This is a genomic window from Martinezella tropici, from assembly GCF_003287875.1.
GTDB classification, from domain to species: domain Bacteria; phylum Pseudomonadota; class Alphaproteobacteria; order Rhizobiales; family Rhizobiaceae; genus Rhizobium; species Rhizobium tropici_C.
The window spans coordinates 335446-377639 of sequence record NZ_QMKK01000022.1 but is presented as its reverse complement, the minus strand read 5'-3'; the positions used below and the strand labels follow the sequence as shown (position 1 = coordinate 377639).

Below are 42194 nucleotides of genomic sequence, written 5' to 3'. Positions count from 1 at the left end.
AAATGGCAAAGAGTAAGTTTGAGCGCAATAAGCCGCACGTTAACATCGGGACGATCGGTCACGTCGACCACGGCAAGACGTCCTTGACGGCAGCGATCACGAAGTACTTCGGCGAGTTCAAGGCGTATGACCAAATCGACGCTGCTCCGGAAGAGAAGGCTCGTGGCATCACGATCTCGACGGCTCACGTTGAATACGAGACGCCGAACCGCCACTATGCGCACGTCGACTGCCCCGGCCACGCCGACTACGTCAAGAACATGATCACGGGTGCTGCACAGATGGACGGCGCGATCCTGGTTTGCTCGGCCGCCGACGGCCCGATGCCGCAGACGCGCGAGCACATCCTGCTCGCCCGCCAGGTTGGCGTTCCGGCAATCGTCGTGTTCCTGAACAAGGTCGACCAGGTTGACGACGCCGAGCTTCTCGAGCTCGTCGAGCTCGAAGTTCGCGAACTTCTGTCGTCCTACGACTTCCCGGGCGACGACATTCCGGTTGTCAAGGGTTCGGCGCTTGCTGCTCTTGAAGATTCGGACAAGAAGATCGGCGAAGACGCGATCCGCGAGCTGATGGCTCAGGTTGACGCCTACATCCCGACGCCTGAGCGTCCGATCGACCAGCCGTTCCTGATGCCGATCGAAGACGTGTTCTCGATCTCCGGCCGTGGTACGGTTGTGACGGGCCGCGTCGAGCGTGGTATCGTCAAGGTTGGTGAAGAAGTCGAAATCGTCGGCATCCGTCCGACGTCGAAGACGACGGTTACCGGCGTTGAAATGTTCCGCAAGCTGCTCGACCAGGGCCAGGCCGGCGACAACATCGGCGCGCTGATCCGCGGTGTGAACCGTGACGGCGTCGAGCGTGGCCAGATCCTGTGCAAGCCGGGTTCCGTCAAGCCGCACAAGAAGTTCATGGCAGAAGCCTACATCCTGACGAAGGAAGAAGGCGGCCGTCATACGCCGTTCTTCACGAACTACCGTCCGCAGTTCTACTTCCGTACGACTGACGTGACGGGCATCGTGACGCTTCCGGAAGGCACGGAAATGGTTATGCCTGGCGACAACGTAACGGTTGCCGTCGAGCTGATCGTTCCGATCGCGATGGAAGAAAAGCTCCGCTTCGCTATCCGCGAAGGCGGCCGTACCGTCGGAGCAGGCATCGTTGCATCCATCGTCGAGTAATTCGAAGACGGCCGCTCCCTCCGAGCGGCCGATTCGATGACAATATTATGATGCAAGCGGCAGTAGCCGCTTGCTTATGACATAGAAATGTTGCAAATGGCGCGCGAGCGCGATTTGCGCGCTGCTTCGGATGACGAAGCGGCCAATGAAATTAACAATAAGGTGGGCCGAAAGGCCTAAAGAGTGGATGGGGATGCCGCAGCCGGCGTCCCTCTCGATCTTTGAAACCGGTGGTCCGCCTTAGGAAACAGAACAAACCGTGCCTTTTCGAAAGGCGCGCGAGATAACAAACACAAGGATAACGTCGAATGAACGGCCAAAATATCCGCATTCGCCTGAAGGCGTTCGATCACCGGATTCTCGATGCTTCCACGCGCGAGATCGTGTCGACGGCGAAGCGCACCGGTGCTAGCGTCCGGGGCCCCGTTCCGCTTCCGACCCGCATCGAGAAGTTTACGGTTAACCGGTCCCCGCACATCGACAAGAAGAGCCGCGAGCAGTTCGAGATGCGCACGCATAAGCGCCTCCTCGACATCGTTGACCCGACCCCGCAGACGGTAGACGCGCTGATGAAGCTCGATCTCGCCGCCGGTGTCGATGTTGAGATCAAGCTCTGAGACCTACGGTCCTCGAGCTGAGTGAGAAGGATTGAACCGATGCGTTCAGGTGTGATTGCACAGAAGGTGGGAATGACCCGCGTCTATAACGACGCCGGCGAGCATGTCCCGGTTACCGTATTGCGTATGGAAGGCTGCCAGGTCGTAGCCCAGCGCACAGTTGAAAAGAATGGCTACACCGCAGTTCAGCTGGGTGCCGGCCAGGCTAAAGTTAAGAACACGACGAAGGCTCTTCGCGGCCACTTCGCCGTTGCAAGCGTAGAGCCGAAGGCCAAGCTCGCAGAATTCCGTGTCACGGAAGACAATCTGCTCGCAGTCGGCACCGAGCTCAACGCAGGTCACTTCACGGCGGGTCAGCTCGTCGACGTGACCGGCACGACGATCGGTAAGGGCTTTGCCGGCGCCATCAAGCGCCACGGCTTCGGCGGTCTGCGCGCCACGCACGGTGTGTCGGTTTCGCACCGCTCGCACGGTTCGACCGGCTCGCGCCAGGATCCGGGCAAGGTGTTCAAGAACAAGAAGATGGCTGGTCACATGGGCCAGACCCGCGTTACGACGCAGAACCTCGAAGTTGTATCGACCGATGAAGATCGCGGTCTGATCCTCGTCAAGGGTGCGGTTCCTGGCTCCAAGGGCGCCTGGATCATCGTGCGCGACGCCGTCAAGTCGGCAGCGAAGTAAGGGAGCCAAACCAATGGAATTCAACGTCAAGACCCTTGAGGGCAAAGACGCCGGGAAGGTTTCCCTTTCTGATGCGATTTTCGGCCTTGAGCCGCGTGAAGACATTCTTGCTCGCGTCATTCGCTGGCAGCTTGCCAAGAAGCAGCAGGGCACGCATCAGGCGAAGGGCCGCGCGGACGTCGCGCGCACCGGTGCCAAGATGTACAAGCAGAAGGGTACGGGCCGCGCTCGTCACCATTCGGCTCGCGCTCCGCAGTTCCGCGGCGGTGGTAAGGCTCACGGCCCGGTCGCCCGCAGCCACGAGCACGATCTGCCGAAGAAGGTTCGCGCCCTCGGCCTGCGTCACGCTCTTTCGGCCAAGTTCAAGGCTGAGGACGTGATCGTCATCGACAATCTCGTCGCAACCGAAGCCAAGACCAAGGCACTCGCTGGCGCTTTCGAGACGCTCGGCCTGACGAACGCTCTGTTCATCGGCGGCGCTGAGCTCGACAGCAACTTCAAGCTCGCAGCCAAGAACATCCCGAACATCGATGTTCTGCCGGTTCAGGGCATCAACGTTTACGACATCCTGCGCCGCGGCAAGCTCGTGCTGTCCAAGGCTGCAGTTGAAGCGCTAGAGGAGCGATTCAAGTGACGGATCTTCGCCATTACGATGTGATCGTTTCTCCTGCGATCACCGAAAAGTCCACGCTGGTTTCGGATAATAACCAGGTTGTTTTCAACGTTGCCAAGACCGCGACGAAGCCTGAGATCAAGGCTGCCGTCGAGGCGCTGTTCGGCGTCAAGGTCACGGCCGTCAACACTCTGCTGCGCAAGGGCAAGACCAAGCGGTTCAAAGGTCTCGTCGGCAAGCAGAAGGACGTGAAGAAGGCTGTTGTGACGCTCGCCGAAGGCCAGTCGATCGACGTCTCCACCGGTCTCTGAGGAATAAGAAAATGGCATTGAAAACATTCAATCCGACGACCCCGAGCCAGCGTCAGCTGGTCATCGTTGACCGCTCCTCGCTCTACAAGGGCAAGCCGGTCAAGGCGCTGACGGAAGGCCTGACCTCCAAGGGCGGCCGCAACAACACCGGCCGCATCACCGTTCGTTTCCAGGGTGGCGGTCACAAGCGTACCTATCGCCTGGTCGACTTCAAGCGTCGCAAGTTCGATGTTGAAGGAACCGTCGAGCGCATCGAATACGATCCGAACCGTACCGCTTACATCGCTCTGGTGAAGTACACGGACGGCGAACTGGCCTATGTTCTCGCTCCGCAGCGCCTGGCTGCCGGCGACAAGGTCATCGCTTCGGAAAAGGCCGTTGACGTGAAGCCTGGCAACGCCATGCCGCTTCAGTTCATCCCGGTCGGCTCCATCATCCACAATGTGGAAATGAAGCCGGGCAAGGGTGGTCAGATCGCTCGTTCCGCCGGTTCCTACGCGCAGCTCGTCGGCCGCGACCAGGGTATGGCAATCCTTCGCCTGAACTCCGGCGAACAGCGCCTCGTGCACGGCACCTGCCTTGCTTCGATCGGTGCGGTTTCGAACCCTGATCACGGCAACATCAACGACGGTAAGGCCGGTCGTTCGCGTTGGCGTGGCAAGAAGCCGCATAACCGCGGCGTTGTCATGAACCCGGTCGACCATCCGCACGGCGGTGGTGAAGGCCGCACCTCCGGTGGTCGCCATCCGGTGACTCCGTGGGGCAAGCCGACCAAGGGTAAGCGTACGCGGTCGAACAAGTCGACCGACAAGATGATCATGCGCTCGCGCCATCAGCGCAAGAAGTAAGAGAGGAAGTCTCAAGTGGCTCGTTCAGTATGGAAAGGTCCGTTTGTTGACGGCTATCTTCTCAAGAAGGCTGAGAAGGTGCGCGAAGGCGGACGTAACGAAGTAATCAAGATGTGGAGCCGTCGCTCCACGATCATGCCGCAGTTCGTTGGTCTCACCTTCGGCGTCTACAACGGCAGCAAGCACATTCCGGTCAGCGTCAATGAAGACATGGTCGGACACAAGTTCGGCGAGTTCGCCCCGACCCGTACCTATTATGGTCACGGTGCGGACAAGAAGGCGAAGAGGAAGTAACAATGGGCAAGGCAAAAACCGAACGCCGGCTGAAGGACAATGAGGCGCAGGCAGTTGCGCGCACGCTCCGTGTCAGCCCGCAGAAGCTCAACCTGGTCGCGGCTTCGATCCGCGGCAAGAAGGTTGACCGCGCGCTCGCAGAGCTGGAATTCTCGCGCAAGCGTATTGCTGGCGCCGTAAAGAAGACGCTCGAATCTGCGATCGCCAATGCAGAAAACAACCACGACCTCGACGTTGACTCGCTGGTCGTAGCGGAAGCTTACGTCGGCAAGTCGATCGTCATGAAGCGCTTCCACGCCCGTGGCCGTGGCCGCGCGTCTCGTATCGAGCGCCCGTTCGCGCACCTGACGATCGTCGTCCGTGAAGTTGAAGCTCAAGGGGAGGCCGCATAATGGGTCAGAAAATCAATCCGATCGGTTTTCGTCTCGGCATCAACCGTACCTGGGATAGCCGCTGGTTCGCGGACAATGCCGAGTATGGCCAGCTCCTCCACGAAGACCTGAAGATGCGCAAGTTCGTCATGAACGAACTGAAGCAGGCCGGTATCTCCAAGGTGGTCATCGAGCGTCCGCACAAGAAGTGCCGCGTCACGATCCACTCGGCTCGTCCGGGCCTGATCATCGGCAAGAAGGGCGCTGACATCGACAAGCTCCGCAAGAAGCTGTCGGACATGACGAATTCCGAAACGCACCTCAACATCGTTGAAGTACGCAAGCCGGAAATCGACGCGACGCTGGTTGCCCAGTCGATCGCGCAGCAGCTTGAGCGCCGTGTTGCTTTCCGTCGCGCCATGAAGCGCGCCGTTCAGTCCGCGATGCGTCTTGGCGCCGAAGGCATCAAGATCACCTGCGCCGGCCGTCTCGGCGGTGCTGAAATCGCTCGCACGGAATGGTACCGCGAAGGTCGCGTGCCGCTGCATACGCTGCGCGCCGACATCGACTACGGTACGGCTGAAGCAGAAACCGCTTTCGGTATCTGCGGCATCAAGGTCTGGATCTTCAAGGGCGAAATCCTTGAGCACGATCCGATGGCCTCCGAACGCCGCGCGCTCGAAGGCGACGCCCAGGGTCCGGCTAGCCGCGATCGCGATAGAGACCGTCGCCGCGACAACGCTTGATAGCGTACGTGGCAGATAAGTTCGGAGAATAAGAAAATGTTGCAGCCAAAGCGTACGAAGTACCGCAAGCAATTCAAGGGCCGCATCAAGGGCGTTGCCAAGGGTGGTTCTGATCTGGCTTTCGGTGAATTCGGCCTGAAGTCGCAGGAACCCAACCGCGTCAACGCTCGCGAGATCGAAGCGGCCCGCCGCGCGATCACCCGCTACATGAAGCGTGCCGGCCGTGTATGGATCCGCGTGTTCCCGGATGTTCCGGTAACCGCAAAGCCGACCGAAGTCCGTATGGGTAAGGGTAAGGGCTCTGTCGAATACTGGGCATGCAAGGTCAAGCCCGGCCGCATGATGTTCGAGATCGATGGTGTGAGCGAAGAAATCGCTCGTGAGGCTCTGCGCCTCGGCGCCGCCAAGCTCTCGGTCAAGACGCGCTTCGTTCAGCGCATTGCAGAGTAAGGAAGAAGCTCATGAAAGCCGCAGATGTTCGCGCCCTGAGCGCCGACCAACTCAAGGACGAGCTTGCCAAGCTGAAGAAGGAGCAGTTTAACCTGCGCTTTCAGAAGGCGACCGGCCAGCTCGAGAAGTCCTCGCGCATCAACGAAGTCCGCAAGGACATCGCTCGCATAAAAACCATTGCCCGCCAGAAGGCGGCAGAAGCAAAGGCCTAAAGGAAGAATAACATGCCGAAGCGCATTCTGCAGGGCGTCGTGGTCAGCGACAAGAACGAGAAGACGGTGGTTGTCCGTGTAGAGCGTCGTTTCGCTCACCCGCTGCTCCAGAAGACCGTTCGTCGTTCCAAGAAGTACAAGGCTCACGACGAGAACAATCAGTACAAAATCGGCGACGTCGTTTCCATCGAGGAATGCGCGCCGATCTCCAAGGACAAGACCTGGACGGTCGTTTCCGCCCAGACCAAGTAACAGAATTTCGCTCAGGCCCTTGCGCTTGGGCGAAATATCTGTATGAAGCACGAGCTTGGAAGCAGGACGCTCGAGAACGGGCGTTCTTTTGCTTTATTGATGGCCGGCAGAGGCGACCTAAATGGTCCCGAAGCCAGGCATAATCAGACAAGACACTAGTCCATAAGCCGGGGTAGGGGGTTGATTGGCCCAACCATTCCGGTAACAACAAGAAGGCGACCTGACATGATTCAGATGCAAACAAACCTCGACGTGGCGGATAATTCCGGCGCACGTCGTGTCATGTGCATCAAGGTGCTGGGCGGCTCGAAGCGCAAGTATGCCTCGATCGGCGACGTGATCGTCGTTTCGATCAAGGAAGCTATTCCGCGCGGCCGTGTGAAGAAGGGTGACGTGATGAAGGCGGTTGTCGTTCGTACCGCCAAGGACATCCGTCGTCCGGATGGCAGCGTCATCCGCTTCGATACCAACGCAGCAGTCCTCATCGACAACAAGAAAGAGCCGATCGGCACCCGTATCTTCGGACCGGTTCCGCGCGAACTTCGCGCCAAGAACCACATGAAGATCATCTCGCTGGCTCCAGAAGTACTGTAAGGAGCGGAGCGATGCAGAAGATCCGTAAAGGCGACAAGGTCGTCGTATTGACCGGTAAGGACAAGGGCCGTACCGGCGAAGTCGTTCAAGTGCTGCCGAAGGAAGACCGTGCGGTCGTTCGTGGCGTCAACGTCATCAAGCGCCATCAGCGCCAGACGCAGAACCAGGAAGCCGGCATCATCAGCAAGGAAGCCCCGCTTCACCTGTCCAACATTGCGATCGTCGACAAGGACGGCAAGCCGACCCGCGTCGGTTTCAAGGTTGTGGATGGCAAGAAGGTCCGTGTGGCCAAGACCTCGGGAGAAGTGATCGATGGCTGAGGCAAAGTACGAGCCGCGGCTCAAGAAGGAATACGTTGCTCGCATCCGCGCAGCTATGCAGGAGAAGTTCTCCTACGCTAACGAGATGCAGATCCCGAAGCTGGACAAGATCGTGATCAACATGGGCGTTGGCGAAGCGACGGCTGATTCGAAGAAGCCGACCGTTGCTGCTGCCGACCTGGCGGCCATCGCTGGCCAGAAGCCGGTCATCACCCGTGCACGCAACTCCATCGCTGGCTTCAAGGTCCGCGAAAATATGCCGATCGGCGCCAAGGTTACCCTGCGCGGCGCCCGCATGTATGAGTTCCTGGATCGTCTGGTCAACATCGCGCTTCCGCGCGTTCGCGACTTCCGCGGCCTGAACCCGAAGAGCTTTGACGGTCGTGGCAATTTTGCCATGGGCATCAAGGAGCACATTGTGTTCCCTGAGATCAACTACGACAAGGTTGATCAGATGTGGGGCATGGACATCATCGTTTGCACGACGGCGACGACCGACGACGAAGCGCGAGCTCTCCTGACAGAGTTCAACTTCCCGTTCCGTCAATAACCGTAACGACGAGCGTAGAAAAGGAACCCTGATATGGCGAAGACAAGCGCAGTTGAAAAGAACAAGCGCCGCCGCAATACGGTTGCCAACCAGGCCGCAAAGCGGGCTGCTCTGAAGGCAATCATCATGAACCAGTCTCTCTCGATCGAAGACCGGTTCAAGGCCACCCTGAAGTTGGCATCGCTCCCGCGCGATGGATCGAAGACCCGTATTCGCAATCGTTGCGAAGTGTCTGGCCGTCCGCGCGCCTATTACCGCAAACTGCGCATGTCGCGTATCGCGCTGCGTGAACTCGGCAATCTCGGCAAGGTGCCGGGCATCGTCAAGTCCAGCTGGTAAGGAGCAGATTAGATGACCATGACTGATCCTTTGGGCGATATGCTCACCCGCATCCGCAATGGTGCTTCGCGCCGCAAGTCGTCGGTTTCGACGCCTGCTTCCAAGCTCCGTGCACGCGTTCTCGATGTTCTGCAGGCTGAAGGCTACATCCGTGGCTACTCCGTCGTCGATTTCGGCAACGGCAAGTCTGAGCTCAACATCGAGTTGAAGTACTACGAGGGCTCGTCGGTGATCCGTGAGATCGGCCGCGTGTCCAAGCCGGGCCGCCGAGTTTATGTCTCGGTCAAGTCCATTCCGCAGGTCGCGAACGGTCTCGGCATCACCATCCTTTCGACTCCGAAGGGTGTGATGGCCGATCACCAGGCTCGCGAACAGAATGTTGGTGGTGAGGTTCTCTGCTCGGTCTTCTAAGATCGGACAGAGATATCTCCTTCGAAACAGACAGGTTTGAAAAATGTCTCGTATCGGTAAGAAGCCCGTTCAGGTACCTGCAGGGATCACGGCCACGGTTGATGGCCAGAAAGTGACTGCCAAGGGCCCCAAGGGCGAGCTGTTTTTCGTCGCTAACGACGAAATCGGTCTCAAGCTGGAAAACAATGCAATCGTCGTGACGCCGCTCAACGACTCCAAGGATGCTCGCGCAAAGTGGGGCATGTCCCGCACGATGATCGAGAACATCTTCAAGGGCGTTAAGGACGGCTACGAGCGCAAGCTCGAAATCAACGGCGTCGGCTACCGTGCCTCCATGCAGGGCAAGAACCTGCAGCTTGCGCTCGGCTTCAGCCACGACGTGGTTTATGAGCCGCCGCAGGGTATCTCGATCGCTGTGCCGAAGCCGACGGAAATCGTCGTCACCGGCATCAACAAGCAGCAGGTCGGCCAGGTTGCCGCTGAAATCCGCGAATACCGCGGTCCCGAGCCCTACAAGGGCAAGGGTGTTAAGTATGCCGAAGAGCGGATCGTCCGCAAAGAAGGCAAGAAGAAGTAAGGATCACGCGAAATGGCTAGCAGGAAAGAAGCACTTGCGCGTCGCGCCAACCGCGTGCGCCGCCAAATCAAGTCGGTGGCCAATGGCCGTCCGCGCCTGTCGGTTCATCGCTCGTCGAAGAACATCTACGCCCAGGTCATCGATGACGTGGCTGGCAAGACCCTCGCGGCTGCCTCCACCCTCGACAAGGATCTGCGCGGTTCTCTGAAGACCGGTGCCGATACCGCAGCCGCAGCCCTCGTTGGCAAGCTCGTTGCAGAGCGCGCCTCCAAGGCCGGCGTGAAGGAAGTCGTGTTCGATCGCGGCGCTTTCATCTACCACGGTCGCATCAAGGCCCTGGCTGAAGCAGCCCGCGAAGGCGGCCTGACCTTCTGATCAAGTTTCCGGCCGGTAGCTTACAAGCGCCGGCCGGATTTCACCGGACCGCAAATCTCCACCTGGAGGTTGATGCGGTCTTCGTTTTGTTTGCCGATTGCACCCGGAAAAGAAAAAGGAAGAGGACAATGGCACAGGAAAAGAGGGCTCCGCGGGAAGACCGTCAGAGCCGTGAAGAGCGCGATAGCGAATTCGTCGACAAGCTGGTCGCGATCAACCGCGTCGCCAAGGTTGTCAAGGGTGGCCGTCGCTTCGGCTTCGCCGCTCTCGTCGTCGTCGGTGACCAGAAGGGCCGCGTAGGCTTCGGCCATGGCAAGGCACGCGAAGTGCCGGAAGCCATCCGCAAGGCAACCGAAAGCGCCAAGCGCGACATGATCTTCGTACCGCTGCGCGACGGCCGTACGCTGCATCACGACGTCCATGGCCGTCATGGCGCAGGCAAGGTTCTGCTGCGTTCGGCCAAGGTCGGTACCGGTATCATCGCCGGCGGCCCGATGCGCGCCGTTTTCGAAACGCTCGGCGTTCATGACGTCGTTGCCAAGTCGACCGGTTCGTCGAACCCGTACAACATGGTTCGCGCCACGTTCGACGCCCTGAAGCACCAGGTTCACCCGAAGGACATCGCAGCTCAGCGCGGCATCAAGTATGCCACTCTGCAGGCTCGCCGCGCCGCTTCGGGCAATGCCTCCGAAGAATAAGGGAGTTTGACCTATGGCCAAGACGACCACCAAGAAGGCTGAAGCCAAGAAGACCGTTACGGTCGAGCAGATTGGCAGCCCGATCCGCCGTCCGGATGTTCAGCAGAAGACGCTGATCGGTCTTGGACTGAACAAGATGCACCGTCGCCGCACGCTGGAAGATACTCCGGCTGTTCGTGGCATGATCCGTGCTGTCCAGCATCTCGTTCGCGTTGTCGACGAGAAGTGAGCCGGAGGTAATTCGCTATGAAACTGAATGAAATCAAGGATAACGAAGGCTCGACCCACAGCCGCAAGCGCGTAGGCCGCGGTATCGGCTCCGGCTCCGGCAAGACCGGTGGTCGTGGTGTGAAGGGTCAGAAGTCCCGTTCGGGCGTTGCGATCAACGGCTTCGAAGGCGGTCAGATGCCCATCTACCGTCGTCTGCCGAAGCGCGGCTTCAACAACATCTTCGCATCCGATTATGTTGTCGTATCGCTGGCTCGTATCCAGGCTGCCGTCGATGCCGGCAAGCTCGATGCCAAGCAGACCGTTGATGCGGCAGCCCTCAAGGCTGCAGGCGTGATTCGCCGCGTCAAGGACGGCGTTCGCGTTCTCTCGGATGGCGAACTGAAGGCGAAGCTTGCCCTTGAAGTTGCAGGCGCTTCCAAGTCTGCAGTTGAAAAGATCGAGAAGGCTGGCGGTTCCGTCAAGCTGCTCGCTTCCGCTGCAGAATAATATTATCAATAATCGCCCGGGGTGCTTCACTTCGGGCGATTTTGCTCCCATATGTGAGCCTCACGAACCTGATCGATGCGCCAGTGTCTTTCCGGTCAATAACGGGAACCGAGGGTGAGGCGCCCGATTGCTGCGCAATCCGTCCGAAGCCCGGCTTTTGAACAATTTACATACTGATTCCGGGCTCGGCCGATTATGCCGGAATTGGTGATGCGGAGATTTGCATGGCTTCTGCAGCGGAACAATTGGCGTCCAATCTCAATTTTTCGACCTTTGCCAAAGCCGAGGATCTCAAGAAGCGCTTGTGGTTTACGCTTGGCGCTCTCCTCGTTTACCGGCTCGGCACTCACATTCCGCTTCCTGGCCTCAATCCTGCCGCTTATGCCCAGGCTTTCCAGAATCAGTCGGGCGGCATTCTTGGCCTCTTCAATATGTTCTCGGGCGGCGCCGTGCAGCGCATGGCGATCTTCGCGCTCGGCATCATGCCCTATATTTCGGCCTCGATCATCGTTCAGCTAATGACCTCGGTCGTTCCCTCGCTCGAAAACCTGAAGAAGGAAGGCGAGCAGGGCCGCAAGATCATCAACCAGTACACCCGTTACGGCACGGTGCTGCTCGGCGCGTTGCAGGCCTATGGTATCGCGATCGGCCTGGAGCATGGCAACGGCGTCGTGGTGGATCCGGGCTGGTTCTTCCGCATCTCCACCGTCATTACGCTGCTCGGCGGCACGATGTTCCTGATGTGGCTTGGCGAGCAGGTGACGTCGCGTGGTATCGGCAACGGTATCTCGCTGATCATCTTTGCCGGTATCGCGGCGGGTCTTCCGACCGCGCTTGCCGGCACTCTTGAACTTGGCCGCACCGGCGCGCTTTCCACGCCGCTAATTCTCGCAGTGCTGGTCGTTGCTGTTCTGGTCATCGCGCTCATCGTTTTCGTCGAGCGCGCGCAGCGTCGCCTTTTGATCCAGTATCCGAAGCGCCAGGTCGGAACGCGCATGTTCCAGGGTGATACGTCGCACCTGCCGCTGAAGCTCAACACTTCAGGCGTCATTCCAGCGATCTTTGCGTCGTCGCTGCTCCTGCTGCCGGCAACTATCGCCGGTCTCGGCAACAACACGGCGCTTCCGACATGGGTGACGTCGATTGTCGCCGCGCTTGGCCACGGTCAGCCGGTCTACATGGTGTTCTACGGCGCCCTGATTGCCTTCTTCGCCTTCTTCTACACCGCGCTCGTCTTCAATCCGAAGGACACGGCCGACAATCTGAAGAAGCATGGCGGCTTCATTCCAGGCATCCGCCCGGGTGAGCGCACCGCCGAATATATCGATTACGTGCTGACCCGTATCACGGTCATCGGCGCGATCTATCTTGTCTTCGTCTGCATCCTGCCCGAAATTCTCGTATCCCAGACAGGTATTCCCTTGTCTCTGGGTGGCACTTCGCTTCTGATCGTGGTTAGCGTAACGCTGGATACGGTGGCGCAGATTCAGGGTCACCTGATCGCACAGCAATATGAAGGCCTGATCAAGAAATCGAAGTTGCGTGGAGGAAAGAGGGGGCGATGAGACTCATACTTTTAGGGCCGCCGGGAGCAGGTAAGGGGACCCAGGCCCAGCGCATCGTGGAAAAGCATGGCATACCGCAGCTTTCCACAGGTGATATGCTGCGCGCGGCCGTTCAGGCCGGCACGGAAGTTGGCAAGCGCGCCAAGGCTGTCATGGACGCCGGCAAGCTTGTGTCCGATGAGATCGTCAACGCCATCGTTTCCGAACGCATCGACCAGCCGGATTGCGCCAGGGGGTTCATCCTCGATGGTTTCCCGCGCACGCTCGTACAGGCCGATGCCACCGAAAAGATGCTTGATGCGAAAGGCCTCGAGCTTTCCGTGGTGATCGAGCTCAGGGTTGACGACGCAGAACTGATTCGCCGCGTCTCCGGCCGTTATTCGTGCTCGAACTGTGGCAGCGTCTATCACGACACGGACAAGCTTCCGGCAACGGCTGGCGTCTGTGACAAATGCGGCTCCACCCATTTCAAGCGCCGCCCTGACGACAATGCCGAAACCATGGCGACTCGCCTGCAGGTCTACTACAAGGAGACGTCGCCGCTGATCGGTTACTACTATGCCAAGGGCAAGTTGCAGAGCATCGACGGCATGGCCGATATTGAGCATGTGACCGAGAGCATAGAGGCTATCCTAGCTAAGCTTTAGATAGCTTAAAATAAACTTGCCGGAGCGGTTGCTTTTTTGCGCTGATTCCGCTAAACACCGCGCCAACTCGCGACATGCTATGCGATCGGCGCGGATTTCCAACGGGAAGTCCGAGCACGGTCGTTTTGACATGTGGCGGACACACATTGAACAAGCAGCTCCCGGGCTGCATAACAAGACCCTTTGCCAAGGCAAAAGGAATGCAAGGAGAACAGGCGTGGCTCGTATCGCTGGCGTCAACATCCCGACTGCAAAGCGCGTAGTTATTGCGCTTCGTTACATTCACGGGATCGGACCGAAGTTTGCACAGGAAATCTGCGAGAAGGTTGGTATTCCGGCCGAGCGTCGCGTCAACCAGTTGACGGATGCTGAAGTTCTGCAGATCCGCGAAACCATCGACCGTGACTATCAGGTCGAAGGTGATCTGCGTCGCGAAACCGCGATGAACATCAAGCGTCTTATGGACCTGGGTTCCTACCGTGGTCTGCGTCATCGTCGCGGCCTGCCGGTTCGTGGCCAGCGCACGCACACCAATGCCCGTACCCGCAAGGGTCCGGCAAAGGCGATCGCCGGTAAGAAGAAGTAATTTCCGGGCAACCGGATTTGGGAGGCTGGCGGTCCGCCGGCCTCTTTTGAGTTTGAAGCGGTGCTCCATAGGTGTCGCTTCGGTGTAGCCGCTGGCATTACGGCGGTGCAGAGATCCAAGAAAGGACTAACATGGCCAAGGAAGCCGTACGCGTTCGTCGTCGCGAGCGCAAGAATATCACGTCGGGCGTCGCACACGTCAACTCGACCTTCAACAACACGATGATCACCATCACCGACGCGCAGGGCAATGCGATTGCCTGGTCGTCCGCTGGTGCCAAGGGTTTCAAGGGCTCGCGCAAGTCAACCCCGTTCGCCGCTCAGATTGCTGCCGAAGACTGCGCCAAGAAGGCTCAGGAACACGGCATGAAGTCGCTCGAAGTTGAAGTTTGCGGTCCGGGCTCCGGTCGTGAATCCGCTCTGCGCGCGCTCCAGGCTGCTGGTTTCATGATCACGTCCATCCGCGACGTGACCCCGATCCCGCACAATGGTTGCCGCCCGCGCAAGAAGCGCCGCGTCTGATCATCGCCACTCACGACGCCGGCCGGGGTAGATGCGCCCGGCTTGGTGTTACTCAAGCTCGGTTGCCACGATTGGATGGTGGCAACGAACGGAAGGCAAAAACATGATTCAGAAAAACTGGCAGGAACTGATCAAGCCGAACAAGGTCGAGTTCACCTCGAGCGGTCGCACGAAGGCTACGCTTGTAGCCGAGCCGCTGGAGCGTGGCTTCGGTCTTACCCTCGGCAACGCGCTGCGTCGCGTTCTGTTGTCCTCTCTGCGCGGCGCCGCTGTAACGGCCGTGCAGATCGACGGCGTGCTGCATGAGTTCTCCTCTATCCCGGGTGTCCGGGAAGACGTGACGGACATCGTGCTGAACATCAAGGAAATCGCCATCAAGATGGACGGCGATGACAGCAAGCGCATGGTCGTCCGCAAGCAGGGCCCAGGCGTCGTAACGGCTGGCGACATCCAGACGGTCGGCGATATCGAAATCCTCAATCCCGAGCATGTCATCTGCACGCTCGACGAGGGCGCCGAAATCCGCATGGAATTCACCGTCAACAACGGCAAGGGCTATGTGCCCGCCGAGCGCAATCGTGCGGAAGATGCTCCGATCGGTCTCATCCCGGTCGACAGCCTTTATTCGCCGGTCAAGAAGGTGTCCTACAAGGTTGAAAATACCCGCGAAGGACAGGTTCTCGACTACGACAAGCTGAGCATGTCGATCGAAACCGACGGTTCGATCAGCGGTGAAGATGCCGTCGCTTTCGCGGCTCGCATCCTTCAGGATCAGCTTGGCGTGTTCGTCAACTTCGACGAGCCGCAGAAGGAAACCGAAGAGGAAGCAGTTACCGAACTCGCTTTCAACCCGGCGCTCCTCAAGAAGGTGGACGAACTCGAACTGTCCGTTCGCTCGGCAAATTGCCTGAAGAACGACAACATCGTCTACATCGGCGACCTCATTCAGAAGACCGAAGCAGAAATGCTCCGCACGCCGAATTTTGGTCGCAAGTCGCTGAACGAAATCAAGGAAGTTCTCGCTTCCATGGGCCTGCACCTCGGCATGGAAGTGCCGGCATGGCCGCCCGAGAACATCGAAGATCTCGCCAAGCGTTACGAAGACCAATACTAACCAACAAACTGCAGGCGAACGATGCCTGCAAGTGAAGGAGAATAGCCATGCGCCACGGTAAAGCCGGCCGCAAGCTGAATAGAACTGCTAGCCACCGTAAGGCGATGTTCGCCAACATGGCGGCTTCGCTCATCACCCATGAGCAGATCGTCACCACGCTCCCGAAGGCGAAGGAAATTCGTCCGATCGTCGAGAAGCTGGTAACCCTCGGCAAGCGCGGCGACCTGCACGCTCGTCGTCAGGCCATCTCGCAGATCCGCGACGCTGCTGTCGTTTCGAAGCTGTTCAACGCGATCGCAACTCGTTACGCCACCCGCAACGGCGGTTACCTGCGTATCATGAAGGCCGGCTTCCGCCAGGGCGACAATGCCGCTCTCGCCGTTGTCGAATTCGTCGATCGCGACGTCAATGCCAAGGGCGCAGCCGATAAGGCTCGCGTTGCCGCTGAAGAAGAAGCCGCAGCCGCTTAAGGCTAGCTTCGGACCAAAGATAGAAGGCCGGATGAGCGATCATCCGGCCTTTTGTCGTTTTGGGATTGGATTCGATAGTTGGAGTCCACACGGTCACTCGGGAATATGAACGTGCTTTTTGATGTGCTTCAGATTGGCAACGATAGTGAAGATCATGATCACCAGCAGGCACCAGGAACTCCACTTGCCGACGTGAACCATCGACCACGCTCCGAGTTGGTTGGGATACTTCCAGACACCGAGAAATGTGCTGATATTCTCGGCCAGCCAGATGAAAAATCCGATCAGTACGAAGGAGAGCAGCAAGGGCATTCGACGATCGCGATCATAGGGGCGAAAGATCACCGTCGAGCGTGCATAGAGTCCGAGAAGGCAGGCGGCGATATACCAGCGATAGTCGCCGATAAAATGATGCGCAAAGAAATTCGCGTAGATCACGAATGCAAGCACTCCCGCCATCCAGTAGGGCGGGTGATGCTTGATGCGGAGATCGAAAAGTCGCCAAGCCTGAATGATGTAACTGCCGACTGCGGCGTACATGAAGCCGGAGAACAGGGGGACGCCGAACAACTTCGTGTATGCCGGGTCAGGATAGGCCCATGACTGAATGCTGCCAGAAGTCTTGAAAACTTCGAGCGCAAAGCCGACGAGGTGAAACAGGCACACCGCTTTCAACTCGTCGAGTGTCTCCAGCTTTGCCCATATCATCCAAAGCTGGATGGCCAGAGCGATAATCAGCAGGAGGTCGTAGCGCGGGATATGGAACCAGCCGGCTCGCGGCACGGCAAAGACCGCCAGAAAGAAAAATCCGGCGAAAAGGCAGGCGCGAGCCTCTTTAAGGCCGAAGAGTAAAAATTCGATTGCGAAGCGGGCGAGGCCGGTGAGGTTGGAATGACGCGGATCGGGATGGAGATAGTGATCGAGGAAAGATAGCTGTCCGTCCAAGGAAACAACTTTGGCCATGTGAAACGCTTCCCCACGCAGCGGCATTCTCCGTCTCACGAAGATACGAGGAGCATGGCAAAATTTCAGCTTGGCCTTGCAATATCCCAAGACATTTTCGATTGATCGGAGCGAATGAAGGTGCTGCCTTCGCTATAAACGGAAAATCTATCAGGCGATGATCCAAAGGAAGGTCGAGTGGGCATATCGACACGATACCGCAACCGAAGAGGCTTGCTGGTCCTGGCTTTCGCACTGACGATCGTCTGTGGCCTTGGACTGCGACGCTTTGGATATGCGGCCGGCTTTTCTTTCGCGGTCGTCAAATATGGTGGCTCGATCCTATGGGGAGCGATGGTCTATTGGCTCCTGGCGACAATCTTCGTGTCTTCGGGACGTTTCAGGATTGCCGTGGCGGCGCTGTTTGTCTCCGTCGCAGTAGAACTTTTCAGGTTTTGGCACACGCCTGATCTTGACGCCTTTCGATTGACTGCCGCCGGAGCCCTATTGCTGGGCAGGGTATTCTCGCTCTGGAATATCGTCGCTTATGCCGCCGGCATCGCGCCGGCGCTGGCGCTCGATTGCGCGCTGTCGAAGCCCAAACCGTTGTGAAGAGGCAATGTGAAGAGCCAAAACGCCAGAGCGGGGCTTATTCAGCCGCCACGGCCAGCCTGCGCGCGGGTTCGCTACGATGAAGATGAACGGCAAGCGTGTCCCAGGGCGGGGTGATGGAAAGCTGCGCCAGAAGCCGACCGATCTCGCCCCTGTGGTAGCCTCCATGCGTGACGACATGGAGAAGCATCTCCCGGCGCGTCATGCAGCCTTTGTCGCCATCCGTGAAGAGGAGCGGTATCGGATCTGACAGAAGCTCCGGGTTGATGGTTTCGAGATAGGTCAGATACCATTGATCCGAAGCCGTCATCGCCGCGTGAAGATCGGGCAGGGATGGCGTCTCCGGCGTATTATCGTCCGCGTAGCCGTGCTGCCTTCCGGTGAGATGCGCCGCGAATATGCGGCCGACGACCAGCGAGTGGTTCATCAAGCGTATGGAGAAATGACGTTCCTTGCCGTGGCGGGCGGGATCGAGGCGACCCATAGCGTCGAGCAATTCCTCGTTCGCCCAGGCTTGATAGCGGAACAGAGTTCGCAGCAATGATATTTCGCTCATGATGAAACACCTTTCGTCATTCGATGAAATGCGAGTAATCTGTTCACATTTTCATGGAATGGGTGCCGCATGTCTACTCGCATTAAGAAACCGCGCTCGCCGATGCGAAAAGAGCCGAGCCAGGCGCGTTCGCGGGCAACGGTCGATGCGATTGTCGAATCGGGTGCTCGCGTTTTAGGGGAGCGCGGATGGGCCGGCTTCACGACCAATACTGTCGCGGCCGTTGCCGGTATCAGCATCGGCTCGCTTTATCAGTATTTCCCTGACAAGCTTTCCTTGGTCGAAGCCGTCAGGCGTCGTCATTTCGATGAGGTTCTTACGGTCATGCGCAAGGCGATGGCCGGCGCACTGCCGTTGCCGCAGCGCGTGGAGGAGCTCGTGCAAGGCATGATCGACGCTCACAATGTGAACCCGGAGCTTCACAGGGTGCTGCTGGATGAGGCGCCGGGCCACGATGGTTCGAGGGTGGCGCACGATGCCTTCCTGGCCGAATATCACGCTCACTACAAAGCTTTCGTTGCCACGCATCGCAGTGACCGCGACGGCCCCTCCGACGATGTTCTTGCGCAGCTGCTATCCGGTGCGGTGGAGGGAGTGATCCACAGTGCAACTCGAAAGCATGTGCTGGGCTCGCCGGAACTGAAGCGGGAGCTCGTCAGGATGATATGTTCCTATCTGAGCAACGCCGATCGATGAAAGACGGGTCGAGTGGCTGGCCGATCTGCACGCCTGCAATCTCGACCTCTTTACCGTCTTGGTTATGGTTTAGCGCATAGCTGCATTTCCAATTTGGGATGGCGCTTTTAATGATAATAATTTGAATCCTAATTAGTTTAGTGCTAATAGGTTCTTATGAACTCGTCAAACGCTCTACAACGCCTCTTCACCGCCAATCTGCTGACCACCGGCCGCCAGTGGCGCCGGGTTGTCGATCTCGCACTGAGCTCCCATGGTATATCCGAGGCGGTGGCCGCGCCGCTGCTTTGGATCAGCCGCCTGGGGGGAGGTGTGCGGCAGGTGGTGCTCGCCACCTATGTCGGCATCGAGGGCCCGTCTCTGGTTCGGCTGATCGATCAGCTCGAAAGCATGGATCTTGTCATGCGCAAGGATGATCCCACGGATCGTCGCGCGAAAGGCCTGTGGCTGACGCCGGAAGGCGAAAAGCTGGCCTCCCGCATGGAAGACGTACTTGATGAGCTGCGTGGCAGGATCCTTGCCAATGTCGACCCTGCGGATATCGAAGCTGCGGTGCGCGTCCTGAAGGCTTTCGAGGAGTTTGAGGCATCCAAGGCCGTCGAACCGGAGCCGGAGAAGGTCTCATGAGCATTCCATCCTGGCGCGAGTGGTTATTTTCCGTCAAAGCCTTCATGGCTGCGATCATGGCGCTGTTCATCGCCTTGTCGCTCGATCTGCCGCGTCCCTATTGGGCGATGGCCGCTGTTTATGTGGTCGCCAATCCTCTAGCCGGCGCGACCAGCTCCAAGGGGCTTTATCGCGCACTCGGCACGCTTATCGGTGCCACCGCATCGGTGATCCTCATCCCGCTCTTCGTCAACGCGCCGGAACTGCTTTCGATCGTTGTCGCGCTGTGGACCGGCACCTTGCTGTTCATCTCGATGCTCGACCGCAGCGCGCGCAGCTACGTCTTCATGCTGGCCGGCTATACATTGCCGCTGATCGCGCTGCCGACCGTCGGCTCGCCCGAAACCATTTTCGATGTCGCACTTGCTCGCTCCGAGGAAATTCTCATTGGCATCGTCTGTGCGAGCGTGGTTAGCGCCGTCGTCTTTCCGAGCAGCGTCGGCACCGTCCTCGGCCAGCGCATAGGTTCCTGGCTGGACGACGCCGGCACCTGGGCCGACGAGATCCTGCGCGGCGAGGGCGCTTCGCCGGCAACGCCCTTGAAGCGGCAGAAGCTTGCTGCTGACGTTTCCGGCCTGGATCTCGTCATCAGCCAGTTGCGCTATGATGCCGGCAGCCGTGACATCGTCAGACATTCGCGCGAGCTGCGTGGCCGCCTGCTGATGCTCCTGCCGCTCTTCTCCTCCCTGGCCGATCGCCTGCACGCCTTGAAGGCCGGGGGCAAACCGCTACCGCAGGAATTGGTCGTTGTTTTGAACGAGGTCGCGGATTGGCTGGGGCAGGGTGGTCGCGGCAAGGCCGATGAGACCGCTGAGACCTTGTCGAGGAAGATCGAGGAGTTGCAGGAGAACGACCTCCATATCGGTTGGGACGACCTCGTCCGGTCGAGCGCCCTCGCTCGCCTTAAGGAAATCGTCGACTTGTGGCAGGATTGCCTGACGCTGCGTGCCCAGATCGTCTCGGGGCAACAGGTCGGCACCTGGCGCCCCGCCTTCCGCTATCGCAATGTCGTCGGTCGCAGCAGGCATTATGATTATGCCCTGCTGGCCTTCTCGGCCGGTAGCGTCATCGCCGGAATTGCCGTCGCCTGCTTCTTCTGGATCTATTCCGGCTGGGCGGATGGTGCCGGCTTCATCGCCATGGTGGCCGTTGCCTGCTCGTTTTTCGCCGCGCTCGATCGTCCCGCGCCCTTCATCACCACCATGTTCATCTGGACTGCGGTGAGCCTGGTCATCGCCTGCGTCTATATCTTCGGCGTCTTGCCGTTGATTTCCGGCTTCGAGATGCTGGTGCTGGTCTTTGCGCCGCCCTTCCTGGTGATGGGGCTGCTGATCACCCGCCCGCAAACCAACATGCTCGGCATGCTGCTGGCGGTAAACGGCGCAAGTTTCATCGCGCTGCAGGATCGTTACACCGCCGATTTCGCCAGCTTCACCAACAGTGCGATCGCCGCTCTGGCGGGTGTTGGCTTTGCCTTGGTCTGGACTTTGCTTACCCGCCCATTCGGTTCCGAACTTGCCGCCTGGCGGCTGGTGCGGGCTGGCTGGAGAGATCTCGCTGAAACTGCCGCCGGCATCCGCCGCGCCGATCATGAACGCCTCTCAGGCCGCATTCTCGATCGCCTGGGCCAGCTCGTTCCCCGCCTAGCACGCATCGAAGACCGCGAACTGAAAAAGGTCGACGGTTATGCCGATGTCCGTCTCGGCTTCAACGTGTTGATGCTGCAGAAGGAGCGTGCCAAGCTGAAACCGGCTGCCGCTGCATCCGTCAGCGAAGTCCTGATCGGCGTATCGGATTTCTATCGTTCGCGGCTGAAGGCAAAACGGGCCGTGGATCCGGCCGATGAACTGCGTGTGTCGATCGATCATAGCCTTGAAGCCGTCGCACAGGAAAAGCGAGATTCCGCTCGGGCGAGCCTTGATGCGCTCGTCGGTCTTCGCCGGGCGCTCTTCCCCCATGCCGAGCCGCCGGTGAGCTGGCGACCGCCCGTGGCGGACATAACCCAACCTCATCCCATTGCCGCCGAGTAATATCATGCCCGCAGAATTCGATCTTTATGGCGTCTATATCCCGCGCCTTCTCGTTCTCATGCTTCTGACGCTGTTTGTCGTCATCATCCTTCGACGCCTGCTCGCATGGATCGGGGTCTACACTCTGGTCTGGCATCGCGGCCTCTTCGATCTCGCGCTTTACGTCCTGCTGCTCGGCGCCGTCTCTTCAGTCTCTCGTTGGTACTTCACATGAACGCGTTCAAACTCATCGGCCGCGTGGCCGTCACACTCATCTTCGTCGCCGCCGCTGTCTATGTCGGCCGTCACCTCTGGGGCCATTACATGGACGAGCCGTGGACGCGCGATGCGCGCCTGAGGGCCGATGTCGTCGGCATCGCGCCTGACGTCTCGGGTCTCGTGAGCGAGGTCCTTGTCAAGGACAACCAGACCGTCAAGAAGGGCGATATCCTCTTCCGCGTCGATCGCGATCGTTTCGCCATCGCTCTCGAACAGGCCGATGCAGCCCTTGCAAGCAGCAAGGCGGCTCTCGAGCAGGCTCAGCGCGAAAGTGCGCGTCAGGCGCGCCTTGGCGATGCCGCCTCCCTGCAGCAGAAGGAGCAGGCGCTGACCACCGTGCAACAGGATGAAGCGGCTGTTCGGCAGGCGACTGCCAATCGCGAACTCGCCCAGCTCAATCTCGACCGCTCCGAAGTTCGTGCCACCGTCAACGGCACGATCTCGAACCTCAGCCTGCGTCCGGGCGACTATGTTTCCGCCGGCACCGCAAAGGTGGCTCTGATCGACAGCGATTCTCTGCGCGTCGAAGGCTATTTCGAAGAAACCAAGCTGCCGCGCATCCATATCGGCGACGAGGTTCATATCCACCTGATGGGCCAGGCCGAGAAGCTGACCGGCCATGTCGAAAGCATCGCCTATGGCATCGAGGACCGCGAACGGACCTCCGGCAGCCTGCTTGCCAACATCACGCCGACCTTCAGCTGGGTGCGTCTGGCACAGCGCGTACCCGTGCGTATCGCCCTCGACAAGGTTCCCGAAGGCACGAAGCTGATCGCCGGCCTGACGGCGACGGTCGAGGTGCAAGAGCAGGGCCAAGCGAAGATCGCCAGCGCTGCCGAATAACTCTCGCTTGAAAGGTAGAGCGGCCGTTCTCAGGCCGCTCTGGAACTAGAGGCCGCGGCCGGCTGGCGCGCCGCCCGTCGCCTTTCCATCATGATCGGCCGATAGGAGCGGTAAAGGATCATGGCGATCAGCAGGCCGATATAGATGAACTGCTCCACGGATAGCACCTTGGTCGATAGCGCAAAGTGCAGGGCACCGCAGGCGGCGATGATGTAGACGAGGCGATGCAGCCAGATCCATTTCTTGCCGAGACGCTTGATCGAGAAATTGTTCGAGGTTACGGCGAGCGCCAGCAGCATGACGAGACCGGCCATGCCGAACATGATGAAGGGCCGCTTCAATACGTCGTCGATGACGGCATGCACGTCCAGCGCCTGATCGAGAACCATATAGACCGTCAGATGCATCAGCGCGTAGTAGAAGCAAAGCAGGCCGAGCGCGCGGCGATAGCGCAAATAGTTCCAGCCGAAGAGATCGCGAAGCGGTGTGACAGCAAGCGTCAGCAGCAGGAAGCGGATCGCCCATAGCCCCAGGAAGAGCTCGAAGGTCTTGACCGCATCGGCGCCGAGCTGATCCGTCGCGCCGAGATAGAATTCCCAGGCGGCCGGTAAAAGCCCGACAAAGTAGAGCGCCCAGACGGAGGCGGGCTGCCAGCGTTTTGGGAGAGCGAAGGAGAGGGCCATCAGAAATTCACCCTGAGATCCATGCCGCTATAGAGGCTGGCGACCTGATCGGCATAGCCGTTGAAGGGCAGGGTGGGGTGACGGTTGGAGCCGAAGAAGCCGCCTTCGCCGATGCGCCGTTCCGTCGCCTGGCTCCAGCGCGGATGATCGACGGCCGGATTGACGTTGGCGTAGAAGCCATATTCCTGGCTGTTGGTTGCCTGCCATGTGTTCAGCGGCTGCTTGTCGGTGAGCGTGATGCGGACGATCGACTTGATGCCCTTGAAGCCATATTTCCACGGCACGACGAGGCGGATCGGCGCGCCGTTCTGGTTCGGCAGGGTCTCGCCATAGAGGCCGACGGCAAGCAGCGTCAGTGGATTGCGTGCCTCGTCCAGGCGCAGGCCCTCGACATAGGGCCAGTTCAGGGATTGCAGGAGGCCCGATTGCCCCGGCATTTCTTCCGGCCGCACCACTGTCTCGAAGGCAACATATTTGGCGCTGCCCTGCGGCTCCACCTTGTCTAGCAGGGCCGAAAGCTGGAAACCATCCCATGGAATGACCATCGACCAGGCTTCGACGCAGCGCATGCGATAGACCCGCTCTTCCGGCGGGAATTCCTTGATCAGCGCGTCGATGTCGAAGGTGCCGGGCTTATTGACCATGCCATCGACCTTGACCGTCCAGGGGCGCGGCTTGAACTTGCCCGAGAGGCTGGCCGGATCGGACTTGTCGAGGCCGAATTCGTAGAAATTATTGTAGGTGGTGACGTCCTTGAGCGGCGTCAGCTTCTCATTGACCGTATAATTGCTCTTGGTCGCCGTCAGCGCCTCGGCCAGCGCCGCATTATTGCCGCCGATTGCCGCCATGCCGATGCCGGCCGCTGCGGCCGTCAGGAACTCGCGCCGCTTCAGATAGATCGAGCGGGGTGTGATCTCGGAGGATGCGATTTTCGGCGGGCGATAGGCGGCCATGGAACAATTCCTTTATGCGATAGCAGCTTGATATGAGCGATACGCAACGGACACGGGTTTTGTTACACTCTTAGGCTGGCATTTCTTTGGAAGTGAAAGCAACTTTTTGTGTGCGCTTGTCATAGGGCCGTTTCATTCCCAATTGTGGTCGTAGGCCTTGCTTGCCCGAACGCAGCCCTTGCCCGACAGCGTACCGGATTCGCTTGAGTTGATAGTGACAGTACTGCACGATTGGATTAGGACAATTCCAAAAAGCGGAGTTGCCGGCGCTCTTTGGCCTGAAACCCTTGGCCGATGCCCGACGCCGCACAATTTCCAGGATGACGAGGAAGACACCATGCCAGCTTATCGTTCCAGAACAACCACCCACGGCCGCAACATGGCCGGCGCGCGCGGCCTTTGGCGTGCGACGGGTATGAAGGACGGCGATTTCGGCAAGCCTATCATTGCGGTGGTCAACTCCTTCACCCAGTTCGTGCCCGGCCACGTCCACCTCAAGGATCTCGGCCAGCTCGTCGCGCGTGAAATCGAGGCAGCCGGCGGCGTTGCCAAGGAATTCAACACCATCGCCGTCGATGACGGTATCGCCATGGGCCATGATGGCATGCTCTATTCGTTGCCGTCGCGCGAGCTGATCGCCGACAGCGTCGAATACATGGTCAACGCCCATTGCGCCGACGCCATGGTCTGCATCTCCAATTGCGACAAGATCACCCCCGGCATGCTGATGGCCTCGCTGCGCTTGAACATTCCGACGGTCTTCGTGTCCGGCGGCCCTATGGAGGCAGGCAAGGTCGTCCTGCATGGCAAAAAGCATGCGCTCGATCTGGTCGACGCCATGGTTGCCGCTGCCGACGACAAGATCAGCGATGAGGATGTCCAGGTCATCGAGCGCTCCGCCTGTCCGACCTGCGGCTCGTGCTCGGGCATGTTCACGGCCAATTCCATGAACTGCCTGACCGAAGCGCTCGGCCTGTCGCTGCCTGGCAATGGTTCGACGCTCGCAACCCATGCCGACCGCAAGCGCCTCTTCGTCGAAGCCGGCCATCTGATCGTCGATCTCGCCCGCCGCTATTACGAGCAGGAGGATGCATCCATCCTGCCGCGCTCCGTTGCATCGAAGAAGGCCTTCGAGAACGCCATGGCGCTCGATATCGCCATGGGTGGCTCGACGAACACGGTTCTGCATATTCTTGCCGCTGCGCATGAAGGTGAAGTCGATTTCACCATGGCCGACATCGATGCGCTCTCGCGCCGCGTACCGTGCCTCTCCAAGGTTGCACCGGCGAAGAACGACGTCCACATGGAAGATGTGCACCGCGCCGGCGGCATCATGTCGATCCTCGGTGAGCTCGACAAAGGCGGCCTGATCAACCGCGATTGCCCGACGGTTCACGCCGAAACGCTCGGCGACGCCATCGACCGCTGGGACATCACCCGCACCAACAGCGAAAGCGTGCGCGAATTCTTCCGCGCGGCTCCCGGCGGCATTCCGACCCAGGTTGCCTTCAGCCAGAACGCCCGTTGGGAAGAACTCGACACCGATCGCGAGAAGGGCGTCATCCGCTCCGTCGAGCATCCCTTCTCCAAGGATGGCGGTCTTGCCGTCCTCAAGGGCAATCTGGCGCTCGATGGCTGCATCGTGAAGACGGCCGGTGTCGATGAATCGATCCTGAAGTTCTCCGGCCCCGCCAAGGTCTTCGAAAGCCAGGATGCTGCCGTCAAGGGCATTCTCAGCAATGAGATCAAGGCCGGCGACGTCGTCGTCATCCGCTACGAAGGCCCGAAGGGCGGCCCCGGCATGCAGGAAATGCTCTATCCGACGAGCTATCTGAAGTCGAAGGGCCTCGGCAAGGCCTGCGCGCTCATCACCGACGGCCGCTTCTCCGGCGGCACCTCGGGCCTGTCGATCGGCCACGTTTCGCCCGAAGCAGCCAACGGCGGCACGATCGGCCTGGTGCGCGAAGGCGACATGATCGACATCGACATCCCGAACCGCATCATCAGCCTGCGCGTCGACGACAAGGAACTTGCCGCTCGCCGCGAAGCCCAGAACGCCAAAGGCTGGCATCCGGCGGAAGTGCGCAAGCGCAACGTCACCACGGCGTTGAAGGCCTATGCCGCGTTTGCGACCAGCGCGGATCGCGGCGCGGTTCGTGATCTGGGTGGGAAGTAACTAGACCCCTTCGCCCGCACAGCGGGGAGAAGGTGGACTCGAACGGTCGAGCATAGCTCGGCCGCGAGAGGACGGATGAGGGGCTTTCGAGCTTTATCGGAACGGCAGAGTTCGCCGTTCCTGCGTTTGCCTCTCACCCTAGCCCTCTCCCCGCAGGCGGGGCGAGGGGACTTGTCCGATCAAGCCGGCAAATCTTCGCAAACCAGCTCTTACAGCGGCCGATTGATCTGCTTGTAGGTGTCGTTCAGCACCTTCAGGCGCTCCTCATAGGACGTGGTCAGGCAAGCCACGTCAGCTCCGCAAGCCTGCCGCTTCTTCAGCCATTCCGTCTGCTGGTCCTGCATCGTACCGCGTGCGCCCATGGCGAGAAGGCCTGAGAGCAGGTCGAAGGTCGTCACCATCTTTACGTCGGCATCGTTGAGAGCCCTCACGTCGCAGATCGTCTTCTCGTCCGGTTTCAGGTTCTGTGCCTCGCAATCGAAGCTGGCGGCGTGGGAGATGCCGGTCATGCCCAATGAGATGAGGAAAGTGGCGGCGGCAAGATGGTTCGATCGCATATGTGGCTCCCTTTGACGATTCCCAACGCGAAATGCATGACAGCACGTTTTTGTTCGGCGAGCCTGTTTTTTATCGCCGCAAACCTCCATTTATGCTTCATGCTTCCGCCCTCTTTTCTTTCTAGCGTCGGGCGCTACAACGTTGTTTAAAGAGAATTAAAAAGGGAAATTTCCATGCATGTCCTCCTGAAGCGCACTGCCGTTTCGATGATTGCCCTCGTCATGGCGATGCCGCTTTCCGCTGAGGCTCAGACAGCGAAGACGCTGCCGCAAAGCCAGACGCAGATGCAGCTTTCCTTCGCTCCGCTGGTCAAGCAGACGTCCGGTGCCGTGGTGAACGTCTATGCCGAGCGCGTCGTGCAGCGCCAGTCTCCCTTCGCCGGCGATCCCTTCTTCGAGCAGTTCTTCGGACAGCGCATGCCGAATCGCACCGAGAAGCAATCTTCGCTTGGCTCGGGTGTGATCGTGGAGGCGAATGGTACCGTCATCACCAATAACCACGTCGTCGATGGTGCCGACGATATCAAGATCGCGCTTTCGGATGGCCGCGAATTTCCCTGCAAGGTCGTGCTGAAGGACGATCGCGTCGATCTCGCCGTTTTGAAGATCCAGTCGAAGAACGAGAGTTTCCCGGTTCTGCCGCTCGGCAATTCCGACGGCATCGAGGTCGGCGATCTCGTGCTTGCGATCGGCAATCCCTTCGGTGTCGGACAGACGGTAACGAGCGGCATCGTTTCGGCGCTTGCCCGTAACCAGGTGAAGAACGAGGTCGGCTTCTTCATCCAGACCGATGCCTCGATCAACCCCGGCAATTCGGGCGGCGCGCTCGTCAACATGACCGGCGAGCTGATCGGGCTGAATACGGCGATCTTCTCCCAGGGTGGCGGCTCCAATGGTATCGGCTTTGCCATTCCAGCCAACTTGGTCAAGGTTTTCCTTGCCGCAGCCGATCGTGGCGACAAGTCTTTCGAGCGGCCCTATATCGGCGCCACGTTCGAGCCGGTGACATCCGATGTCGCCGAAGCGCTTGGCCTGGACAAGGTGCGCGGCGCGCTGGTGACCAAGGTGGTCGATGGCGGCCCGGCGGCCAAGGCCGGTCTCAAGCCGGGAGAAGTGATCACGGCGCTGAACAATATCTCCATCGAGCATCCGGATGCGCTCGGCTATCGCCTGACGACGGCCGGTCTCGGCGCGACCGTGTCGCTGACCGTGCTCGATAACGGCAAGGAACATCAGACCACGATGACGCTTGCCGCAGCACCGGAATCCATTCCGCGCGATGAGCGGGTGATCGAGGGCAACAATCCCTTCTCCGGCGCGACCGTTGCCAATCTTTCCCCGCGGGTTGCCGATGACCTGCATCTGCCGCCGGATTCCACGGGCGTCGTCATCGAAAGCCTGAAGCAGAACTCGCCGGCCGATCGACTGGGATTTGCCGCGCGTGATATCGTCATTTCCATCAATGGCGTGGCGATCAACACGACCGAGATTCTCCAGCGGACCGTCACGTCAAACCCAAGCTTCTGGCGCGTCGAGATCGAGCGTGACGGCCAGCGTATCAGGCAGTTCTTCCGATGAGCGATGACCTGTTTGCACCGCGGATACCGGAGGAGGTCGCCAACAAGCGGCCTCTCGCCGACCGTCTGCGGCCGCAAACACTGGCCGAAGTCACCGGTCAGGCACATCTGACCGGCGAGGATGGCGTATTGCGCCGGATGATCGAAGCGGGCTCGCTGGGATCGATGATCTTCTGGGGGCCGCCCGGCACCGGCAAGACGACCGTTGCAAGGCTGCTTTCGGGCGAGGCGGGTCTCGCCTTCGAGCAGATTTCGGCGATCTTCTCCGGTGTCGCCGATCTGAAAAAGGTCTTCGAGGCGGCACGGTTGCGCCGCATGGATGGCCGCCAGACCCTGCTGTTCGTCGACGAGATCCATCGCTTCAATCGCGCCCAGCAGGATAGCTTCCTGCCCGTGATGGAAGATGGCACCGTCATTCTAGTGGGCGCAACCACGGAAAATCCGTCTTTCGAACTCAATGCCGCTCTTCTCTCCCGCGCTCGTGTGCTGACGTTCCGCTCTCATGATGAGGAAAGCCTGGAAGAATTGCTGCGCCGGGCTGAGACGGTGGAGGGCAAGCCGCTGCCGCTAACGGAGGATGCCCGCGCCAGTCTGATCCGCATGGCCGATGGCGATGGCCGCTCGGTGCTGACGCTGGCCGAAGAGGTCTGGCGCGCCGCGCGCAAGGACGAGCTTTTCGATCCCGACATGCTGGTCAAGATCGTCCAACGCCGCGCTCCGGTCTATGACAAGGCGCAGGATGGTCACTACAACCTGATTTCTGCGCTGCATAAGTCGGTCCGAGGCTCCGATCCGGACGCCGCGCTCTATTATCTCGCCCGCATGTTCGATGCCGGCGAGGATCCGCTCTATCTCGGCCGTCGGCTGGTGCGCATGGCCGTGGAGGATATCGGGCTTGCCGATCCGCAGGCGCTTGTCATCTGCAATGCCGCCAAGGACGCCTATGATTATCTGGGGTCACCGGAAGGTGAGCTGGCGCTGGCCCAGGCCTGCGTCTATCTCGCCACAGCGCCAAAATCCAATGCCGTCTACACGGCTTTCAAAGCCGCGACCCAGGCCGCCAAGCAAAACGGCTCGCTTCTGCCGCCCAAGCATATCCTCAATGCACCGACCAAGCTGATGCGGACCGAAGGCTATGGCGACGGTTATCGCTACGATCATGATGAGCCGGATGCCTTTTCAGGCCAGAATTACTTTCCGGAGAAGATGGGCCGCCAGACCTTCTACGATCCGCCGGAGCGCGGTTTTGAGCGTGAGATCCGCAAGCGGCTGGACTGGTGGTCGAAGCTGCGCAAGGAGCGCGGCGAACGCTAAAGCAATTCCAGGAAAGCGCGAAGTGGTTTTCCGTCCGGAATTGCGTGAAAACAAAAGGATAGAGCGTTTTCGCAATTCGAAGAAAGGCGGAAAGGCTCTAGCCTACATCACCTGCCGGCGATATCCTGCGGCGCTTTCTGTATTCGCGGCATTGTTATCCTATCGACCATCTTCACGCTCGATTCCGCCAGGCTCTTGTGGCCTTCCATATCGACGACGAGATGCCAGTGGCCGGCCTCGGGAATGGTGAGCCGGATCGGTGATTTCTTCGCGACGCCGCCGAGAAACTGGTGCTTGAGCGTCTCCGTGAAGCGCTCGAAATTCGAGCCGTTCATCAGCCTGACATTGGCGATGGTCGAGAGGGTGATTTCGATCACCGTTCCGGAGCGCTGTTCCCCGAGATCGTAATGGCTGTAGCGGAAGGCAGGCTTCGACATGGCTTTCTGCTCATTGGATATCTGGCCGAGAGCTTAACTGAAGGCGAGTTAAGGAAGCGTTGGGCGGGATAGTGCGAAGCCTGCCAAGGGCAAGTTCAGTGCAGATTGGACGAGCCTGGGGCGAAGTCGTTCAGATCGAGTATAGCGCCTTCGGGTGCCAGGCAGATATCGGCCGGATTGTGGTTGCATTCCTCGGCGGCGAAGTGCAGGGCGGCTGCCTCGTTGCGGAATAGGCCGCCGACAAGGCCTTGCCGGTCCTGAACGATCCAGCTGCCGCGGCGGTCGCGGCCGATGATGAAGCGGGCCGGAGCCGACGAAATCGGGCTGTGAGCCGAACGGCGCTGAATATGTTGTGCGTTTGCCATGTCTATGTTTCCTCTTGAATCTCTTCGGTTTCGCTCAGTGTCCGGTCAGGTGCAGCGCCATCTGCAGGGCGCCGGCAATCAGGAGGACAAGCCCGAGGCGCGGAGCGACGGAACGAAGCCCGTTCAGCAATGCGTCCGAGGAGATGGGCCACTCGCTTCTTGCGAGGGCGGCCATGCGAGGGCGTTGGAGGGGGTCGGCGGATAGGCCGGCATGCGTATGGCGTGACATCATGGTTCCTTTCAGTGTCACCGGCACCGTTGGTCCGATAAGATCATTTCCGGTGCTACGCTGTTGAATCTATGAGGGAGTTGCTAGGTTTTCCATTTGCCTGAAACGGCAAAAATATAAAAATCTCATAGGGATGGCGCGATCTCACAACCCCAGGCGAGAGGCATGGCGCGAGGCAAACCGGCCGCTTCCGTCGAGCTGAAACGGTGTGATTGCTGCCTGGATGGCCACAGCCGTCTCGCTGGTGACGCCGACCAGGGGCAGGCGGACATCCGCGTTGATATCCGTGGCCAGTGACAAGGCGTGCTTGATCGTCGCCGGTTCGCTTTCGCGGGCCAGCGCGCTGAATAACGGCTGCAGGCGCTCGTCGATGGATAGGGCAGCGCTGACGTTGCCGCAGGCGGCCGAATGCTGCATCGATTGAAAGAGCCGCGGAACGATATTGGCAGCTCCCGAAAAGCAGCCATGACCGCCCGCGGCCTTAAAGCCGAGTGCGCTGGCATCGTTCGAGGTAAACAGGCCGAATCGCTCCGGCAGAAGGGGTCGCCAGAGGTCGACGCGTGAGATGTCGCTACTGCCGTCGGCAATCCCGATGATTCCCGGAATCTCCGCGAGCTGCGCGACCGTCGCCGGCGCGAGGTCGATCGCGGTATGCGATGGTTGATTATGGACGATGATCGGCAGCTCGGTCTGCGCCGCAAGTTGCGCGAAATGGTGACGCACACCCTTCTGCGTCGGCTTGGAATAATAGGGCACCGTCACGAGGGCGGCATCGGCACCAAGTCGCTGCGCCTGCATGGTTTCCTTTATGGTCGTCGCCGTATCGTTGGTTCCCGTTGCAACAATGACGGGCACCTTGTCTTCGGAAAGCTCGATGCAGATTTCAATGGCGCGGATGCGCTCGGCTTCTGTCAGTGTCGGGCCTTCGCCGGTCAACGAACAGACCAGCAGCCCGTCGATGCCGCTCAGTAGCTGCCATTCCACATGCGCCATCAGGGCGACGCTATCGAAAGCGTCATCGTGAAACGGGGTAACAAGCGCGGTGATCGCACCGCCGATGCGTCTCTGAAAAGTCGGACTGCTCATGTCGGCTGCGTCTCAGAGGTAATGCAGTACGATGAAAAGCTCTAGGCCGCCGAGAAGCAGACCGAAGGTGAACATGGCCTGAAAAGTACGCCTTTCGCGGATCTGATGATTGTCAAGCGGGCGCTGGCGCCGGCCTTTTACGCCTGGGGCGGATGCCGCAACGCGATGATGCTTCTCATCGCTGTTATGAACGAGGACGCGGATGGATTCCGTCAGATTGGGCGCGTGCGTGTCGAGCATGGGATCTATCTCCATATTCCACCGCAAGCGTAACGCCGGCCCCCATAGGAAATCCATTCGGGGTGAAAGGCGAAGAAGTAAGTGAGATATAAAGGGCCGGCAGCCCGGATTTTCCTCCGGCAACTGGCTCCTGGCCCGCCGCCGGAAAGGGAGATGCCGTTGGCGATAATCGACTGCTTGCTAGGCAGTATCCTGCCGGTTCTTCTGGTCGAGCTGCGTCACCAGCGCCAGGATGGTTGCCGAGACCGGCGTCGGCACATTTGCGAGCTTGCCGAGCGAAACGACGACACCGACGAGAGGCGTGATTTCCAGCGCCTTGCCGGCAAGCAGATCCTGCAGCATCGAGGTGCGCACAGGGCCGATCTGACGCGAGCGGTCGAGGCGCTCTTCGATCGACATGGCGATATGGCATCCCAAAGCCTCAGCGACAGCCTTCACTTCGCTCATTACCTGGCCAACCATGGCCGCCAGCGGTGGATCATCCATGATGTCGGACATCAATCCCCTGGTCAGCGCGCTGATCGGATTGAAGGCGGCGTTGCCCATCAGCTTGCTCCAGATATCGTCGCGGATGCGTGTGGAAACGGAGACGTTGACGCCCGCTCTCTGCAGCAGTGCCGCGATGGCCTCGATGTCTGCGGTCGTCTCACCGGAGGGCTCGCCGAGGATGAAATGGCCGTTGTTGGCGAGCTTGACCTCGCCGGGGGCGACGACTTCCGCTCCCTGATAGGCAACGCAGCCGATCACGCGCTCCGGCCCGATCAGGCGCCAGAGATCGCCGTTCGGATCGAGTTCCTCCATCTGGTGTTCCGCATGGCCGCTCTGCCTGTCCCGGTGAAAATACCACCACGGCACGCCGTTGAGGATCATGACGACGCGAGTGCGCGAATGCAGCAGCTTTGCAATTCCGGGGACAGCTGCAGCGAGCTGATGGCCCTTGAGCCCGGTGATGACGAGATCCTGCGGCGGCAGCTCGCCCGCATCGGCCGTTGCCGTCATCCGCGCCACGAGAGGGCTATCCGCGCCGGCTTCCCAGAGGCGTATGCCGCCAGTGCGAATGGCCTCCAGATGAGCTCCGCGAGCGACGGCGGAGACCTGCGTCTGCGCTCCTGCAGAGGAAGCGAGCTTTGCGGCAATGGCGCCACCCAGCGCGCCGGCGCCGTAGACACAGATGTTCTTGAAGGGAGAGGATGTCATGCTTGATGCTCCGAATGAGATCACGTGCTCGGAAAAGATATGTCGCGCTTTCGATTTGGCGAAGGGTCTTCGAGGCTTCAGGCAATTGAGACTGAAAATCGCCGAACCTTCCTGCAAACTACACGCTTATGGAAATTTCACCATGCTCGCGCGAGCGCGAGTGAAATCAATCCGTCATAGGAAACTGCTTTTCTGCCGGCATCGATCGCTGGATTTCCGTCGTGCCGTTCAAGGAGCAATGGCAGCGCAATATCTATCGCGAAGGGCTGCAACGCGCCGGCTCTGGAAGCCTGGTTCGAATGGATGATTGCCGCGATCAGCATGAGTGTTTTCCGATCATCACGAGCTCGGGCTAGTCTTTACCACAATCGCATCCTAACCTCCGCTAGATCGCTCTGGACCAAGGACAACCGGTGCGATATCGATTTCTCAATTGTCCTTTCTAAGTTGATGAATTCGCCGGGGAAGATCGTTGCGTTTCGAAGCCCTCAACCGTCTCTGGGACAGCGTTCGGGAGACCAGCCATGATTTCCGTGCCTCGACGGATGTGTTTCCCGTCGTGGATATCGAAAAGCTGAGTGCGACCCTCGACCTGAAGGAGAAGGGCGCTGCCGCCGGGCGCCAGAACCGGCCGCCGCCGGATGCCCAGTCGCTTGACGAGACGGAGCAGCGCATCGTCGCCTGGGTCGAAGCGGAGAAGAAGAGTTCCTACCAGATCCTCGAAGACCAGTTCCAGACCTTCGACAGCCGCTTGCGCAACCTCGATTTCGAAGGACAATTCGGGCTGATCCGCCAGGCAAACGCTTCCAGTGTCTCCGATTTCAAGGCGGAGGTGGCAAGCGGCGTCGACGAGCTTCACGGCCTGCGCCGCAAACTGAAGACGGCCGAGGATGAAATGGTGGGCTTCAAGGCCAGGCATAAGCTGCAGCGCGCCGCGAAGGTTTCCAGCCGTGCGGCATGGGGCTTCAAGGTCTCGCTGATCGTCTTCCTCGTGCTCATCGAAATGGTGATGAACGGTAGCTTTCTGGCCAAGGGAAGCGAACAGGGCATCGTTGGCGGTGTGACGGAGGCGGCTGCCTTCGCTATCCTGAACATCGGCACAGCGTTGATGTTTTCCTTCTTCTGCGTCCGCTTCCTCGTGCATCGATCCCTTGCGCTGAAGCTGCTTGGCCTGCTCGGTCTCGTCGCCTATGTCGCCGTCGCCCTGGGGATCAACATCGCGCTGGCACATTATCGCGAGGTCTCAGCGACGATCCTGAGCGGAGCCGGTGCCGAGGTGATTCAGCGCCTGAAGACGGCGCCTCTCGGACTGCAGGAGTTGAACTCCTGGATGCTCTTTGCCATCGGCCTGATGTTCTCGCTCGTTGCCTTCATCGACGGCTGCTATCTCACCGACCCCTATCCGGGCTTTGCCGGCGTGCAGAAACGCCTCGATGCGGCGAGGGACAATTACATCGACCGCAAGCTCGATCTGATCGAAGATCTTCGCGAGATCCGCGACGAGCACAACAGCAAGATCGAAGAGATCATCCGCGACCTCTCGCTGCGCCGGCAGGAAACGGCCGCCATCATCGCCCATCGTGCGAGAACCGCGGGTCTTTTTGCCGAACACCAGAACCATCTCGAGCGGGCCGCCAATGTGCTGCTCACCTCCTACCGCGACGCCAACCGGGCCGCGCGCACCGAGCCGGAGCCATCCTACTTCAATGCCGCCTACAAGATGGAGCGCCTGACACCTGTCATCCGCAGCGAAGAGGAATGGGACGACAAGGTGCTGGGCTCGCGCATCCAGGGTGCGCAGACGGAGCTTTCGGAGCAGATCAAGCGGATCGGCGATGAATTCGAGCGCGCCATCGAAAAATACCACCAACTCGATAATCTATTCCCGGAGAGCATCCTTGGCTCGACGCAAGCGGCGTAGCCGGCGCGGCGGATCCGCCGGTCTCATCATCGCAACGGTTTGTCTCGCCGTCCTGTCCCTCGGGATCGTCGGGGCCTATGGCTGGCTGCGCTACAAGGCGAGCGGCAATGTCGCCATCGATCAGGCGTCGCTCTGCCCTGTGGACGGCCCGAAGGCGGAAACCGCCATTCTGCTCGATGTCACCGATCCGATATCGGACACAACGGCGCTCGATCTGCGCAACCAGTTCCAGAAGATCGTTGCGGATGTGCCGATCGGCGGCGCGATCGATATCTATGCGCTCACCGAGAAGGAGGGTGAACTGATCCAGACCTTCCACGGCTGCAACCCCGGAAGCGGCGCGAGCGTCGACGAATGGACCAGCAATCCGCGCCTGGCGCAGGCGCGATGGGAAAAGGGTTTCCAGAAGCCGCTCGCCGATATCGCCGGCAAGCTGACCGCGGGCGAGTCCGGCAGGCTGTCGCCGATCATGGCAGCCATCCAGAAGATCAATCTCGAGGTCTTTGCCAATGCACCGGTCGGCTTGCCGAAGCGCCTCTACATCGCCTCCGACATGATCGAGCACACGGCCGCCTTCTCGAACTACCGGGACGGCGTCTCCTATCAGAAATACCAGCACAGCCCGGCAAACGACCAGTTTCGCACCTCATTGAATGGCGCCACGGTCAAGATCCTTGCCTTTCAAAGGCCCAACATGAAGTTCAGCATGGAGGATCTTGCGAATTTCTGGGCGCAATGGATCAAGAACAGCAACGGTGATTTCGGCGGCTTCGTGCGGTTGGAGGGGATACGCTGATGGCCAATACCGACGCCAGATATCTCATCCGGGATTATGGGCCGATGGTGCTGTTCGCCTCCATCACCATCGGCGGCATGATCTTCATCTGGTCGTCGAAGCTCATGGGCTGGTCACTGCCCATCGTGACGGGTGTGCCGCTGGTGTTGATGGGGATCTACTTCATCGTATCGCTGGCCGTTGCCGGATTCCGGCTGCACAACGAGCAGGCGGGCGACAACCTCTATTACATGGGTTTTCTCTTCACGCTATCGAGCCTCGGCGTATCGCTCTATCTCTTCGCCGGTGAAACATCGATCGAGACCATCGTCCGCAACTTCGGCATCGCCGTCACCTCGACCATTGCCGGCGTGACGCTGCGCATCCTCTTCAACCAGATGCGGCGCGACCCGATCGATATCGAGCGCAGCGTCCGCCACGAGCTTGCCGAGATGACGCGGCGCGTGCGCACTGAACTCGACTCCTCCTCGCGCGAATTCTCACACTACCGGCGCGTCAGCAACCAGATGCTGTCGGAAGGGTTCGAGGAGATCGCACGGCAGGCCGAACGCAACGGTCAGGAGATCAACAAGATCCTGGAAATGCTGGCAAAGCAGGCGGTGACGCCAATCAACGACGCGGCCGCACAGCTGACGGCGACGACCTCGCAGCTGTCCGAGATCATCGGGACCTTCGGCACCGCCGTCGAAAATGTCGGCAAGAAGCTGGATGAGATCCGCGCGCCGGAGGATGTCGTGCGCGCCGAGTTGGCGCCGGCGATTACCGCCATCAAGGAGATGTCGGAGGCGCAGTTGCAGCCGCTGCGCAATATCGAGCTCGCGCTCGGTCGCGTGGCCGAAGCGATGGGGCAGGCACCACTGCCGAAACCAATGGCCGATGGCGACATCGCTGCGGAGCCCGAGGCCGTGCCGCGAAAACGCTGGTGGCATCTATGGTAGCAGGAGGCCCGGACAGCACGCCGAAACTGGAGCACAAGGGCTACAATCGTGGCCTGATCCTTGGCCTGACGATGGCCGAATCCATGCTGCTTCTGGTTTTCTGCCTGTTGCTCGTGGCCGCCGCCTTGATTTCGTCGGAGAGAAACAAGCGCTATGAGGTCGAGCGCAAGCTTGAAAAGGCTGAACAGCAGGTGACCTTGCTGGAGAAGAAACGCGCCGAGCAGGCGGCCGAGATCGTGCTTCTCCAGTCCAAGGTCGTCTCCGGCGATCTCTCCGCTGCCGACAAGGCCGTGGTGGACAAGCAATGGCGAGAGCTGGTGCTGGCGAAAGAGGCACTCGACAGCATGGCGGACCAGGGCGCGACGATGGCCGATCTGCAATCGCTTTCCAAGGTAGCCGCCGTTCTGAAAGAACATGACGTCTCGCTAAAGGCGGCGCCCGATGAGATCAACAAGCTTCTGGCTGGAAACGGAGGCGGGAAGGGCATGCACGACTGGCCGCCTATCATCAATCTTGACGATGCCAAGAAGAACTATTTCCAGTCGGGAAGCGCCGAGCTTACCGGAACTTTCGCCCAGTTGCTCAGCACGACGATCACGGATGAAATCGCCAGCAATCTGAGCCTCTACGGCGCCAATATCGTCGAGGTGATCGGCCATACGGACGAACAGCCGCTGGCGCGGGAAAAATCCAATCTCGATGATACGATCATCGGCGCGATGGACGGCAAGCTGCCAGTATCGGCATTGCTACCTGCCGACAATGCCGGGCTTGGCCTTGCCCGCGCCATTGCCGTTGCCAATGTGCTCAAGGCCAATCCCAAGCTGAAAGATGCCACGATCCTGCCGATGTCTGCCGCGCAGCTGATCCTGCCCGGCGACACCGTCACCTCGGGCCAGCGTGGCGCCGTCGAAGCGCGCCGCCGCATCGAAATCCGCGTACGGGGCAGGGCGGCGCCCGTTGCCGTGATCAATGCCGGTGCTGCGCCCTCCACCAACACACAATAGCGCGGAGCGGCATGACCATCAGCTCCGCAATCCCGGCGCTTCATACCCGGTGCGCTCCACATATTCCGTGTAGCCGCCGGTATATTGGTGGATGCCTTCCGGCGTCAGTTCCAGAACGCGGTTGGAAAGTGCGGCCAGGAAATGTCGGTCGTGCGAGACGAAGAGCATCGTGCCCTCATATTGCGACAGCGCCTCGATCAGCATTTCCTTGGTGTCGAGATCGAGATGGTTGGTCGGCTCGTCCAGCACCAGCAGGTTCGGCGGATCGAAGAGCATGATCGCCATGACGAGCCGAGCCTTCTCGCCGCCCGACAGCACGCGGCATTTCTTTTCCACGTCGTCGCCGGAAAAGCCGAAGCAGCCGGCGAGCGCGCGTAGCGAGCCCTGACCGGCCTGCGGAAACTCATGTTCGAGCTGCTGGAATACGGTGCGCTCTCCATCGAGCAGATCCATGGCGTGCTGGGCAAAATATCCCATTTTCACACTGGCGCCGAGTGCAACGCTGCCTTCATCCGGCTGCGCCGAGCCGGCAACCAGCTTCAGGAGTGTGGATTTACCGGCGCCGTTGATGCCCATGATGCACCAGCGCTCACGGCGCCGCACCATGAAATCCAGCCCTTCATAGATGGTGCGGCTGCCATACTTCTTGTGGACGTTCTTCAATACGGCCACGTCTTCGCCCGAGCGCGGCGCCGGCTGGAATTCGAAGGCGACCGTCTGGCGGCGCTTCGGCGGCTCGACGCGATCGATCTTTTCCAGCTTCTTCACGCGGCTCTGCACCTGCGAAGCATGCGAGGCGCGTGCCTTGAAGCGCTCGATAAACTTGATTTCCTTGGCAAGCATCGCCTGCTGGCGCTCGAACTGCGCCTGCTGCTGTTTCTCGTTCTGGGCACGCTGCTGCTCGTAGAACTCGTAGTCGCCCGAATAGCTGGTCAGGCTGCCGGCATCGATTTCGATGATCTTGCTGACGATGCGGTTCATGAACTCGCGGTCGTGCGAGGTCATCAGGAGTGCGCCCTCGTAGCCCTTCAGGAAGGATTCGAGCCAGATCAGGCTTTCGAGATCGAGATGGTTGCTCGACTCGTCGAGCAGCATGACGTCGGGGCGCATCAAGAGGATGCGGGCGAGCGCCACACGCATCTTCCAGCCGCCAGACAGCGCGCCGACATCGCCGTCCATCATTTCCTGGCTGAAACTCAGACCCGCCAGCACTTCGCGGGCGCGGCCCTCAAGAGCGTAGCCGTCGAGCTCTTCATAGCGCGCCTGCGCCTCGCCATAGCGCTCGATGATCTCATCCATCCTGTCCGCCTGGCCCGGATCGCTCATCGCTGCTTCGAGTTCGCGAAGTTCCGCGGCAACGGCGCTGACGGGACCGGCGCCCTCCATGACTTCCGCCACGGCACTGCGCCCCTCCATCTCGCCGACATCCTGATTGAAGTAGCCGATGGTAACGCCCTTATCGACCGAAACCTGCCCCTCATCGGGTTGCTCCTGCCCCGTGATCATCCGGAAAAGCGTCGTCTTGCCGGCGCCGTTCGGCCCCACAAGACCGACGCTCTCGCCCCTGTTGAGCGCAGCGGACGCCTCGATGAAGAGGATGCGATGACTGTTCTGCTTGCTGATATTCTCGATACGAATCATGATTACGCGAGGCCCGAAGAAAGTTTTGGCGCCTTATGCCAAGGGTCGTGCGCTCTCTCGCAGCTTTTGGCACTTGGCGCAAGCTCCATGGTTTTGCTGCCGGACCGATGGATTCAGAGCAGCCGCACTTCTTTCGAAGATATGTTGCGAGCGCCCCAATTCGTACAGATCGGGCGGTTTCAGGCTGGCGTCCCCGTTGAGCCATGCGGATATTGTGCCCGCCGGTGTCGTGTCTGGTTGGAGGCGGGATGCGGGGAAACCGAACGATGGGCGCCTTTATCGAGGCACCAGTTGGTCTGCAGTTCGGGTGCGATAAGGGGGCACATATGCAAATGGTTGCGGAAGCAAGCGAGGTCGATGTCCTGGATGCGGCTCTAAGGCGCTCATGGAGTGAAGTTCAGGGATGGGTTGGTGACAGAATCCCGCACATCCTGAAATTTGTTCGCGAGCTGCACGATACACGCAAGATAGAAGGCGACATCCTGGAGATTGGCGTCCATCACGGCAAACTGTTCTTCCTGCTCTCTGCCGCATCACGGGACAACGAACGTTGTATTGCGGTTGATCTGTTCGAGGATCAGCAGAAGAATCTCGATCGCAGCGGTAAGGGATCGCTGGCCATATTCAATCAGCACCTGCAGGAGCTTTTCCCCGACTATATCTCCCGTGTAACGGCGATCTCGGCCGACAGCATGTCGTTGACGCCGGCGACTGCGCGTGAGCGACTGGGTGTGACCGGGGTGCGCCTGATGTCCGTCGATGGAGGCCATACAGTCGCACACGTCATGAATGACATGGAGATCGCCCAGGAGTTGCTCGTTCCCGGCGGCATCATATTGCTCGACGATTTTCTCGGTGTGCATTGGCCGACAGTGACTGAGGGATTCTATCGATATATGCAGATTGCCAATCGGCGGCTGGCGCCGTTTCTGATCTTTCAGAACAAGCTTTTTCTGACCACTTTTTCCGAACAGCCGGAGACACTGACCAGATTGCGCAGCTTCTTGGATCGGACTTTGCCGAATGAGATTCACTCTGGACGCTGGCGTTACGCGACGGTCGGCGATCACAGCGTTCTTTCGTTCGCATAGGTTGATGTGTCGTCGAAACGGGGGGAGTGCCGACGCCCGATGGCAATACCGGGAAGGTTTCTGTGCAATGAAAATTGTCGCTGCCGGCGGCATGTTCTTACAGCTGGCTCAACGCAATGGATATGAAATTTCTCAGCGATGCGACGGATTCCAGTCTGTTGTGACGTTTATCCAGACGGGACCGTGAAAGATCAGCTGGCGCTTGATTATATCTGGCGAATTGCTGGCTCCTCAAACAGAAACGAGGAATTCAGCCATGCCCGCGTTTTCCGTCCGCTTTCAGCAAAACTTGCCTATGAGTATCTCACGAGAGATCGCAATTCTATTGCTTGGTGTGATGCTGATCGCCACCACCGGATCATCCGAAGCGTGGTCTGCAAACGCAATCTCCCGCCATGCAAAGCTCCATCAACCGGTCAAGCAGATCGCGGACCAGCGCGTGTTCATCGACACGCCGGACGGGAAGGGGGAGCTGCCCGTCTACGCCGATCATGCGATCGACACGGCTGCACCCGAGGTGACGACGGTGCTGGTCGTGATCCACGGTACGCTTAGAAACGCCGATGCCTATTATGCGACCGGGGAGAAGCTGCTGGCGAAGGCGGGCGATGTGGCGAAGGGGACGATGGTTGTCGCGCCGCAGTTCCTGATCAGGCCGGATGTCAAGGCGTTCTCGCTGTCCGCGCAGACCCTGGCCTGGACGCAAAACGGGTGGAAGGGCGGAGAAGCCGCGCGCCAGCCGGCGCCGATCAGTTCCTTCGCCGCGCTCGATGCCTTGCTTGGGCATTTCAGTGATCGTCGCCTGTATCCATCGCTGAAGACTATCGTCGTGATGGGGCACTCGGCGGGAGCGCAATTGGTCCAGCGCTATGCGGTGGTCGGGCGCGAAGCGGAAAGCCTGGCGAGTGCCGGCATCTCCGTCCGCTACCTTGTCGCCAATCCGTCGAGTTACCTCTATTTCGACAATGAGCGACCGGCGTTGCCGGATCAGCAGGCGGGATTGGCCTCATGCCCGAAGGCAACGCAATGGCGTTACGGGCTAGGGCGCGCACCATCATACGTATCCTCGCAGGACCCCAAGCTGCTCGAAACGAGATATGCCGCGCGTAATGTCGTTTACTTGCTGGGGGAGACGGACACGAACCCCTACACCCATCTCATCGATCGCTCCTGCGGGGCAATGGCGCAAGGACCATACCGGCTTGCACGCGGGCTGACCTACTTCGACTATATGAAAAAGCGGCATCCGTCCGAACTCGATCAGAAGGTCGTCGAGGTACCCGGCGTTGGGCATGACGACGAGGCGATGTTCACATCCGATTGCAG

56 protein-coding genes (1 of these 56 running past the window's edge) are annotated in these 42194 nt (G+C 59.7%); 43 read left to right on the top strand and 13 right to left on the bottom strand.

What is annotated here, in order from left to right:
- Positions 1–2 precede the first annotated feature (2 nt).
- The 28 genes from tuf to rplQ all read left to right on the top strand — a co-directional run bounded on the left by tuf (position 3) and on the right by rplQ (position 16057).
- Positions 3–1178: an elongation factor Tu gene (tuf, locus tag DQ393_RS07160; RefSeq protein WP_075852341.1), complete on the top strand. Its 1176-nt coding sequence runs from the start codon at positions 3–5 to the stop codon at positions 1176–1178.
- Between the two features lie 308 nt (positions 1179–1486).
- On the top strand, positions 1487–1795 hold the full coding sequence (gene rpsJ / locus DQ393_RS07155; RefSeq protein WP_003547547.1) for a 30S ribosomal protein S10: 309 nt from the start codon (positions 1487–1489) through the stop codon (positions 1793–1795).
- Between the two features lie 39 nt (positions 1796–1834).
- On the top strand, positions 1835–2476 hold the full coding sequence (rplC, locus tag DQ393_RS07150; RefSeq protein ID WP_075852342.1) for a 50S ribosomal protein L3: 642 nt from the start codon (positions 1835–1837) through the stop codon (positions 2474–2476).
- Between the two features lie 13 nt (positions 2477–2489).
- Positions 2490–3110, top strand: a complete 621-nt coding sequence (rplD, locus tag DQ393_RS07145) for a 50S ribosomal protein L4 (protein ID WP_112341049.1) — start codon at positions 2490–2492, stop codon at positions 3108–3110.
- A complete protein-coding gene (locus DQ393_RS07140; protein WP_028753972.1) occupies positions 3107–3400 on the top strand; it encodes a 50S ribosomal protein L23 in 294 nt (97 codons plus the stop codon). The genes rplD and DQ393_RS07140 overlap by 4 nt, the downstream gene beginning before the upstream one ends.
- Before the next feature lie 11 nt (positions 3401–3411).
- A complete protein-coding gene (gene rplB, locus DQ393_RS07135) occupies positions 3412–4248 on the top strand; it encodes a 50S ribosomal protein L2 (protein ID WP_112341048.1) in 837 nt (278 codons plus the stop codon).
- Positions 4249–4263: 15 nt separating this feature from the next.
- The gene (gene rpsS, locus DQ393_RS07130) at positions 4264–4542 is read left to right on the top strand and encodes a 30S ribosomal protein S19 (RefSeq protein WP_037199970.1); all 279 of its coding nucleotides are present in this window, start codon (positions 4264–4266) and stop codon (positions 4540–4542) included.
- Between the two features lie 2 nt (positions 4543–4544).
- A complete protein-coding gene (gene rplV / locus DQ393_RS07125; RefSeq protein ID WP_004118391.1) occupies positions 4545–4934 on the top strand; it encodes a 50S ribosomal protein L22 in 390 nt (129 codons plus the stop codon).
- Complete coding sequence (gene rpsC, locus DQ393_RS07120; RefSeq protein WP_004118393.1) at positions 4934–5659, top strand: 30S ribosomal protein S3; 726 nt, start codon at positions 4934–4936, stop codon at positions 5657–5659. The genes rplV and rpsC overlap by 1 nt, the downstream gene beginning before the upstream one ends.
- Positions 5660–5695: 36 nt before the next feature.
- Positions 5696–6109: a 50S ribosomal protein L16 gene (gene rplP / locus DQ393_RS07115; RefSeq protein WP_004118395.1), complete on the top strand. Its 414-nt coding sequence runs from the start codon at positions 5696–5698 to the stop codon at positions 6107–6109.
- An 11-nt stretch (positions 6110–6120) separates the two neighbouring features.
- Complete coding sequence (gene rpmC / locus DQ393_RS07110) at positions 6121–6321, top strand: 50S ribosomal protein L29 (RefSeq protein WP_004118398.1); 201 nt, start codon at positions 6121–6123, stop codon at positions 6319–6321.
- 12 nt (positions 6322–6333) lie between these two features.
- A complete protein-coding gene (gene rpsQ, locus DQ393_RS07105) occupies positions 6334–6573 on the top strand; it encodes a 30S ribosomal protein S17 (protein ID WP_112341047.1) in 240 nt (79 codons plus the stop codon).
- 225 nt (positions 6574–6798) lie between these two features.
- Positions 6799–7167 (top strand): 50S ribosomal protein L14, encoded by a 369-nt coding sequence (rplN, locus tag DQ393_RS07100; protein WP_003573790.1) that lies wholly within the window; start codon positions 6799–6801, stop codon positions 7165–7167.
- An 11-nt stretch (positions 7168–7178) separates the two neighbouring features.
- Positions 7179–7487 (top strand): 50S ribosomal protein L24, encoded by a 309-nt coding sequence (rplX, locus tag DQ393_RS07095; protein ID WP_112341046.1) that lies wholly within the window; start codon positions 7179–7181, stop codon positions 7485–7487.
- A complete protein-coding gene (rplE, locus tag DQ393_RS07090) occupies positions 7480–8037 on the top strand; it encodes a 50S ribosomal protein L5 (RefSeq protein WP_112341045.1) in 558 nt (185 codons plus the stop codon). Before rplX ends, rplE begins: the two co-directional genes overlap by 8 nt.
- Positions 8038–8070: 33 nt before the next feature.
- Positions 8071–8376: a 30S ribosomal protein S14 gene (rpsN, locus tag DQ393_RS07085; RefSeq protein WP_004118406.1), complete on the top strand. Its 306-nt coding sequence runs from the start codon at positions 8071–8073 to the stop codon at positions 8374–8376.
- Positions 8377–8388: 12 nt separating this feature from the next.
- Positions 8389–8787: a 30S ribosomal protein S8 gene (gene rpsH / locus DQ393_RS07080; protein ID WP_104822788.1), complete on the top strand. Its 399-nt coding sequence runs from the start codon at positions 8389–8391 to the stop codon at positions 8785–8787.
- A gap of 43 nt (positions 8788–8830) precedes the next feature.
- Positions 8831–9364 (top strand): 50S ribosomal protein L6, encoded by a 534-nt coding sequence (gene rplF, locus DQ393_RS07075; protein ID WP_092715850.1) that lies wholly within the window; start codon positions 8831–8833, stop codon positions 9362–9364.
- 12 nt (positions 9365–9376) lie between these two features.
- Positions 9377–9739, top strand: coding sequence for a 50S ribosomal protein L18 (gene rplR, locus DQ393_RS07070; protein WP_004118412.1), 363 nt, complete (start codon positions 9377–9379; stop codon positions 9737–9739).
- 128 nt (positions 9740–9867) lie between these two features.
- Positions 9868–10437, top strand: a complete 570-nt coding sequence (gene rpsE, locus DQ393_RS07065) for a 30S ribosomal protein S5 (protein ID WP_004118414.1) — start codon at positions 9868–9870, stop codon at positions 10435–10437.
- A 13-nt stretch (positions 10438–10450) separates the two neighbouring features.
- Positions 10451–10666: a 50S ribosomal protein L30 gene (rpmD, locus tag DQ393_RS07060; RefSeq protein WP_112341044.1), complete on the top strand. Its 216-nt coding sequence runs from the start codon at positions 10451–10453 to the stop codon at positions 10664–10666.
- 17 nt (positions 10667–10683) lie between these two features.
- Entirely contained in the window at positions 10684–11154 is a 471-nt protein-coding gene (gene rplO, locus DQ393_RS07055; RefSeq protein WP_112341043.1) for a 50S ribosomal protein L15, read from the top strand.
- A 224-nt stretch (positions 11155–11378) separates the two neighbouring features.
- A complete protein-coding gene (gene secY / locus DQ393_RS07050) occupies positions 11379–12719 on the top strand; it encodes a preprotein translocase subunit SecY (protein ID WP_112341042.1) in 1341 nt (446 codons plus the stop codon).
- The gene (locus DQ393_RS07045) at positions 12716–13366 is read left to right on the top strand and encodes an adenylate kinase (RefSeq protein ID WP_112341041.1); all 651 of its coding nucleotides are present in this window, start codon (positions 12716–12718) and stop codon (positions 13364–13366) included. Before secY ends, DQ393_RS07045 begins: the two co-directional genes overlap by 4 nt.
- A 217-nt stretch (positions 13367–13583) precedes the next feature.
- The gene (rpsM, locus tag DQ393_RS07040) at positions 13584–13952 is read left to right on the top strand and encodes a 30S ribosomal protein S13 (RefSeq protein WP_004118424.1); all 369 of its coding nucleotides are present in this window, start codon (positions 13584–13586) and stop codon (positions 13950–13952) included.
- Positions 13953–14083: 131 nt separating this feature from the next.
- The gene (rpsK, locus tag DQ393_RS07035) at positions 14084–14473 is read left to right on the top strand and encodes a 30S ribosomal protein S11 (protein WP_004118426.1); all 390 of its coding nucleotides are present in this window, start codon (positions 14084–14086) and stop codon (positions 14471–14473) included.
- Positions 14474–14576: 103 nt separating this feature from the next.
- Positions 14577–15587 (top strand): DNA-directed RNA polymerase subunit alpha, encoded by a 1011-nt coding sequence (locus tag DQ393_RS07030; RefSeq protein ID WP_037152076.1) that lies wholly within the window; start codon positions 14577–14579, stop codon positions 15585–15587.
- 47 nt (positions 15588–15634) lie between these two features.
- The gene (gene rplQ / locus DQ393_RS07025; protein WP_112341040.1) at positions 15635–16057 is read left to right on the top strand and encodes a 50S ribosomal protein L17; all 423 of its coding nucleotides are present in this window, start codon (positions 15635–15637) and stop codon (positions 16055–16057) included.
- Between the two features lie 93 nt (positions 16058–16150).
- Here the strand turns inward: rplQ and DQ393_RS07020 are convergent, their stop codons facing one another.
- A complete protein-coding gene (locus tag DQ393_RS07020) occupies positions 16151–17020 on the bottom strand; it encodes a DUF817 domain-containing protein (protein WP_112341039.1) in 870 nt (289 codons plus the stop codon).
- Positions 17021–17203: 183 nt separating this feature from the next.
- On the opposite strand from DQ393_RS07020, the gene DQ393_RS07015 reads away from it, so the two are divergent.
- A complete protein-coding gene (locus DQ393_RS07015) occupies positions 17204–17611 on the top strand; it encodes a DUF2809 domain-containing protein (RefSeq protein ID WP_432421987.1) in 408 nt (135 codons plus the stop codon).
- A gap of 37 nt (positions 17612–17648) precedes the next feature.
- Here the strand turns inward: DQ393_RS07015 and DQ393_RS07010 are convergent, their stop codons facing one another.
- A complete protein-coding gene (locus DQ393_RS07010; RefSeq protein WP_112341038.1) occupies positions 17649–18167 on the bottom strand; it encodes a DinB family protein in 519 nt (172 codons plus the stop codon).
- A gap of 69 nt (positions 18168–18236) precedes the next feature.
- On the opposite strand from DQ393_RS07010, the gene DQ393_RS07005 reads away from it, so the two are divergent.
- The 5 genes from DQ393_RS07005 to DQ393_RS06985 all read left to right on the top strand — a co-directional run bounded on the left by DQ393_RS07005 (position 18237) and on the right by DQ393_RS06985 (position 22660).
- Positions 18237–18863, top strand: a complete 627-nt coding sequence (locus tag DQ393_RS07005; protein ID WP_112341037.1) for a TetR/AcrR family transcriptional regulator — start codon at positions 18237–18239, stop codon at positions 18861–18863.
- Positions 18864–19019: 156 nt separating this feature from the next.
- Positions 19020–19490: a MarR family winged helix-turn-helix transcriptional regulator gene (locus DQ393_RS07000; protein WP_112341036.1), complete on the top strand. Its 471-nt coding sequence runs from the start codon at positions 19020–19022 to the stop codon at positions 19488–19490.
- The gene (locus DQ393_RS06995) at positions 19487–21559 is read left to right on the top strand and encodes an FUSC family protein (protein ID WP_112341035.1); all 2073 of its coding nucleotides are present in this window, start codon (positions 19487–19489) and stop codon (positions 21557–21559) included. Before DQ393_RS07000 ends, DQ393_RS06995 begins: the two co-directional genes overlap by 4 nt.
- A gap of 4 nt (positions 21560–21563) precedes the next feature.
- The gene (locus DQ393_RS06990; RefSeq protein WP_015339618.1) at positions 21564–21773 is read left to right on the top strand and encodes a DUF1656 domain-containing protein; all 210 of its coding nucleotides are present in this window, start codon (positions 21564–21566) and stop codon (positions 21771–21773) included.
- Entirely contained in the window at positions 21770–22660 is an 891-nt protein-coding gene (locus DQ393_RS06985) for an efflux RND transporter periplasmic adaptor subunit (protein WP_112341034.1), read from the top strand. The genes DQ393_RS06990 and DQ393_RS06985 overlap by 4 nt, the downstream gene beginning before the upstream one ends.
- Before the next feature lie 29 nt (positions 22661–22689).
- Here the strand turns inward: DQ393_RS06985 and msrQ are convergent, their stop codons facing one another.
- The gene (gene msrQ / locus DQ393_RS06980; RefSeq protein WP_112341033.1) at positions 22690–23346 is read right to left on the bottom strand and encodes a protein-methionine-sulfoxide reductase heme-binding subunit MsrQ; all 657 of its coding nucleotides are present in this window, start codon (positions 23344–23346) and stop codon (positions 22690–22692) included.
- The gene (msrP, locus tag DQ393_RS06975) at positions 23343–24296 is read right to left on the bottom strand and encodes a protein-methionine-sulfoxide reductase catalytic subunit MsrP (protein WP_112341032.1); all 954 of its coding nucleotides are present in this window, start codon (positions 24294–24296) and stop codon (positions 23343–23345) included. The genes msrQ and msrP overlap by 4 nt, the downstream gene beginning before the upstream one ends.
- Positions 24297–24633: 337 nt before the next feature.
- Between msrP and ilvD the strand changes: the two genes are divergently transcribed.
- A complete protein-coding gene (gene ilvD, locus DQ393_RS06970) occupies positions 24634–26472 on the top strand; it encodes a dihydroxy-acid dehydratase (RefSeq protein WP_112341031.1) in 1839 nt (612 codons plus the stop codon).
- A gap of 209 nt (positions 26473–26681) precedes the next feature.
- Here the strand turns inward: ilvD and DQ393_RS06965 are convergent, their stop codons facing one another.
- Positions 26682–27029: a lysozyme inhibitor LprI family protein gene (locus tag DQ393_RS06965; RefSeq protein ID WP_112341030.1), complete on the bottom strand. Its 348-nt coding sequence runs from the start codon at positions 27027–27029 to the stop codon at positions 26682–26684.
- Positions 27030–27203: 174 nt separating this feature from the next.
- Here DQ393_RS06965 and DQ393_RS06960 point away from each other — a divergent pair, with 174 nt between their 5' ends.
- Together DQ393_RS06960 and DQ393_RS06955 are read left to right on the top strand one after the other, a co-directional pair.
- Complete coding sequence (locus DQ393_RS06960; protein ID WP_112341029.1) at positions 27204–28607, top strand: DegQ family serine endoprotease; 1404 nt, start codon at positions 27204–27206, stop codon at positions 28605–28607.
- On the top strand, positions 28604–29920 hold the full coding sequence (locus DQ393_RS06955; protein ID WP_112341028.1) for a replication-associated recombination protein A: 1317 nt from the start codon (positions 28604–28606) through the stop codon (positions 29918–29920). Before DQ393_RS06960 ends, DQ393_RS06955 begins: the two co-directional genes overlap by 4 nt.
- A gap of 107 nt (positions 29921–30027) precedes the next feature.
- Here DQ393_RS06955 and DQ393_RS06950 read toward each other — a convergent pair whose 3' ends face one another.
- The 7 genes from DQ393_RS06950 to DQ393_RS06920 all read right to left on the bottom strand — a co-directional run bounded on the left by DQ393_RS06950 (position 30028) and on the right by DQ393_RS06920 (position 33797).
- A complete protein-coding gene (locus tag DQ393_RS06950; protein ID WP_112341027.1) occupies positions 30028–30357 on the bottom strand; it encodes a DUF1883 domain-containing protein in 330 nt (109 codons plus the stop codon).
- Between the two features lie 95 nt (positions 30358–30452).
- A complete protein-coding gene (locus DQ393_RS06945; RefSeq protein WP_112341026.1) occupies positions 30453–30722 on the bottom strand; it encodes a hypothetical protein in 270 nt (89 codons plus the stop codon).
- A 34-nt stretch (positions 30723–30756) separates the two neighbouring features.
- Positions 30757–30954 carry a hypothetical protein gene (locus DQ393_RS06940; RefSeq protein ID WP_112341025.1) on the bottom strand — a complete coding sequence of 66 codons (198 nt, stop codon included), beginning with the start codon at positions 30952–30954 and terminating at the stop codon, positions 30757–30759.
- A gap of 141 nt (positions 30955–31095) precedes the next feature.
- Positions 31096–32037: a 4-hydroxy-tetrahydrodipicolinate synthase gene (gene dapA / locus DQ393_RS06935; protein ID WP_112341024.1), complete on the bottom strand. Its 942-nt coding sequence runs from the start codon at positions 32035–32037 to the stop codon at positions 31096–31098.
- Positions 32038–32049: 12 nt separating this feature from the next.
- Complete coding sequence (locus DQ393_RS06930) at positions 32050–32277, bottom strand: hypothetical protein (RefSeq protein ID WP_112341023.1); 228 nt, start codon at positions 32275–32277, stop codon at positions 32050–32052.
- A gap of 180 nt (positions 32278–32457) precedes the next feature.
- Entirely contained in the window at positions 32458–33474 is a 1017-nt protein-coding gene (locus DQ393_RS06925) for a ketopantoate reductase family protein (protein WP_112341085.1), read from the bottom strand.
- A gap of 137 nt (positions 33475–33611) precedes the next feature.
- Positions 33612–33797 carry a hypothetical protein gene (locus DQ393_RS06920; RefSeq protein WP_112341022.1) on the bottom strand — a complete coding sequence of 62 codons (186 nt, stop codon included), beginning with the start codon at positions 33795–33797 and terminating at the stop codon, positions 33612–33614.
- 149 nt (positions 33798–33946) lie between these two features.
- Between DQ393_RS06920 and DQ393_RS06915 the strand changes: the two genes are divergently transcribed.
- The 4 genes from DQ393_RS06915 to DQ393_RS06900 are packed head-to-tail and all read left to right on the top strand — an operon-like array spanning position 33947 to position 38136.
- Positions 33947–35395: a hypothetical protein gene (locus tag DQ393_RS06915; protein WP_112341021.1), complete on the top strand. Its 1449-nt coding sequence runs from the start codon at positions 33947–33949 to the stop codon at positions 35393–35395.
- Positions 35373–36191, top strand: a complete 819-nt coding sequence (locus DQ393_RS06910) for a hypothetical protein (RefSeq protein ID WP_112341020.1) — start codon at positions 35373–35375, stop codon at positions 36189–36191. The genes DQ393_RS06915 and DQ393_RS06910 overlap by 23 nt, the downstream gene beginning before the upstream one ends.
- Positions 36191–37129, top strand: a complete 939-nt coding sequence (locus DQ393_RS06905; RefSeq protein WP_112341019.1) for a hypothetical protein — start codon at positions 36191–36193, stop codon at positions 37127–37129. Before DQ393_RS06910 ends, DQ393_RS06905 begins: the two co-directional genes overlap by 1 nt.
- Entirely contained in the window at positions 37123–38136 is a 1014-nt protein-coding gene (locus tag DQ393_RS06900; RefSeq protein ID WP_112341018.1) for an OmpA family protein, read from the top strand. The genes DQ393_RS06905 and DQ393_RS06900 overlap by 7 nt, the downstream gene beginning before the upstream one ends.
- A gap of 18 nt (positions 38137–38154) precedes the next feature.
- Here DQ393_RS06900 and DQ393_RS06895 read toward each other — a convergent pair whose 3' ends face one another.
- Complete coding sequence (locus DQ393_RS06895) at positions 38155–39777, bottom strand: ABC-F family ATP-binding cassette domain-containing protein (protein WP_112341017.1); 1623 nt, start codon at positions 39775–39777, stop codon at positions 38155–38157.
- A 266-nt stretch (positions 39778–40043) separates the two neighbouring features.
- Here DQ393_RS06895 and DQ393_RS06890 point away from each other — a divergent pair, with 266 nt between their 5' ends.
- Together DQ393_RS06890 and DQ393_RS06885 are read left to right on the top strand one after the other, a co-directional pair.
- Complete coding sequence (locus DQ393_RS06890) at positions 40044–40868, top strand: class I SAM-dependent methyltransferase (protein WP_245430279.1); 825 nt, start codon at positions 40044–40046, stop codon at positions 40866–40868.
- A 295-nt stretch (positions 40869–41163) separates the two neighbouring features.
- Positions 41164–42194, top strand: the 5' portion of a protein-coding gene (locus DQ393_RS06885; RefSeq protein ID WP_210209409.1) for an alpha/beta fold hydrolase. Its footprint extends 85 nt past the window's final position; only the first 1031 of its 1116 coding nucleotides appear in the window; its start codon is at positions 41164–41166; its stop codon lies off the right edge, out of view.

Excerpts from the sequence above, each read along its gene's own strand:
- DQ393_RS07005 (WP_112341037.1), top strand. The coding sequence starts at position 18,237 with ATGTCTACTCGCATTAAGAAACCGCGCTCGCCGATGCGAAAAGAGCCG.
- DQ393_RS06995 (WP_112341035.1), top strand. The coding sequence starts at position 19,487 with ATGAGCATTCCATCCTGGCGCGAGTGGTTATTTTCCGTCAAAGCCTTC.
- DQ393_RS06895 (WP_112341017.1), bottom strand. The coding sequence starts at position 39,777 with ATGATTCGTATCGAGAATATCAGCAAGCAGAACAGTCATCGCATCCTC.
- DQ393_RS06900 (WP_112341018.1), top strand. The coding sequence starts at position 37,123 with ATGGTAGCAGGAGGCCCGGACAGCACGCCGAAACTGGAGCACAAGGGC.
- DQ393_RS07045 (WP_112341041.1), top strand. The coding sequence starts at position 12,716 with ATGAGACTCATACTTTTAGGGCCGCCGGGAGCAGGTAAGGGGACCCAG.
- rplF (WP_092715850.1), top strand. The coding sequence starts at position 8,831 with ATGTCTCGTATCGGTAAGAAGCCCGTTCAGGTACCTGCAGGGATCACG.
- rplV (WP_004118391.1), top strand. The coding sequence starts at position 4,545 with ATGGGCAAGGCAAAAACCGAACGCCGGCTGAAGGACAATGAGGCGCAG.
- rpsK (WP_004118426.1), top strand. The coding sequence starts at position 14,084 with ATGGCCAAGGAAGCCGTACGCGTTCGTCGTCGCGAGCGCAAGAATATC.
- rpmD (WP_112341044.1), top strand. The coding sequence starts at position 10,451 with ATGGCCAAGACGACCACCAAGAAGGCTGAAGCCAAGAAGACCGTTACG.
- DQ393_RS06985 (WP_112341034.1), top strand. The coding sequence starts at position 21,770 with ATGAACGCGTTCAAACTCATCGGCCGCGTGGCCGTCACACTCATCTTC.
- msrP (WP_112341032.1), bottom strand. The coding sequence starts at position 24,296 with ATGGCCGCCTATCGCCCGCCGAAAATCGCATCCTCCGAGATCACACCC.
- DQ393_RS06940 (WP_112341025.1), bottom strand. The coding sequence starts at position 30,954 with ATGATGTCACGCCATACGCATGCCGGCCTATCCGCCGACCCCCTCCAA.
- rplO (WP_112341043.1), top strand. The coding sequence starts at position 10,684 with ATGAAACTGAATGAAATCAAGGATAACGAAGGCTCGACCCACAGCCGC.
- rplC (WP_075852342.1), top strand. The coding sequence starts at position 1,835 with ATGCGTTCAGGTGTGATTGCACAGAAGGTGGGAATGACCCGCGTCTAT.
- rpsE (WP_004118414.1), top strand. The coding sequence starts at position 9,868 with ATGGCACAGGAAAAGAGGGCTCCGCGGGAAGACCGTCAGAGCCGTGAA.
- DQ393_RS06920 (WP_112341022.1), bottom strand. The coding sequence starts at position 33,797 with ATGCTGATCGCGGCAATCATCCATTCGAACCAGGCTTCCAGAGCCGGC.
- DQ393_RS06955 (WP_112341028.1), top strand. The coding sequence starts at position 28,604 with ATGAGCGATGACCTGTTTGCACCGCGGATACCGGAGGAGGTCGCCAAC.
- rpmC (WP_004118398.1), top strand. The coding sequence starts at position 6,121 with ATGAAAGCCGCAGATGTTCGCGCCCTGAGCGCCGACCAACTCAAGGAC.
- DQ393_RS06965 (WP_112341030.1), bottom strand. The coding sequence starts at position 27,029 with ATGCGATCGAACCATCTTGCCGCCGCCACTTTCCTCATCTCATTGGGC.
- rplD (WP_112341049.1), top strand. The coding sequence starts at position 2,490 with ATGGAATTCAACGTCAAGACCCTTGAGGGCAAAGACGCCGGGAAGGTT.
- DQ393_RS07020 (WP_112341039.1), bottom strand. The coding sequence starts at position 17,020 with ATGGCCAAAGTTGTTTCCTTGGACGGACAGCTATCTTTCCTCGATCAC.
- rplX (WP_112341046.1), top strand. The coding sequence starts at position 7,179 with ATGCAGAAGATCCGTAAAGGCGACAAGGTCGTCGTATTGACCGGTAAG.
- DQ393_RS07000 (WP_112341036.1), top strand. The coding sequence starts at position 19,020 with ATGAACTCGTCAAACGCTCTACAACGCCTCTTCACCGCCAATCTGCTG.
- rpsQ (WP_112341047.1), top strand. The coding sequence starts at position 6,334 with ATGCCGAAGCGCATTCTGCAGGGCGTCGTGGTCAGCGACAAGAACGAG.
- dapA (WP_112341024.1), bottom strand. The coding sequence starts at position 32,037 with ATGAGCAGTCCGACTTTTCAGAGACGCATCGGCGGTGCGATCACCGCG.
- DQ393_RS06925 (WP_112341085.1), bottom strand. The coding sequence starts at position 33,474 with ATGACATCCTCTCCCTTCAAGAACATCTGTGTCTACGGCGCCGGCGCG.
- rplP (WP_004118395.1), top strand. The coding sequence starts at position 5,696 with ATGTTGCAGCCAAAGCGTACGAAGTACCGCAAGCAATTCAAGGGCCGC.
- DQ393_RS07010 (WP_112341038.1), bottom strand. The coding sequence starts at position 18,167 with ATGAGCGAAATATCATTGCTGCGAACTCTGTTCCGCTATCAAGCCTGG.
- rplB (WP_112341048.1), top strand. The coding sequence starts at position 3,412 with ATGGCATTGAAAACATTCAATCCGACGACCCCGAGCCAGCGTCAGCTG.
- rplQ (WP_112341040.1), top strand. The coding sequence starts at position 15,635 with ATGCGCCACGGTAAAGCCGGCCGCAAGCTGAATAGAACTGCTAGCCAC.
- rpsN (WP_004118406.1), top strand. The coding sequence starts at position 8,071 with ATGGCGAAGACAAGCGCAGTTGAAAAGAACAAGCGCCGCCGCAATACG.
- rplE (WP_112341045.1), top strand. The coding sequence starts at position 7,480 with ATGGCTGAGGCAAAGTACGAGCCGCGGCTCAAGAAGGAATACGTTGCT.
- rplN (WP_003573790.1), top strand. The coding sequence starts at position 6,799 with ATGATTCAGATGCAAACAAACCTCGACGTGGCGGATAATTCCGGCGCA.
- DQ393_RS06930 (WP_112341023.1), bottom strand. The coding sequence starts at position 32,277 with ATGCTCGACACGCACGCGCCCAATCTGACGGAATCCATCCGCGTCCTC.
- secY (WP_112341042.1), top strand. The coding sequence starts at position 11,379 with ATGGCTTCTGCAGCGGAACAATTGGCGTCCAATCTCAATTTTTCGACC.
- DQ393_RS06960 (WP_112341029.1), top strand. The coding sequence starts at position 27,204 with ATGCATGTCCTCCTGAAGCGCACTGCCGTTTCGATGATTGCCCTCGTC.
- rpsH (WP_104822788.1), top strand. The coding sequence starts at position 8,389 with ATGACCATGACTGATCCTTTGGGCGATATGCTCACCCGCATCCGCAAT.
- rplR (WP_004118412.1), top strand. The coding sequence starts at position 9,377 with ATGGCTAGCAGGAAAGAAGCACTTGCGCGTCGCGCCAACCGCGTGCGC.
- tuf (WP_075852341.1), top strand. The coding sequence starts at position 3 with ATGGCAAAGAGTAAGTTTGAGCGCAATAAGCCGCACGTTAACATCGGG.
- rpsJ (WP_003547547.1), top strand. The coding sequence starts at position 1,487 with ATGAACGGCCAAAATATCCGCATTCGCCTGAAGGCGTTCGATCACCGG.
- DQ393_RS06905 (WP_112341019.1), top strand. The coding sequence starts at position 36,191 with ATGGCCAATACCGACGCCAGATATCTCATCCGGGATTATGGGCCGATG.
- DQ393_RS07030 (WP_037152076.1), top strand. The coding sequence starts at position 14,577 with ATGATTCAGAAAAACTGGCAGGAACTGATCAAGCCGAACAAGGTCGAG.
- DQ393_RS06945 (WP_112341026.1), bottom strand. The coding sequence starts at position 30,722 with ATGGCAAACGCACAACATATTCAGCGCCGTTCGGCTCACAGCCCGATT.
- rpsC (WP_004118393.1), top strand. The coding sequence starts at position 4,934 with ATGGGTCAGAAAATCAATCCGATCGGTTTTCGTCTCGGCATCAACCGT.
- DQ393_RS06890 (WP_245430279.1), top strand. The coding sequence starts at position 40,044 with ATGGGCGCCTTTATCGAGGCACCAGTTGGTCTGCAGTTCGGGTGCGAT.
- ilvD (WP_112341031.1), top strand. The coding sequence starts at position 24,634 with ATGCCAGCTTATCGTTCCAGAACAACCACCCACGGCCGCAACATGGCC.
- DQ393_RS06990 (WP_015339618.1), top strand. The coding sequence starts at position 21,564 with ATGCCCGCAGAATTCGATCTTTATGGCGTCTATATCCCGCGCCTTCTC.
- DQ393_RS06950 (WP_112341027.1), bottom strand. The coding sequence starts at position 30,357 with ATGTCGAAGCCTGCCTTCCGCTACAGCCATTACGATCTCGGGGAACAG.